This window comes from Pseudomonas sp. SK (assembly GCF_012975065.1).
Taxonomy (GTDB): Bacteria; Pseudomonadota; Gammaproteobacteria; order Pseudomonadales; family Pseudomonadaceae; genus Aquipseudomonas; species Aquipseudomonas anuradhapurensis.
In genome coordinates this window covers 2,728,845-2,786,515 of sequence record NZ_CP051857.1, presented here as the reverse complement: position 1 = coordinate 2,786,515, position 57,671 = coordinate 2,728,845, and the positions used below count along the sequence as shown (strand labels likewise).

At 55.2% G+C, this 57,671-nt stretch carries 41 protein-coding genes and 3 pseudogenes (1 of these 44 only partly in view); 15 read left to right on the top strand and 29 right to left on the bottom strand.

Annotated features, from left to right (window positions below):
- Positions 1–42: 42 nt before the first annotated feature.
- On the bottom strand, positions 43–480 hold the full coding sequence (locus HG549_RS12875) for an Lrp/AsnC family transcriptional regulator (protein ID WP_170029837.1): 438 nt from the start codon (positions 478–480) through the stop codon (positions 43–45).
- A 289-nt stretch (positions 481–769) separates the two neighbouring features.
- Here HG549_RS12875 and HG549_RS12870 point away from each other — a divergent pair, with 289 nt between their 5' ends.
- Together HG549_RS12870 and HG549_RS12865 are read left to right on the top strand one after the other, a co-directional pair.
- A complete protein-coding gene (locus tag HG549_RS12870; RefSeq protein ID WP_170029836.1) occupies positions 770–1,252 on the top strand; it encodes a DinB family protein in 483 nt (160 codons plus the stop codon).
- Between the two features lie 106 nt (positions 1,253–1,358).
- Positions 1,359–1,991, top strand: a complete 633-nt coding sequence (locus HG549_RS12865; protein ID WP_170029835.1) for an FMN-binding negative transcriptional regulator — start codon at positions 1,359–1,361, stop codon at positions 1,989–1,991.
- 247 nt (positions 1,992–2,238) lie between these two features.
- Here HG549_RS12865 and HG549_RS12860 read toward each other — a convergent pair whose 3' ends face one another.
- Positions 2,239–2,667 (bottom strand): DoxX family protein, encoded by a 429-nt coding sequence (locus HG549_RS12860; protein WP_170029834.1) that lies wholly within the window; start codon positions 2,665–2,667, stop codon positions 2,239–2,241.
- A gap of 105 nt (positions 2,668–2,772) precedes the next feature.
- On the opposite strand from HG549_RS12860, the gene HG549_RS12855 reads away from it, so the two are divergent.
- Complete coding sequence (locus tag HG549_RS12855; RefSeq protein ID WP_170029833.1) at positions 2,773–3,651, top strand: LysR family transcriptional regulator; 879 nt, start codon at positions 2,773–2,775, stop codon at positions 3,649–3,651.
- A 49-nt stretch (positions 3,652–3,700) separates the two neighbouring features.
- Here HG549_RS12855 and HG549_RS26325 read toward each other — a convergent pair whose 3' ends face one another.
- From HG549_RS26325 to HG549_RS12810, 10 genes and pseudogenes are all read right to left on the bottom strand, one after another.
- Positions 3,701–4,459 carry a methyl-accepting chemotaxis protein gene (locus tag HG549_RS26325; RefSeq protein ID WP_372241577.1) on the bottom strand — a complete coding sequence of 253 codons (759 nt, stop codon included), beginning with the start codon at positions 4,457–4,459 and terminating at the stop codon, positions 3,701–3,703.
- Positions 4,460–4,603: 144 nt separating this feature from the next.
- Positions 4,604–5,497, bottom strand: a pseudogene (locus HG549_RS26320) (cache domain-containing protein); the annotation flags it as partial.
- Between the two features lie 159 nt (positions 5,498–5,656).
- On the bottom strand, positions 5,657–6,439 hold the full coding sequence (locus HG549_RS12845) for an ABC transporter ATP-binding protein (RefSeq protein WP_170034174.1): 783 nt from the start codon (positions 6,437–6,439) through the stop codon (positions 5,657–5,659).
- A gap of 62 nt (positions 6,440–6,501) precedes the next feature.
- On the bottom strand, positions 6,502–7,212 hold the full coding sequence (locus HG549_RS12840) for an ABC transporter permease (protein ID WP_170029831.1): 711 nt from the start codon (positions 7,210–7,212) through the stop codon (positions 6,502–6,504).
- Entirely contained in the window at positions 7,209–7,937 is a 729-nt protein-coding gene (locus tag HG549_RS12835; RefSeq protein ID WP_170029830.1) for an ABC transporter permease, read from the bottom strand. Before HG549_RS12835 ends, HG549_RS12840 begins: the two co-directional genes overlap by 4 nt.
- Positions 7,938–7,990: 53 nt before the next feature.
- Positions 7,991–8,773, bottom strand: a complete 783-nt coding sequence (locus tag HG549_RS12830) for a transporter substrate-binding domain-containing protein (RefSeq protein WP_170029829.1) — start codon at positions 8,771–8,773, stop codon at positions 7,991–7,993.
- 451 nt (positions 8,774–9,224) lie between these two features.
- On the bottom strand, positions 9,225–15,848 hold the full coding sequence (locus tag HG549_RS12825; protein ID WP_170029828.1) for a DUF3320 domain-containing protein: 6,624 nt from the start codon (positions 15,846–15,848) through the stop codon (positions 9,225–9,227).
- A 663-nt stretch (positions 15,849–16,511) separates the two neighbouring features.
- Entirely contained in the window at positions 16,512–16,865 is a 354-nt protein-coding gene (locus HG549_RS12820; protein ID WP_170029827.1) for a hypothetical protein, read from the bottom strand.
- Between the two features lie 198 nt (positions 16,866–17,063).
- Positions 17,064–17,876 carry a hypothetical protein gene (locus tag HG549_RS12815; RefSeq protein WP_170029826.1) on the bottom strand — a complete coding sequence of 271 codons (813 nt, stop codon included), beginning with the start codon at positions 17,874–17,876 and terminating at the stop codon, positions 17,064–17,066.
- Positions 17,877–17,993: 117 nt separating this feature from the next.
- Complete coding sequence (locus HG549_RS12810; RefSeq protein WP_170029825.1) at positions 17,994–18,185, bottom strand: MbcA/ParS/Xre antitoxin family protein; 192 nt, start codon at positions 18,183–18,185, stop codon at positions 17,994–17,996.
- A gap of 508 nt (positions 18,186–18,693) precedes the next feature.
- Here HG549_RS12810 and HG549_RS12805 point away from each other — a divergent pair.
- Complete coding sequence (locus HG549_RS12805; RefSeq protein ID WP_170029824.1) at positions 18,694–23,106, top strand: hypothetical protein; 4,413 nt, start codon at positions 18,694–18,696, stop codon at positions 23,104–23,106.
- A 19-nt stretch (positions 23,107–23,125) separates the two neighbouring features.
- On the opposite strand, the gene HG549_RS12800 is transcribed toward HG549_RS12805, so the two are convergent.
- Positions 23,126–23,797 (bottom strand): DCL family protein, encoded by a 672-nt coding sequence (locus HG549_RS12800; RefSeq protein ID WP_060506992.1) that lies wholly within the window; start codon positions 23,795–23,797, stop codon positions 23,126–23,128.
- 226 nt (positions 23,798–24,023) lie between these two features.
- Positions 24,024–25,016 carry a DNA-binding protein gene (locus HG549_RS12795; RefSeq protein ID WP_170029823.1) on the bottom strand — a complete coding sequence of 331 codons (993 nt, stop codon included), beginning with the start codon at positions 25,014–25,016 and terminating at the stop codon, positions 24,024–24,026.
- Positions 25,017–25,234: 218 nt separating this feature from the next.
- On the opposite strand from HG549_RS12795, the gene HG549_RS12790 reads away from it, so the two are divergent.
- Both HG549_RS12790 and HG549_RS12785 read left to right on the top strand, forming a co-directional pair.
- Complete coding sequence (locus HG549_RS12790) at positions 25,235–26,170, top strand: tyrosine-type recombinase/integrase (protein ID WP_170029822.1); 936 nt, start codon at positions 25,235–25,237, stop codon at positions 26,168–26,170.
- A 128-nt stretch (positions 26,171–26,298) separates the two neighbouring features.
- On the top strand, positions 26,299–27,036 hold the full coding sequence (locus HG549_RS12785; protein WP_060506985.1) for a hypothetical protein: 738 nt from the start codon (positions 26,299–26,301) through the stop codon (positions 27,034–27,036).
- A gap of 229 nt (positions 27,037–27,265) precedes the next feature.
- On the opposite strand, the gene HG549_RS25990 is transcribed toward HG549_RS12785, so the two are convergent.
- A complete protein-coding gene (locus tag HG549_RS25990) occupies positions 27,266–28,282 on the bottom strand; it encodes a tetratricopeptide repeat protein (protein ID WP_256666122.1) in 1,017 nt (338 codons plus the stop codon).
- A gap of 48 nt (positions 28,283–28,330) precedes the next feature.
- Complete coding sequence (locus tag HG549_RS12770) at positions 28,331–29,020, bottom strand: hypothetical protein (RefSeq protein ID WP_170029821.1); 690 nt, start codon at positions 29,018–29,020, stop codon at positions 28,331–28,333.
- Between the two features lie 596 nt (positions 29,021–29,616).
- Here HG549_RS12770 and HG549_RS12765 point away from each other — a divergent pair.
- Together HG549_RS12765 and HG549_RS12760 are read left to right on the top strand one after the other, a co-directional pair.
- Positions 29,617–34,101: a protein NO VEIN domain-containing protein gene (locus HG549_RS12765; RefSeq protein ID WP_170029820.1), complete on the top strand. Its 4,485-nt coding sequence runs from the start codon at positions 29,617–29,619 to the stop codon at positions 34,099–34,101.
- Between the two features lie 205 nt (positions 34,102–34,306).
- On the top strand, positions 34,307–34,927 hold the full coding sequence (locus HG549_RS12760; protein ID WP_060506979.1) for a 3'-5' exonuclease: 621 nt from the start codon (positions 34,307–34,309) through the stop codon (positions 34,925–34,927).
- An 80-nt stretch (positions 34,928–35,007) separates the two neighbouring features.
- Here HG549_RS12760 and HG549_RS12755 read toward each other — a convergent pair whose 3' ends face one another.
- Positions 35,008–35,496 carry a hypothetical protein gene (locus HG549_RS12755; protein ID WP_060506977.1) on the bottom strand — a complete coding sequence of 163 codons (489 nt, stop codon included), beginning with the start codon at positions 35,494–35,496 and terminating at the stop codon, positions 35,008–35,010.
- Positions 35,497–35,784: 288 nt separating this feature from the next.
- Here HG549_RS12755 and HG549_RS12750 point away from each other — a divergent pair, with 288 nt between their 5' ends.
- The gene (locus HG549_RS12750) at positions 35,785–36,261 is read left to right on the top strand and encodes a helix-turn-helix domain-containing protein (RefSeq protein WP_060506975.1); all 477 of its coding nucleotides are present in this window, start codon (positions 35,785–35,787) and stop codon (positions 36,259–36,261) included.
- 48 nt (positions 36,262–36,309) lie between these two features.
- Here the strand turns inward: HG549_RS12750 and HG549_RS12745 are convergent, their stop codons facing one another.
- Positions 36,310–37,365, bottom strand: a complete 1,056-nt coding sequence (locus HG549_RS12745) for a methyltransferase (protein WP_256248176.1) — start codon at positions 37,363–37,365, stop codon at positions 36,310–36,312.
- A 67-nt stretch (positions 37,366–37,432) separates the two neighbouring features.
- A complete protein-coding gene (locus tag HG549_RS12740) occupies positions 37,433–37,897 on the bottom strand; it encodes a hypothetical protein (RefSeq protein WP_170029819.1) in 465 nt (154 codons plus the stop codon).
- A gap of 207 nt (positions 37,898–38,104) precedes the next feature.
- On the opposite strand from HG549_RS12740, the gene HG549_RS12735 reads away from it, so the two are divergent.
- Positions 38,105–38,518, top strand: a complete 414-nt coding sequence (locus tag HG549_RS12735; RefSeq protein WP_082432227.1) for a helix-turn-helix domain-containing protein — start codon at positions 38,105–38,107, stop codon at positions 38,516–38,518.
- A gap of 99 nt (positions 38,519–38,617) precedes the next feature.
- On the opposite strand, the gene HG549_RS12730 is transcribed toward HG549_RS12735, so the two are convergent.
- The 7 genes from HG549_RS12730 to HG549_RS12700 form a co-directional block, all read right to left on the bottom strand.
- On the bottom strand, positions 38,618–39,265 hold the full coding sequence (locus HG549_RS12730) for a hypothetical protein (protein WP_170029818.1): 648 nt from the start codon (positions 39,263–39,265) through the stop codon (positions 38,618–38,620).
- On the bottom strand, positions 39,262–40,428 hold the full coding sequence (locus HG549_RS12725; RefSeq protein WP_170029817.1) for a nucleotidyltransferase: 1,167 nt from the start codon (positions 40,426–40,428) through the stop codon (positions 39,262–39,264). Before HG549_RS12725 ends, HG549_RS12730 begins: the two co-directional genes overlap by 4 nt.
- Positions 40,429–40,501: 73 nt before the next feature.
- Positions 40,502–40,987 (bottom strand): Mov34/MPN/PAD-1 family protein, encoded by a 486-nt coding sequence (locus HG549_RS12720; RefSeq protein ID WP_060506967.1) that lies wholly within the window; start codon positions 40,985–40,987, stop codon positions 40,502–40,504.
- Positions 40,980–42,719: a ThiF family adenylyltransferase gene (locus tag HG549_RS12715; RefSeq protein ID WP_170029816.1), complete on the bottom strand. Its 1,740-nt coding sequence runs from the start codon at positions 42,717–42,719 to the stop codon at positions 40,980–40,982. Before HG549_RS12715 ends, HG549_RS12720 begins: the two co-directional genes overlap by 8 nt.
- Positions 42,712–43,950: a nucleotidyltransferase gene (locus tag HG549_RS12710; RefSeq protein ID WP_060506963.1), complete on the bottom strand. Its 1,239-nt coding sequence runs from the start codon at positions 43,948–43,950 to the stop codon at positions 42,712–42,714. Before HG549_RS12710 ends, HG549_RS12715 begins: the two co-directional genes overlap by 8 nt.
- A 7-nt stretch (positions 43,951–43,957) precedes the next feature.
- Positions 43,958–45,082, bottom strand: coding sequence for an SAVED domain-containing protein (locus HG549_RS12705; RefSeq protein WP_060506960.1), 1,125 nt, complete (start codon positions 45,080–45,082; stop codon positions 43,958–43,960).
- A 464-nt stretch (positions 45,083–45,546) separates the two neighbouring features.
- Positions 45,547–46,392: a sensor histidine kinase KdpD gene (locus HG549_RS12700; RefSeq protein ID WP_170029815.1), complete on the bottom strand. Its 846-nt coding sequence runs from the start codon at positions 46,390–46,392 to the stop codon at positions 45,547–45,549.
- 57 nt (positions 46,393–46,449) lie between these two features.
- On the opposite strand from HG549_RS12700, the pseudogene HG549_RS12695 reads away from it, so the two are divergent.
- Positions 46,450–46,860: pseudogene (locus tag HG549_RS12695) on the top strand (fumarate hydratase C-terminal domain-containing protein); the annotation flags it as partial.
- Between the two features lie 420 nt (positions 46,861–47,280).
- Positions 47,281–48,246 (top strand): hypothetical protein, encoded by a 966-nt coding sequence (locus HG549_RS12690; protein WP_170029814.1) that lies wholly within the window; start codon positions 47,281–47,283, stop codon positions 48,244–48,246.
- A 112-nt stretch (positions 48,247–48,358) separates the two neighbouring features.
- Here HG549_RS12690 and HG549_RS26125 read toward each other — a convergent pair.
- Positions 48,359–48,507: pseudogene (locus tag HG549_RS26125) on the bottom strand (chlorhexidine efflux transporter); the annotation flags it as partial.
- 532 nt (positions 48,508–49,039) lie between these two features.
- Here HG549_RS26125 and HG549_RS12680 point away from each other — a divergent pair.
- Genes HG549_RS12680 through HG549_RS12670 form a run of 3 tightly spaced genes read left to right on the top strand, consistent with a single transcriptional unit; the run spans position 49,040 to position 55,512 of the window.
- Positions 49,040–50,077 (top strand): hypothetical protein, encoded by a 1,038-nt coding sequence (locus HG549_RS12680; RefSeq protein ID WP_060506954.1) that lies wholly within the window; start codon positions 49,040–49,042, stop codon positions 50,075–50,077.
- Complete coding sequence (locus tag HG549_RS12675; RefSeq protein WP_170029813.1) at positions 50,061–53,180, top strand: hypothetical protein; 3,120 nt, start codon at positions 50,061–50,063, stop codon at positions 53,178–53,180. The genes HG549_RS12680 and HG549_RS12675 overlap by 17 nt, the downstream gene beginning before the upstream one ends.
- A complete protein-coding gene (locus HG549_RS12670) occupies positions 53,158–55,512 on the top strand; it encodes an RNaseH domain-containing protein (protein WP_170029812.1) in 2,355 nt (784 codons plus the stop codon). The genes HG549_RS12675 and HG549_RS12670 overlap by 23 nt, the downstream gene beginning before the upstream one ends.
- A 46-nt stretch (positions 55,513–55,558) precedes the next feature.
- Here HG549_RS12670 and HG549_RS12665 read toward each other — a convergent pair whose 3' ends face one another.
- Together HG549_RS12665 and HG549_RS12660 are read right to left on the bottom strand one after the other, a co-directional pair.
- Positions 55,559–55,903 (bottom strand): hypothetical protein, encoded by a 345-nt coding sequence (locus HG549_RS12665; RefSeq protein WP_156340836.1) that lies wholly within the window; start codon positions 55,901–55,903, stop codon positions 55,559–55,561.
- Positions 55,900–57,671, bottom strand: the final stretch of a protein-coding gene (locus HG549_RS12660; RefSeq protein WP_170029811.1) for a hypothetical protein. 2,059 nt of this gene lie beyond the right edge of the window; the window shows 1,772 of its 3,831 coding nt (coding positions 2,060–3,831); its start codon lies beyond the right edge, outside the window; the stop codon is at positions 55,900–55,902. Before HG549_RS12660 ends, HG549_RS12665 begins: the two co-directional genes overlap by 4 nt.

Genomic DNA, 57,671 nt, shown 5'->3' with positions numbered 1-57,671 from the left:
TGCTAGCAAAATGCTCGCACAACATGTCGCTTTGCTTGCGCACTATTTTGTATGAGACAGCACAAAAGAAGTCACCGTATTCACAACCCCAGGCAGACTGGAAATATCAGTCCAGACCTTATTAATTCTGTCCGGAGAACTCGCCTCAACGGTCAGAACGATATCAAGATCACCACTCATTACATTGCAAGCGATCACCTCAGGAATCGCAGCGACAGAGCGCACCACGTCCGCACCCCTCATGCGATCCTGCCTGTACACAAAAACCAGTGCTCGTATCGGAGGATGGTCTGAAGACGCAGACCCCTTCACAATCGTATATCCTTTGATATACCCGTCTCGCTCCAAGCGCTCAATCCTGAGCCGAACAGCATTTCTAGAAAGATTAACTTTCAGCGCAATATCGTTGTGAGCTAGACGCGAATTCCTGGTTAGTTCTTCGATGATCCTTTCATCGACTTTGTCCAAAGTGCGTTTCATCGCTACCTCCGGATCGCGTAAAGCAATCACTCACATAAAATTATTACTTAGCTGCCCTGGCCAAGCCTCTTAAGCTCAGCCGAGCCAAACCCGGCATCAGGGCCAGGGCTCATCCGTTGGCCCACCAAGGTGGTGGAGCCAAGATCTCGGCTATCAGCTCTGGTCAGCAGGCACGCTCACAGCTTCGTGCCATCGACCGAAAAAGTCAATATACTGACCGTCGCCACACCAACCGCCCTTTGCCAGGAAGGCAAAGCCAACCCAGTCCCCCATGGGCGAAGGAGAAAAAATGACTGCCAAAGACGTTTTTCACTCGATGTTTCAGTACAAAGCTTGGTCTGAAGCCGAGTTGTTCAAAATCCTCACAGAGTCTCCTAGCACGTTCACTGCGCCGCATCTGACAGACGCTTTATGGCATCTCGCTCACATCAACATCGTGGACAACCTGTTTAAGGGGAGGTTGCTGGGTGACCCTATGCCCTGCAGCTCAACCACTACAAACGAACCGCAACATTTATCTGACCTATCGTTAAAGTTTTCTAAAACGAACAACTGGTTTGTTAACTACACAACATCTGTTACTGAGGCAGAGCTTGAAGAAAGGCTGAACTTTGTATTTGCAGATGGGAAGCCAGGGAATATGAAAAAGTCAGAAATGTTGAGCCATGTCCTCTCGCATGGACTGCTGCATCGTGGGATGGTCAGCGGCCTACTACCCTTTGCAGCAAGTGAAGGCTGGCAGGATCACTTCACGACGTTCTTGAAGCAGTAAATATGATTCAGCCTTAATTTTTATAAGGCTTGCCGCGTTTCATTTCCGAGATCAAATAGCGATAGGGCGATCGTGAAGAAGCAAACCCTTCAGGCAGGGACTAGACATGTACTTACCGACATATTTCAGTGAACATCAAAGGGAAGCGTTACACACCATAATAATGGATAATCCATTTGGCACGTTGGTAACCCATGGGCCAGCTGGACTCGATGCCAACCATCTTCCTTTCGAGCTTGAACCAAATATTGGTGCACTGGGGGTGCTCAGTGCCCATGTTTCAAAAAACAACCCCCTACTCAACGAGGTAAAGAACCTGGATGAGGTACTGGTGGTATTCCAGGCAGGCAGTGCTTACATTTCACCTACCTGGCTACCGAGCAAAAAAGACACAGAGAGACAAGTACCGACCTGGAACTACAAGGTCGTCCATGCAAAGGGACGCATCACGCTTATCCACGATGAGGCCCACGTCCGCAAACTGGTCGCCAAGCTGACCAAGCGTCATGAGGCCTCAATGGAAAGGCCTTGGAAAATATCTGACGCCCCTAAAGAATATATCAGCGAACTCCTTGATAGAATTTTTCTAATTGAGATTGAAATAACTGATCTTGTCGGGAAGTTCAAATTAAGTCAGGATGATGGGGCGAAAGACATGGTCGGTGCGGGCACGGCCCTCAAGGAGCTTGGAGAGCATAACATCGGAGATGCCATGCTCGAAGCAGCCAAGAATCTCTAGCCCAATGGATTGTGGGATGGGCTGAGCCTAAACCGCTGCGTTCAAGGCGCTTGTAGAGCGCAGCCCCGGATCATTGAAAGAATCAGTGAGCCGGGGCAGTGGCTCGGGGATTTCACCGATAGCAGCCTGATGCTTCTTAGCCGATCGTCCGAGACGGACGTATGCAAAGGTCATCATATTGACTTTTTCGGTCACCAGCACATACAGTAACTCAAGCTCGAATTTTCCCCGGCTTGGCAGTAGAGGTTTAGCTTTTTGGCATTGCACATGGTTGAGGCTCAGCAACCGCAAGTGCCGTACTGGACTGCCACTCAGTCAGCGCAATCGATACCAACGCCATTGTCCAGAACAATGGATATTCCCAACCGCCTCCGGTGTTGCTGAATAACCAGCCATTGCCCGAATGCGCCCAGGTTGCGCCTAGTAAGATAGGAACTGCAGCAGTTGCTGCAATATGGGGTTTTAGTCTCAAGATAAGCATGCCCCCCGTGACAATCTCCACCAAGAGCGTTACCCAAGCCAAGAACCCGGGAAGTCCGATAGACTCGAAAAATGCGACCGTCCCTGCCATCGTGAATACAAACACCTTGAGATAAAGCGAGTGCGTGATTAGTGCGACACCTGCAGTGAGTCGAAGAAATAAGCGACCGAAGTACGCAGGGTTAAAATTAGTCATGTCAGCTCCTTTATCTATGCAGTGCCGTTTGCCCTGCTTACGACTAATTCTGGTGGCTACTTGAATTCCAAACAATCTGCTTTTTCACCAAACAGGACTGCAAGAATGCACAACTGGGACTGGGATGATCTACGGTTAATCCTCGCAGTAGCTGAACATGCATCGTTTGCAGCAGCAGCCAGGCACCTCAATGTAAATCACACCACCGTCCTACGGCGAGTGAATACATTTGAGCAGGCACACGGGTTACGAATTTTCAATCGGCTTGCCACAGGCTATACGCTGACTGAAGCCGGTGAGGAACTGCTGCGGACTGCTGAAATAATGAGAGGAGCCGTAAGCGACCTATCGCTTCGACTTGAAGGAAAAGACCTCAAGCTGGAGGGGACACTTCGAATCACCACCTGCGATACGATTATGGGCTCGATCCTTCCTCAGATTCTTGAGAAATTTAGCAAGCAACATGAGAAAATCGTAGTTGAATTGTCAACTGGGCCTTTTGTCACTGACTTGGCGCAGCGACATGCAGATGTGGCTATCCGGACTGGAGATAACCCCACTGAATCCCTGATTGGCAGGCGCCTCTCCGATGTCCGATTCGCCCTGTACGCATCTATTGAAATGGCAGAGTTGCTAGAGGGTGACGACCCCTTGACCTTCACCAAGTGGATCTCACCTGACCTGACTTTCAGCCAGATGGCTGTCACGAAATGGATTCAATCAACAATCCCAGCCAGTTCAATCATCTTCAAGGCTGACTCGTTGATCTCGTTGCGCCAGGCCGCGCTAGCAGGGATGGGAATTGCCCCTCTACCCCGCTATCTGGGAGATAACACGCCAGGCCTTGTCAGGCTCAAATCGGATGCGCTGGATCCGTTCACAACTGGCCTCTGGATCCTTACACATCGCGACCTGCGGCATACCGCGAGAGTTCGCGAGTTCATATCGTTCGTGAGCGACGAACTGAGGCAGCGCAGCTTTTAAGTCTCTCATGCCAGCAGTGCGTCACGGGCGGGCCATTCACATCCGGGCGTCACGTCCGGAATGAAGTAACCAGACCCCTGAGCCGCTCGATCTGCGATTGCAGGTTCTCGCAGGCGCTCAGGGTTGACTGGAGGTTTTTCACGTTTTCTGTGTTCAGGCTATTGATCTGCGCGATATCAACGTTGAGAGACTCAATGACAGAGGACTGCTCCTCGGTGGCGGTCGCCACAGCTTGATTCATGCCATCGATATCGCCGACATGGTGATTGATAACGTGAAGGCACGCTCCCGCCTCATTCGCCACCGCCATGCCTTGCTCACTCAGATGGCCACTCACTTCCATCCGATTGACGGCTTCTTGGGCGCCTGCCTGTAGCTCATCAATCATCACATGAATTTCTTGGGTTGAAGCCTGCGTTCGATATGCGAGGCTACGAACCTCATCTGCGACAACGGCAAATCCCCGACCAGCCTCTCCTGCTCGGGCTGCCTCGATCGCAGCATTGAGAGCAAGCAAATTGGTTTGCTCGGAAATACCCTTGATGACCTCCAGGATGCGTCCAATGCTGACCGTTTTATCGTTCAACGATTCAATGCTGCCCGACGCCAGCCGCAGATTGTCAGAGAGATCACTCATCTTGGAGATGGTACCTGCAACCACCTGTCCTCCCTCATGAGACTGACTCCGAGCTTTTGCTGCCTGTACCGAGGCATCGCCGGCATTGCGGGCGATCTCTTGAGCAGCCGCACCAAGTTCATGAATCGCTGCCGCTACGCTATCTGTTCGCTGCGCCTGCTCGCCAGACATCGACAGGGAGCCCGCAGATGACGTGGTGACAAGCTTCACCTCGGTAAACACCAACTCAGTTGCGGTGGAAACATCACGAATCGAATCGTGTATCCGCCCTACAAACACGTTGAAATCCTGGGCCAGCATACCGAACTCGTCTTGGGTTTTAACCTCAAGGCGCTTTGTTAGGTCTCCCTCCCCCCTGGCAACGTCCTTCATTGCAACACTCATGCGTCGTAGAGGGTGCATAAGCCAGTAAATCATGACGCCCAGGAGCAGTACTGTCGCAGCGACGGTGATCGATGTAGCTATGACCGCCGCAAATCTGAAGCCAGCCAGCTCTTGAAACGCTTTGTCCTTGTCGAGCGCCAAGCCAACGTACCACTTGACTGCAGGAAGCCCATTGATCGCCGCAAACATGACCAACTCACGCTTGCCTGCCTGCTGCACCTCATGGAGCTCACCGCCAAACCCATCCTTGCCGCCGGCGTAGACCGAAGTGAAATCCTTCATCAGAAGGTCACGATTAGGGTGGACTAATATTTTGCCTTCCGAATCAACCAGGAATGCGTAGCCCATGCCTTTGAGCTCTACTGAACTTATCATCTTCTCAACGGTATCAAGCGGCAAATCACCCGCCACAACGCCTTGCACGCTGTCCCTACTAATGACTGGCGCCGCAACAGTAAGCATCAGTTTCCCGTTTGTATCATCTCGATAGGGCTCTGTTAGCACGGTGTGCTTTTGCGCTTCTGCTGTCTTGTACCAAGGTCGCGTACGGGCATCGTAACCAGATGGCATTTCATCTTGAGGACGAATAAAAAACTCCCCCTCCGCATTACCAAAGTAGGTAAATGAAAACACTGATTTAAGAACTGATTGATCAAGCACAGAAATTAATTTCTCTGAGGCCGGAGAGCCCGCGAGCAACTCCTTCAAGCTATCAAGCAACAGCATTCGACCAGACATCCATTGTGAAATACCATTGGCAGTGGAGTTACTCACACCCGATAGCTTAGCTTCAATCCCCCGGTACAGTGCATCACGCTGTAGCATGTCGTTGTACGCGGCGAAGCTAGCAAAAGAAGCTGCAACCACTAGCGCAGCAGAGATTATGATCTTATGTGAAAACTTCAATTTCATTGACGATCGTCCTATCGCCGAAATAAAAAAGGCCAATCGGAGATCGATTGGCCGCATACCGAACATTGGCTATTATTTGAGACCGTTCGACAGGAACTGCTGGAGGCGCTCACTACGAGGATTGGTTAAGATGTCCGCTCCACCCTGCTCTTCCACCAGCCCCTGGTGTAAAAACAGGATCTGGCTAGAGACTTGTTTTGCGAAGGCCATTTCGTGTGTCACCATCAACATGGTTCGCCCCTCTTCAGCCAGCGCCTGCAACACCTTCAGCACTTCACCAACAAGCTCAGGATCCAAAGCCGATGTTGGTTCATCAAAGAGTAAGATCTCAGGCTCCATCGCTAACGCCCGGGCAATAGCAACACGTTGTTGCTGCCCACCAGACAAAAAGCTTGGGTACTGTGATGCAACCCTAGCGGGAAGGCCGACCTTATCCAAATATTGACGTGCTGCCTGCTCTGCATCAGCTTTCTTAACGCCTAGAACACGCTGAGGTGCCAGGGTTATATTGTCCAGCACACTCAAATGGCTCCACAGATTGAAGTGCTGGAATACCATGGCCAAACGAGTGCGCAGCCGCTGTAGATCTGCGGTATCAGCCACCCGCAACCCGTGACGATCTTTAACCATCCTGATCACTTGCCCGTCGAGCGTCATAGCGCCGTCAGTAGGCGTCTCCAGGAAATTGATACAACGCAAGAAGGTACTTTTTCCAGACCCACTGGCACCTATGAGGCTGATCACATCACCTTTATGAGCTTTTAGCGATACACCTCTCAGAACTTGGTGGTCGCCATAGCTTTTGTGAAGATTCTCAACGGTCAGCTTGTACCCTAACTCAAGGCCTTTGCCCATGTGCTGGTTCTGCTCAATGCTATTGGGTGTTATTAGACTGGTCATCAGCGGCATTCCTAAAGTCAATGAGCGGGCCCAAGAAAGGACAGCCAGCGTCGCTCAGCTAAGCGAAATAATCCTACAAGAGCAAACGAGAGAACCAAATAGATCAAAGCTCCAATCCCAAAAGACTGGAACGTCAAGAACGTTTCTGAGTTTGCGTCACGTGCAACTTTCAAGATATCCGGGATGGTGGCAGTGAAGGCTACCGAGGTCGAGTGCAGCATCAATATCACTTCATTACTATAGTACGGGAGAGCCCGCCTCAGCGCAGACGGTACTACTACGAATGCGTTTAACCTCCAACCATTAAGCCCGTAGGCCTTAGCCGCTTCAAGCTCGCCATAGGGAATATTCCTGATTGCGCCTGCAAATATCTCGGTTGTATACGCGCACGTATTCAGCGCAAAGGCCAGGATCGTACAGTTCATCGCATCTCTGAAGAACTCGTCCAACAAAGGCTGTGAGCGCACGGCAGCGATACTATAGATCCCCGTGTAGCAAATCAGTAGCTGAATGTAGAGGGGCGTTCCCCTGAAGAGATAGGTGTAAAACTGGACAGGCCAACGTACATAAGCTCGCTCTGAAACCCTCGCAATGGCTAGGGGAATCGCCCCCAAAAAACCTATGAAGATTGAGGCGGTCAGCAGCCACAGCGTCATGGCCAGCCCTGTCATTTCCGTCCCATCCGTGTACAGGAAAGCCTTCCAGTACTCCTGCAGTAATTCAATCATTGCAGAGCCTCGCGAGAGCCAGCGGAATATTTACGTGCAAGCCTGCGCAATACCAAGTTCGATAGCGTCGTAATGACTAAGTAAATAAGAGCCGCCAACACAAGAAAGTAAAATAGCTGAAACGTACTCTTGCCGGCGTCCTGGGCGGCTTTGACCAAATCTGCAAGACCTATGATTGACACCAAAGCTGTAGCCTTGAGCAAAACCAGCCAGTTATTGCCAATGCCGGGGAGCGCAAAACGCATCATTTGGGGAAAGGTAATAAGGAAAAAGCGTTGGGATCTGCTGAGACCATAAGCCACTGCCGCTTCTCGCTGCCCCTTGGGGACGGAAAGCATGGCTCCTCGGAATGTTTCCGTGAAGTAGGCTCCGTAGATGAACCCAAGAGTTATCACGCCAGCCGCAAATGGGTCAATTTCGATGTAATTCCAGCCCAAAGATTGCGTCAGGCTGGTTAACCACGTCTGCAGGCTGTAGAAGATCAGGAGCATCAGCACAAGATCTGGTACCCCGCGAATGAGCGTGGTGTACATCTGAGCAGGTAACCGAGCTATAGCTAAGGAGGAAAGCTTGGCGCAAGCGCCAATTAGACCCAATATTACGCTCACTGCAAGGGACAGCAAGGACAGCTTTATGGTCATCCAGGTACCCATCAGCAGCAGTGGCCCAAAGCCCTGCATGCTAAGCCCTGGCAGACCAACAACTTCAAAAAAGTTATCAATCATGATCGAACGACTCTTGATGAAATAAAGCGCCTATGTGGGATAGGCGCATACCATTACTTGCCGCTGTAAAGGTTCAAATCACCAAAATACTTCGTTTGGAGCTTGGCGTAGGTTCCATTTTCGTGGATTGCTTTAATGGCCCTATTCAACTGCGCCTTCAGGTCATCATTGCCCTTGACAACTGCAATGGCCGTTTTAGAGGGAAGCAACTCGCTTTCGACTTGCTCGCTCATCTCATAATCAGCACCTTGAGGCGAGCTTAGAAATCCTGCTTTGGCTTGAAGCGTGTCCTGGATAGAAGCATCGAGCCGGCCCGACACAAGATCGTAGTAAACCTGGCTCTGGTTTTGGTAGGACTGAACCTTAACACCCGCCTTCTTCAATACCGCTTTAGCGTAGCCTTCCTGAATGCTGCCTTGGAAAAAGCCAACACGCTTGCCTTTGAGCGAGCTCACATCCGCGCTGAGCCCAGAGCCCTTTTTATAGACATACGACGTTGGGCCGGAGAACAGTTCATTTGTGAAATCGACTGCTTTTTCACGTACAGGCGTGACTGTCATAGAAGACAGTACTCCATCGAACTTATTTGCACGAAGCCCAGGAATCAGTCCATCAAAATCACTTTCGATCCATTTGCACTCAGCCTTGAGCTCAGCGCAAATCGCATTTCCCAAGTCAATATCAAAACCGACAAGTTTTCCATCTGGAGCCTTGGACTCGAAGGGAGCGTAGTTGGCATCTACGCCAAATCGGATCTCTTTATATTCTCTCGCCTGCGCCAGGCTGATGCAGAAGGGAAGCGCAGCCAGAACAAAAAGCTTACGGAGTGACATCATTTGGAAATCCCTAGATATTGTAATTGAATTAAGGGCTAGCCGTTTCAACGAGTTGTGCCCATCAAAACCACAGTTATCCATGAGCGCTGCACACCTACGCGCTTCCGTGCATGGTTGCTGTCATCTTGCTCATGTTGTCATGCTACGCCATCAGTTGACCGGTACAAGCTGGCAATAAGCTCGTACTGGCAGGCATTTTGCTCGCCATAGATAGCAATATGCTCGTAGCTTTCTCTACTTTTTAAAACCTAGGGACAGAGTTAGAACCGTGTAGAGCTAAGAGGATCGCCTGCGAGACGCAGAGGATTGCTCTTAAGTGTCCAAATACCTAGATTCCTCATCTAGCAGAACGCATCACCCACCATCAAATTGACGCCAGATGTAACAGTGTACGGTGTTACTCCGTGTTCATTGCCGTCGGAGAGTGGGCGCTCGTAAGCGCCCCACCCCATCAAACAACGGTAGGTTTTATGGCCTTTTCGATACGCTGACGTCCTGCGTGAGTAAGCTTATTTACCCCAGCTTCCTTGGCAACCGCGTAAACCAGTCCTTCTCCAACATGCCCGTGTTTAGTCATCTCATCCACCAAGGCACGTAATTCAGGCAAGCAGATGTCGGCGAGTGGACGAATTGAATCGTCATCACCTGGTCTCCGGAAGACGACGTTGGAGTCCGAGTCTAAATGTACCGGCCAGAAGAACGTTCCGGACTCCTCCTCTTCATGGGAACGGAATCGTGCCCGCGCAATTTGATCGACACGATCGCGAATGCGTGAGCCGGTTCTGACCCAGCCATGAGCACGTGCGATACGCCGTGCTAGCACCGAATCAAGCACTGGCCCCTCCTCTGACACCACATGGGCGATCATCCGTTCCAGAGTAGACGTATAGTTCGCTTCGAAGAATCGATCTGGGTCAACACCTTCCACAGCTTCAGTAGGGTCTGCTTCCTTGTAAACCAGATGCTCCACCGGCACATGAGGAATCACAACTTCTTCTACTTGAGCCGCCGCTGCTCTGGCGTATTTCAACTCAGGCAATGCGCCAGACGGATCATTGGCTTCAGCAACAGGGGTGGAAGCGACCACAGCGACCTGATCCACCACCTCGATCACTTCTGCCATCGCGGCGTCGATTTTCAAACGCTCCGCCTCATGCGCAGCATCGATGACGGCTTGCTCGGCTCTCGACTTAGCGAGGAGCTCCGTCAATTGCTGATGAACCTTTTCCGCAGTCCCTACAGCATCAACCCACCAGTCTGTCGACCAGATTCGTACGATCTCCCAGCCCAGACCACGCAGTACAAACTCTCGCAATTTGTCGCGATCACGGGCAGTTGCACTGCGGTGGTAAGTAGCTCCATCGCATTCCACGCCGGCAAGGAACCGCCCAGGTGCATCAGGATGAACCACTCCCAAGTCAACTCGGAACGACGACACGCCAATCTGGGTGTGAACCTGCCAACCCTTCTTGGCCAAGGCAGCTGCGACCGCCTCTTCGAACGGGCTGTCGAATCCGCCCACGCTGCCAAAGTTAGCTTCTGCCAAGGCCTGTGGGCCTCGCTCAGCAAACTCCAGGAAATGCTTCAGATCACGCACCCCAACAGCTTGCGTACGGGCGAGGTCAATGTGCTCTGGGCGCAGCGTCGAGAACAGTACCAATTCCTGGCGAGCACGAGTAATGGCGACGTTGAGTCGGCGTTCACCACCGGGACGGTTCATCGGCCCGAAGTTCATCGACATCACGCCAGCAGCGTCTTTTCCATAGGTGGTCGAGAAGTAGATGATGTCTCGCTCGTCTCCCTGGACACTTTCCAGGTTCTTCACGAACACAGGCTCAAGTTCAGATTCAGCGAAGTAGGAGTCAAGCGACGGATCTTTCCGACATGCCTCATCCAGCATGTCCATGATGAGCTTCTGCTGCTCACCATTGAACGTGACGACACCCACGGTTCGACGGCTCTCTCGGAATACAGGCGACTGAAGGCGAGCGACGAGGTCAGCGACCAGCGCTCTTGCTTCAATAAGGTTCGTACGTGAACCACCCTTGTCGTAGACACCAGCAACCGGGCACAGCCTCACAGCCTTATCAGCCGTGAATGGCGACGGGAACGTCACCAGCTTTGAGCCGTAATAACGCTGATTGGAGAACGCGATCAGGCTCTCGTGACGGCTGCGATAATGCCAATTCAGGTTGCGCATCGGCAGGTTCGCGCTGATGCACTCATCGAGGATGCTCTCGAGATCCGCTTCGACATCCTCATCATCAGCAGTGGACTCAGCCCGGTCAAAGAACGAGGTGGGTGGCAGCTGCTTCGGGTCACCTACCATCACGACCTGCTTTCCTCGTGCCATCGCCCCGATCGCATCCCAAACTGGAATCTGAGAGGCCTCATCGAAGATGACGAGGTCGAACGGGGTTGAGGCTGGCGGCAGGTATTGAGCAATCGAGAGCGGGCTCATTAGCAAGCAAGGTGTCAGCTTGGTGAGCGCTTCTGGTGCCCGAGTCATCAACTCACGCAATGGAATATGCTTGGCTTTCTTGCCCATCTCATGACGCAGCAAGCCCCACTCAGAAGAGCGGCTCACGCTGTCCTGACTTGGCAGGTCAGCACACAGCCGCGCACGGAGCCAGTCCTTCGTCAGCTCGGTGAACTTGTCATCCAGCGCTCGGAAATCGCGAATACGCTGTTCGTGCTCAACGCTGACAAACGTCCGGATCACTTCCTCATTATCGACAGTGGTATTCAGCCACCAGCGAGCGTAATTCACCTCGAAGACGCGGCGGACTTTTCCGGAGGTGATTGCTCCGCTTTCCATAGCTTGGACAATTGGGGCGAGGCCAACGGCGAAAGCCTCATCGCGCACCTTTCTCCAAGCACACCATGCCTTGAGTCGCGCCTCGGAAGAAACGACGGTCTCGCAATTTTTCTTGAGGTCATTCAACGAAAGATGTGCGGTCTCATCAGCACCGGCCTCGGTGAAGTGACCGATCGAAGTCAGATGCGATGAACGCTCCTGCAACAACGCAAGCTTTTCACGAAGGGCCACGCCTGCGAGAGCTATCGCACCTTCAGGCTCTAGCAAGGCGTTACCATCTCCCAAGAGCGTTTGGAGGGGAGCCTTGTAAGCTGCGATGTGCTCCGGATTCAGCGCGAGCTTCGCAATAGCCGTTGCTACCTGCCCTTGGAACACCACAGCCTGACGTGCAACTTCAAGCTTGGTCTTCAGGTCACTCCAGACCGGTACCAGCTCTCGCAGGTCAGCCAGGTCGGACAGATCACGTTCAACCGCTGCCCGCTGCTTTAACAGGTCGAAGTCACCTTTAAGCAACGCTCCACAGCGGCCCTCCTGCACTTCTGGGTGATCATCAACAAGACGACCGCGCTCTTCAATATCCCGACGCTCAGCCTGGAAGCGCAGCGCTGCAGTAAGGAGTTCAATATTGGTGTCCTTGCCGCACCAAAGCTGCTGAGTGCTCAAGCCAAGGTCGGACAAGGCAGCCATATCGCTATCAAGGCGCGCCAGCGTGCGAAGTCGTCGCAGCTCTTCCTTCAAGGCATCACCCAGCTGGCCTTGCTCGACCAACTGGAGCCCGTCATCGATCCAGTCCGAGTCTGCTTGCTGGAGCCGAATGGCCTCTTGAAGCTTGATCGACGTCGAAAGCTGCTCAGCCACAGACTTTGAACCTTGCCAAACGGCAACGCACTCGTGCCCGGGCTCAAGCTCATCAATAGCACGGCGCACGGCGCGGATTTCTGCCCAAATGGCCAAATCTTTACCGTGATCGGCCTCGCCTGCAGTGGTTTGAGTCGGGGCTAGCAAACCCGCAATACGGCGCTTTCCGAACCAGGATTTTGGCCAGAACGATTCCTCAGCCTCCTTCCACTCACGCAGCAACAGATCGATGTCGAGCGATTCGATCGTATCGCCGTAGGTCGCACTGAGCTGCTGCTGGAGCTCTACTATTTGGCCAAGCAGTGCCACTGCCTGAGCAAGTACATCGGTGGCACTTTCCGGCCAGGCCGGGCTGAGCTCACCGAATACGGTGCGACGTTGCTGTAGCAGTTCAATACCCTGCTTCGCATCGGCCACAACGCGAGAAGGCCAGAGCGGCGAAAGCTTAGCGTTGAGCTCTCGGTGTTGTTCAACCCACGCACAGCCATCGCCCAGCCGTTGAGTAATGGAGCGGGCATCAGGCCGCAGCGCGAAGCGCCAATCCTGTCCTGCTGCCGAAGGCAATGCCTGGGAAAGGATTGACAACCCCTCCAGTGCTGTCGGGGTGTATTCCGAAGCCGGGAACCCAACTAACTCAACGAACCGATCAGCCGCCCGCTGCACATCCAGCACAGCAGGCAATACATCGCGAGCTGCCTGCACCAGCTGTTGCTGCCAATGGGGTGACCATTCCGCCTGGCCTATAGCGGACAACGCATTGCCCACTAAATGGCTGTATCCCACAGCCTGCGCGTTTACTTCGAGACGATCGGCCAACTCCCGTAGCTCAAGCATGGCCTTCTGGTCATGCATGTCAGGTGACGCCCAACCAACAGGAGCAACAGCTTCATCGCAACCCGAAGTAACGATGCCAATCGCATCGTAAATGGTGTAACCGTTGCGATGGCGCCGGTGCAGCCGCTCGACGTAAATGTTCAGGCTGTCGCGCAGCGTTGCGAGGCGCTGAGCCTCAACCTCCCATGCAGCGGAATCGACCTGGCCTTTCGCCTCCCAAGCGGACTGCAGCTGGGCCAGCACATCAGTTTTCCGCGCCTTGCTAGAGTGCAACTCGAGGCAGAACTCACCCAAGCCAATCTCACGCAGGCGACGGTATACGACATCGAGCGCGGCGATCTTCTCTGAGACGAACAGCACGCGACGCCCTTGAGCGATCGACTGGGCGATCATGTTGGAAATCGTCTGGCTCTTGCCGGTACCGGGTGGGCCGATGAGCACGAAGTCTTTGCCCTTGGCTGCCGCCATCACTGCAGCCAACTGAGATGAGTCAGATGGCAGTGGGCAGAAAACATCGGTCGGGCCGTAATCTCGATCCAGCGATTGCGCCTCTGGGAACGGTGTATCCGAAATGAACGAGTCGCGTGGGGTATCCAGGAGGTGCTGAACCACTGGACTCTGCCGCAAGTGCTCGGCGTTCTCAGCCAGATCCTTCCACATGAGGTATTTGGCAAACGAGAACATCGACAGCACGACGTCTTCGCTCAACTCCCACCCTGGGATGTCCTTGATGGCATGGCCGACCTTGTTCCAAATGCCAGCGATGTCGAGACCGGAATCGTCCCGAGGCAACTCGTGCTCCAGGGAGCCCAAGCCGAACTCGAAATCCTGACGAAGCATCTCAATCAGGGAGGGGTTAAACCGCGGCTCATCATCATGAAGCACCATGGTGAATCCGGAGCGAGCGCTCTTGCGCTCCAGCGTAACAGGAACCAAAACCAACGGCGCCTTGTACTTCTGCCCTGCCCTGTCCTCACGAGTCCAACTCAGGAAGCCGATGGCCAGGAAGAGCGTATTGGAGCCGCCTTCCTGCAGCGCTGTGCGAGCACCTCGGTACAGTTCGGTGAGTCGAACATCCATCTCGTTGGATGTCAGCGCAACGAACACCTCTCTGCGCTTAAGCGCATCCTCGGCATGCCGGCGACGAACATCCTCACGCTCGCGTTGTTCATACAGAGCGCGCTCCCTTGGATCAGCACCATCCATGAGGTCTGGGCGGGTGAGCAGCTTCAGCGACTGACCACTGGCCAGTACATCCTCAAGAGCACCCGGGTCAGGAGACTCGAGCTTCAAAGCCCGCTTGCCCGTCTTGAAGTTGAGAAGGTTGTTTCGAAGCGACAGATCCAGCAGTTTGCGCTGCCAGCGGCCTAGACGATCAGCAGGATCGAGTTTGGAAAGATCTTCGACGACCACCTCATGCACTTCATCTGGCATGTCCAGGCCGTCTTCAACCAGCAGCGGTGCGGCCTCGTCCGGGACTTCCGGAGCAACTCGTGGTATTTGAGCCTCGGAGCTCGCCAGGGGTTTGATACGCTGGAGACGTGCGCGACGTATGTCGAGCAGCATCTCGAAGTCGCTGTCGGAGTCTTCGGCTATCTGCTTCGCTCCTCGCTCGACGGCATAGGAGAAAGACGGAGCAAGGTTCTGAGTTACGAGGGTGGTCTCGAAAAGCACCAGCTCGCGCAGCTTCACCCGTTTGCGCACCGCGGTCACATCATCAACCAGCGCAGTTGTAAACTCTTCTGGCTTCATCCATAGGCCCGCGAAGGCATGCCCCCGCGTAAAGACGATCACAGGGTTCAGCCCAATTTGCTCAAGAGCAGCACAGAAAAGCAGGGTGAGATCCATGCAGGTAGCCAAACCGGTGTCGGCGATCTGGCTGGGACTGCGTATCTTTTGGCCAGTCTGCTCAAAGCTCGCCGGCGGCAGCGCATAATCGAGCTTCATTCGCGCCACGGCGCCCCACACCGCTGACGCGAGCTGCCAGGCACGCTTCGCACCACCCTCGTAGCCGTCGAGCGCCGAAGACTTCTCACTGAGACGAAGCAATTCAGCCGTCTGCTTCAACAACCGTTCAACTGCCGGATCATTGGGCTGTACGAACGCGGCTGTCATATCTGGGATATGACGAAGCCCACCCCACTGGTTACGTGGCAGAAGGTCTACAACCTGCTCTAGGCGCGCAACTTCCTTCCGACCATTCTCGGACGCCTTGTCATCAGCCTCAAGTGCAAAGGTAAAAGTGGAAAGCTCGGCCTCTGTAAGGCGACTGAGCAAGGGGCCATCCAAGACCAGATCAAGCCCCGGAATAACTCGAAAGCTGTCAGGTGCGACTTCGTCGATTCGCCAGACCTTGGCCTTGAACACCTCAGGCTCTGAGGTCAATGTCAGGGTCACATTGACGAAGCGTTCTTCGGTCTCGTTCGCGATGCGAAGTTCCCGAATCACAGGAATGGCGTTCTGGAAGTCGGCAAGGTTCAGCTTCGCCACCAACGTGGCCAGAATCTTGACTTCTTTAGGCGGGATGTCTTCTTGAGAAGCGAGGGGCTGAACGATGTCGTCCATGCGCAACCTTCCTTGTCGTTATACCCAAGGGAGTGCCGGAATAGGCCGGCCAAGGGGCCCCTCTTGAGCTGATGGCGGGATGATAGCGCTTCCAGCTTCAGACGTAATGATCCTTTGGTCGTTGTAAGGCGCACGAATCCATCCAACAGCCAGGATAGGCAGAGCCACGACGAGAAATCGGGGCATGTCGATCGGCTAGGTGACCGCAGATCCCCCAGCCGTGACCGACTTCAGCGAGAACAGGGAAAAAGTGTGACGCTCATCACATTTCAAAAATAAGTCGCCGTTTTGGTCTGTCAATTTTTTTGTGAAACGGAGTTCTATATTTGAGCCCCAAAGAAAAGCGAGATCTGCGCTGCTCCATTTTTTCCGTCTCTTCCGCGATGTTGGCCACATGCTTTTCGGTGCACTTTTTGCTTCCGATCTCGTATCGCAACGATGGAACTGATGCAGATCGGCCCCTTGGGGCTCGGGGCAATCGCTTCATTGGCCGCAGGCCGCTGCTTTTCATTTTGCGTTCAATGCCAAGGCGCGCAGCGCTCGGTGGATGAATCCGTTCACAATGGGCTGAAATTTCCGGTCGGTGACAGACAACAGGTTATTAGCCTGTCGATGATTCGCTTAGAGGCGCCATGAACACCGCATGCCGCCCAATGGCCCGCATCAAACGCCGATGTCGAAAGCCAGGAGATCCGCAGTAATGGGTTCCGGCGCCATCCCACTCAGCACCAGTCGATGCTGTATGCCCCGGCAGATGTGCGCCCATAAACGCGAACGCAGCTCGATATGCCAGCCCTGGTCGTAGTACCTGACATTCCGGCGAGATTTTGCATTCAGGGCTACGACTAGTGAAGTGTAAGCATCCTGGCCTACCCATTCGGCAGTGATTCGAACAGGCTCGTCTTTGCCAGGTTTGCGCTCATATTCGTCGAGCAACCCGCTCAGAATATGAACGAATTCATTACCGTAGCAAGCCGAGGCGCGGCTCCAGATGTCAGGGATTATGATGCTGTCCATTTCAGGCGCTCGGTCGCACAAGAGCCCATGATGGCCCGCGCAGGGCAAAAGGCCATCAATATACCCCAAAATATTGCTTTCCAATCCGCTAGGGAGATTTTGAAAAAAATACCGGAGACAGCCAACTCAAGCACGCCCAGCTTAATCTCTAACAACACCAATGAAAGCGCGAGATTCCATTGATGCAGCACGCCTATCTCAAGTGGAACGTGACCGATTGGCACTCCCCTCTAAGGCATTAGCTAATTCACCAAGCGCATCACGCAAATGGCGATCTTCCTGAGCATGATCAGGCTCTGACAGTAATTGGCGCGCGTGTGTGATTAGCGCTTCGAGGTGCTTGGCACTCAGCTCTAGCTCAATGAGGACGGGGGGATCATATGTAAATTCACCAACCTGCTCGAAGAATATAGGGATCACGCGAGTGTTACTGAACTCCTCAGTTTTTGGCGATCCCAGTAAAAAGCCGTAGAAAACATTGCCATGGATCACTACTACAATTAACAATTTGTTAGGCTGGCGGTTCCTGTTCATAACCCAAGTCTCCAAAAAGCTCGGCGCCTCGGTAAGTTTCGCGACAAAGGCATCTAGCTTGTCCATCGAGGTGGGCCATACGTCATGCGCCCACCTAAGGTCGTCAGGAATACGGAGCAACAAGGCATATCCTCCCCTAAAGGTCGCGACCACACCCATCTGGCGGGAGGTAACCGGCAGCGGCTCGATTTCACCAGCGGGTACTGTAAACAGTGCACATCTCATTTGCTTACCGCCAGAAAAACTGGCCGCTATCCGAATCTCCGCAGGCCCATCAATTTGTGGAAGCTCAACGCGAGCACAGGTGATTTCGGAGGTTTCTCCAACCGCTCGATGCCGAAGGCAAAACCGGGCCCACTCAGTGCTTCTGACCTCGCCGTCGTCTTCGCCGGAAAGGGTGTCTAAGCGAGCTTCGTTAAAAGGGCTTGCAGTGACAGACAACTTGTTTTGCAGATCTGAGGATTCATTACCTTTCATGCTGGTTCGAAGAGCCTCGTCTATGTAGTTACGATGGTGCGAAGCACAGCTTCACGAGTGGGGATTCCCTGTAGTTTTTAAGCTGTCGGGCCAATCAGACCAAAAGCACCGTTTTCATCAACAGGCATAGCCGTGACCCAGTTGATCAAGTAGCGCTTTTACCCTCAGATATCCAGCCTCATTGCCAACACATTCCAGAGCGGTTAGGCCACCGAATTCGTCACGAGGGGCAGCCAGCCAAACATCTGCTTTGGCTTTGCTGCCAAACACCTGCTCGGCTTGATGTCGAATCATCTCCTCAAAATTCATTGCTGCTCCAAGCGCGCGTGTAGGCCAATAGTCGCTAGATTGTGAGCGCCCTAGTCTGCGCAACGAACCGGTTCACTGCCCATCCATCCAACCACGTTATCCCTCCAAGTTCCACTCGTTTGACTATACGATATCGTTTGGAACCTCGCAAACCTGGCCTAGAGTGGTTGAGTGGTTGAGCGCGTATCCACATTCAGCGTAGCGCTCATCGCTATGTAGATTCGCGCTCGCCAGTAACCCTAGGTATGGATCAGGCTGCTGTTCGGTGAACGAAGCGTCAGTACGAAACGTGGTGAACATCCCCTGTCAAAACTGCAACCTACCTACCCAGCACTGCAGCCAAGCAACCCAGCACTGCAGCCAAGCAACCCAGCACTACAGCCAAGCAACCCAGCACAGCAGCCAAGCTACCCAACAATGCAATCAAGCTACGCAACACTGCAACCAAGCTACGCAACCCGCGCGCGGGCCGTTAAAATGCCACCACCCTCATTGTCGCGAACCAGGTATGGCCAAGGCTCCAAGGAAACAGCCCGCAAGGGAAGCTGCCAGTGCACAGAAGACACAAGCCAAGGGGCGCCGTAAAAACGTGTCGAGCCCGGTCTCCTCGGGTGGCAGAGGCGATGCGTTCCAGTTACGTGTACAGGCGGTTCGCCTTCTATCGATGTGTCTGGGCCTCGAGTGCCCAGGTGCCCCCGCCGGCTTCTACATCACGCGCATGGTCTTTCAAGGGCGAGTATTCGGCCACAACACCGATGACCTCATCATCGACCTGATGAACCCGAAAACCGGCCAGACAGCCAAGCATCGCTTGCAGATGAAGCGGTCACTCAAACCTGGTGATAACGCGCAATTCAATGAATCCGTTGGCCTAGCCTGGGAGGATTTCAGCAAGCCTGATTTCCAGCGCGGACTGGATGAGTGCCAGATTGTCTTCAACAGCTCGTGCCATTCACAGATGCAAGGTGTAGTCGAGGTCGTTCGGTTCGCAATGGCCTCGGAAGCCGCGGCAGACTGGATCGTCCGGGTTTTTGAGGAGGGGTTTAGTAACGACAGCAACCGTAAAGCCTACGGAGCGCTGCGAAATGCTGTCGAGCTCCAAAAAGGATCGCCAGTGGACGCTGAGGAGCTCCATCTGTTTCTCTTGCATCTCAGGTTCATGTCGCACGACCTCGATTCCGACCATACCCAGGCAGTCGCGACCCAGAAACAGCTGATCAGTCAACGCTTGCCTAATCGCAAGAGCGCTGAGGTATGGGCATTACTGCAGGCAGCGTGCGTGGAGCTCAATAGCACTGCCGGCCAGATCACCCAGGAGAGCGCTGAGCGTCACTTGGGCGAGCTTGGTGCAGAGTTCAAGGAAACGCGTGAGCTCATGCGGGCGCTGCACGATCTACAGAGTGCCAGGCCTGGTGGCGTGAACCACCACGTGTCTGCTCAGCCGAACAGCGCCCTGCCCTTGAGTCCTGAAGCTCACGGCCATCTGCTGCCTCTGGCGCAGCTACTGCAACCGTTTTTCGCCTCGGCAGTGACACCACAGGGAGCCTCGATGACTGAGGCCCTCCCCGGCGCTCATTCGACCTCTACCAACTCGTTGGTAACTCGCCAGCTCGACCGCATCACTCAGATGCAAAAGGAGCATCGCTATCAGGAGTGCCTGAATCAGTTGGATCTCCTGCAGCCTGAGTTGGAGGATTTCGACGACCACCAAAAGGCTCGCTGGTACCTGCTTCATGGCTTATCGCTGTGGCATAGGGATGATGATGAGCTGGCCGCGAAGGACTTTGATACCGCAGCCAGTCTTTGCGACTCTGATGATCGGATCGCAGTGGCGTCGGTGCGTAGCCGCATCATCCGGGGCGACATAAAGGCCGCTGTTGAGGCCGGTCAAGCGCTGATGGTTCGATTCCCCGAGTCTTTCGCGGTGTGGGTAGCTCTCACGAACGCCAGAATCATCGCCGGCGAGCGCGTGGGTGAAGACGAGATCCCTGATGCATTCGCAGATAAGGCGCTCGCCTGGCAACTCGTGGCCAGCTCGCATGCGGCCTTCGACGACGACGAGAGCGCGGTTCGAGTCAACCGCATTGCGCTAGAGCAAGAAGACAGTTCAATTTTCATCTTCGAAAGCTATCTGCGCTTCGTGTTGCGATTGGTGACGCTGAACGCGGTTCGGGTGAATTGCAGGGCATTAGAAGCGGAACATGTGCAGCTTTTGACGGAAACAATGGCCCGCGACGAGATTCGAACGGGTTCGTTTTGGACGTGCCAGAGCCCGAAAACGTTGGGGGAGATCATCGCACACCTGGCTTACGGGATGATTTTGCTGGAGCGCACGGAGGCCGCATTAGAGCTGCTGCACCAAGCCAAGCTGAAGGGCGTCTACGAAAAGGCAGGCCTGATCCGCTTTGAAGTCGAAGCACTCTGCGACTTGAACAGATGGAGCGACTTGATTGCCCGCTTCGGGGAGTCGATCGGTACCTTGCCAGACGACTCACTACTTCGCTTCGGGCATGCATGCGTCCTACTGTCACGGGCAGATCTACTGCAGCGAGTTCGTGATGAAGCAGCACGGCGTCCGGAGTCCGATGTCATTTGCCATGTGTCCAGAAGGCTTCAGCACCTCCACTGGGATCAATTGCTCGATAAGGGTGAGCTGGTCATTGTGCAAAAAGAGTTGGAGGACGCAGGACTATCAGTGCGCAGCACATCATCACTTGTCGACCTGCAGTTTGTTGCACGAGCGTATGCGCAGGATAAGGTCGTAGCGAAGGCTGTAGAAGATCAGGTGGCCAAGCTTGCTCCTGACAGTACTGATCCCCACGAAATCGCGATGGGCGCGCGCGTGATGCTGCATGCCGAACGTTTCGACATTGGCGCTCAGCTTCTAGAAAGGCTGCTGCCGTTCGATATATACACGGAGCTGCATGATGAATTGCTGTACTGCTACATTCGAACAAGTCGACATGCAAAGGCCCGTGATCTGCTCGATGCCATGCCCATCGCCTGGTGTGACTCCGCCAAGGCACGTGAATTGGCGCTTTTCCTCTACGGCAACGCTGGAGACTGGGGGCGAATGCGCCCTATTGTTGAGCACCAGCTATCCCTGTCTCCGCAAAGCGCCAGCGAATGGATCAAGGTTATCCGGGTGGTCGCGTGTGAGGGCGCCGCAGATCTGAATGTGATCATCTCCTCGATGCCCGCCTGCCTCGAGGGCGCAGTGGAAGACTTGCTGCTCCTGGCCAACATTGAACTGCGGTACGGTCATATCGAGCGTGGATTGAATCGGGTTTGCGCTGTGATTCGCGCCAATCCAGGCAATTCGCAGGCAGCTGAGACGCACGTAAAAATGGTGCTGATGTTGCGCGAGGGATCCGACGTCTTTCAGCAGGAGCCTGCAGTCGTCGCACCTGGCACCTCAGTAGAGCTTGCCGATGCGCAGGGAGTGATCCGATACATCTCGATCGATGCTGAGGCAGGTGCCTTTGCGCCTGGCGCTGCGGAGTTCCTATCTCCTCAAGATGATTTTGCTCAGACGTTGATGGGGCTAGCCGTCGGCGAAAGCATCACTGTGCACGACATCTTTAATGCTCAGGTGTTCGAAGTGAAGCGGATCATCACCCTGCACCGCCGCTTGTTCGACCTCTCCAAAGCGCTGCTTTCGGAATCCATTGTCCCGGGCAAAACGCTCGTTTCGTTGAAATTCCCGCTAGATGCCAATGGCGAGATGGATTTCACGCGTCTTCAAGAGCAACACAATCTGTATCAGGCTCGCACGGCAGCGCTTTACGCGCTGTATGCACAGAAACCGGTACCTTTGGCCCTACTGGCGAAGCAGATGGGGCGAGATATCATCGACATGGTTCGCGATTGGCCCAGTGATGCTCCTTGCCTGGACGTGTCGATTGAAGATGACGACGCCGATAACAAACCAACGTTCTCGCTCGATGACCGGATCTGGGTGGTCGATCTCTCGATACTGGCTGAGCTCGCAACCCTTGGGTTGTTGGACATTCTTGAGCATTTGCCCAAGGTCTATATCAGCGCCGTATCGCGGCAGGCACTGGATGCCAAAATCGAGGTCTCTGCGTTCTTAGGCGGCGGCGTGGGGCTCTTGGAGGTTGGCCAGGAGAATGTGGTGTATGAAGATCAGCCGCCGATCGACCAGAGTGAGGGTTTCCTGGGCGCCATTGATATGGCGATTTCGAACTACTGCACCGTTGTCCCGGCGTACGGGTCACACGACCCCGGCCTTCCGCTTCAGCGATTCAACAAAATTCTAAGTGCTGAGGGTCGTGCGGCTCTGTCGCTGTGCCTAGAGTATCAGGCCAGCCTCATCTCTCTTGATGGGCGCCTGCTTCAGATCGCTCAAATGCACGACATACCATCCGCCACTGTGCAGATGCTTCTTACGGCAGTCACAAATAAGGGTGGCCTGAGGCCCGTTGAGGCGTCATGTGCACTCGTCAAGATGGTTATTGCGCGGCGCAGCTTCATTGCGATCCGCCCTGACGACCTTGTCGCGATGATGGATCAAGGGTTGCCTTTCGCGAATGTGGGCATCAACAGCCTTAGGCGCTACCTCGCAGATCCGAATTTAATCTTTGACTCCGCAGCGTCGACGGTCATCGACTTCATTTGCAAAATGTTCACCAGCGTTCGCTGTACGTTCAGCGTACTTTTGAAGCTGATCGAGCTTCTGCTGGAACCGCTATTCAGGCATGTGCACTGTCCTGGGGAGTGGGAAACAAAAGCGCTTCAAGCGTTTCGTCAACTGCAGCACCAGGGCGTCACTGAGAGCTATTTTACTTTCATAAGGCGCAGCGTTGCTGTTGCCAAGGACAATGCTCAGGGCCCTTGCATGCCGGCCTCCCTGGAGGCGCAGGTTACGTTCTCGCCAAGGACGCTGTTCTACTGGCGGTAAGCGCTCTTGATTAGGTGCTTCAAGGTGTTTTATTGCTGAGCGCGTCGCGCGACGCGGCAAGCGAGCCACCTTTGAGCAGGTTGGCGGCCTTGCGGCTGGCTTGGAGCTTCGCATGCTTTAAGTGATACGACACGAATGCATCTGTAACGCTGCAATCTACCAGCGCCAGCTTCATGCCGCTGCCGGTCGTCTGTAGCTGTGTCAGATCGACCTGGTGGTCTTTGCAGAAATGGGCGAGCAGCTTCCAGAATGGCGTTTCGTGATCCACATGCAGATCGTTGGGATGAACGATTGGCTCGCCGCTGATGGCGCAGTCGATTGGATAGGTCAGCTGCGCCCGGAATGCGTCGAGTTGAGGTCGGACAGCGAATCTAAGTGCTTCACACACCTTGCCGTGCGGCGACTGTGCGACGCCGGTAATGCACTTCCTGTAGGAGAAGCTTTCTTCAGTCCCATCCAGGCGCACCAAGTGAAACCCTCGACCTGATAGCTCATTTCTAGCCACCATGAAGTGGTCGACGCCGGCGCCGATCTTGCGCTTGGCGTCGGGGTGCAGCGCCAGCAACAAATGAAGCTTCTGAATCGCTACAGGATGGCTCACCCTTCCCATTGGCGCGGTGCGCAGGAAGGTCTTTAAGCCCTCTAGCAAGGCTTTCTTACTACGGTACTCAAATGGCCCTAGCCAGTACATACCACTCCCCTGTCCGTTCAAGTGGAGGCAGACCCTACGCCTTAACCCAGGGCTTTCAATTACGCGGTATGGGCACGAAGCGCAACGAGTACATTTGTACTCCATCCTTTCGTGCTCGCACCTTGTATCAGGTCACTCAGTCAAGCCACTCTAAAGTTTTCAAAGGCGGCATTTTGCAAGATAGCGGCGCCAGCGCGCCGGGCGGTCACACTAGCGTAGAGCGGCTTCAATGGGGTGCTTCCCCTGCTGCAAGTCTGGAGCGCAACGCTTCATTTTCAGCCTTGGCCTGATCTAACAACTGCTCCGTCTGCTTGTCGCGGATCTTCAGAGCGGTGAGGCTGGTGCGCAATTCATCTGAGGCAGCGGCAAGCGAAGCTACCTGCTGTTGAAGCAATTCCCGCGCGCCCTCGGCGCGAGCGGTTGCTGCATTGGCGATGCCAATATCTGTGCTCAGGCGCTCAATCTGATCCCTGTGCTGCGCCCTTTCCTTAAGCTGCTGGCGATTTTCACCAATGAGGCGCTCGTTGTCCCGGATCAGGCGCGTCACTTCATCCTGTTTGACCATAAGCGTCTGCTGGAGCAGCGTAAGCTCCTGCTGCTTTTGGTGAAGCTGAGACTCGTGGCGGGCCTGATCCTGATCGCGCTGCTCCCGGGATGCTGTTCGGTAGTGTTCGAGTGCATCCCGCGCATGCTGGTGTTTGTCCTCAAGCGACTTTATCTGCTCGTCCTTCTCACGAACGCGTACTTCCAGGTCTGCGCAGCTCTGGCTGATGCGTGCGTTGCGAGTCTGCTCGGCCTGAAGCGAAGATTGGCTCGTTTGCAGCGCTTGGTCTTGGGACTCCAGCGCTTGGCGCAGCGTAGCGACTTCCTGTCTCACAGCATTGAGCTCTGCTTCAATCGTACTGTGCGCTTCTCGCATACCTTTTCGCTCTCGCTCGAAGGAGGCGCGTTCATGTAGCAATGCTTCGTTACCCTCCTCCAATAGCCGCTCCAGCAGCTTCTCAACCAGTCCGCTCAGCTCATCGCTCAGTCGCGAGGGCGAGGCATTTGGCTGCGTATCGTGATTCTCGATCTCCTTCAAATATCGCTGAATGGTCGTTTTCGAGCCGGTATTTCCCAGCTCAATGCGTACTGCATCGATACTGGGGTTTTGACCTCTTGCCAGCAGTGCCTCGCGGGCTTTTCGCACAAGAACCAGGTTAACGCCGCCTCTAGCCATGTTAGCTCCTACAATTTCGTACTGTGTTACGTGTCATGTAATTACGTACTATCCTATCACTTAGAAATGCCTTCCTATTCAGTAATCTTGAAAAGATATAATCGATTGTTATCTCTTGTCAGGCGCTCCTGCGCAGGTAAAATGCCTCGAAATGCGGTATTGAGGGGACGCGAGAGCGACGGCGCCCCCGCCGGGCCAAGAAGCAAAAAGGGCTGAATATGAGCAAGGCGGATCGATATCTAGATGCCAGCGTTCGGGTCAATACCTCCAAAAGCTATGCAGCTGCCATCAGTCACTTCGAAACCACCTGGGGCGGTTTCCTGCCCACCACGACTGAAGCCGTTGTTCGTTACATCGCCGAGTACGCCGATCAGTTGGCCATCAGCACGCTGAAGCAGCGTCTTGCGGCACTTGCAAACTGGCACCAGACCCATGGCTTTCCTGATCCCACCAAGGCGCCAAAGGTGCGCCAGCTCCTGAAGGGCATTCGGGTGCTCCATCCCGTCCAGCAGAAGCAGGCTGCTCCCCTGCCCTTAATGCAGCTTGAGAAGGCGGTTGCGTTTCTGCAGCAGGAAGCGAGCGATGCGCGCATCGCTGGCAACATGCAAGGTGTGTTGAAGTCGACCCGGGATATCGCGCTGCTCACGATCGGGTTCTGGCGAGGATTTCGCGGCGATGAGTTGTCTCGATTGACAGTCGAGAACACCCAGGCGGAGCGCTATGTGGGTATCAGGTTCTACCTGGCTCACAGCAAGGGTGATCGCCAGCATGTTGGTCGCGAATACAGGACGCCATCGCTCAATAAGCTCTGCCCTGTTGAGGCTTACCTGAACTGGATCGAGGCTGCTGGCATTGCTCGTGGCCCGGTGTTCAGGGGGATTGATCGTTGGGGTAATGTCAGCGGCCAGGCGCTTGCGGCCCACAGTTTGATTCCCCTGCTCAGGGGTACGCTGGAACGATGCGGGCTACCTTCTGAGATCTACAGCGCTCACTCGATGCGCAGGGGCTTTGCTACCTGGGCGGCCAGCTCTGGCTGGGACATCAAGACACTGATGGAGTACGTTGGCTGGAGTGACCTGAAGTCGGCCCTGCGCTACGTCGAGCCGGCACAGCAGTTTGGGGGATTGGTACGAACGCTTGAGGGAAGCTCGTAGCTTGGCATTCAAATGCAAAGAAACTCACAGATCATCGATGTGGATGTCAGTGCGGGTTCATGAGGCAGCCGTTTCAAAAGAATCAAAGCTGAGCTTTGCTCGCTCAACTGGGTTTGCAAGGAGGCAACGTGGCTAAGCTGGATTTCATTTTTAGCGTTCACATGTGTGCGATGAGTCAGTCCATTTCGATTATGCGAATGCTCGCTGAGCAGGCAGAAAAAAATGTGGCGCTCGCGATCAAAGAGGCTAATGAGTCAGGGTCAGTAAAGGCGCATGAATTCGAAGAGGAAGCATGCGACCAGTATGGTGAAAGCTACGTCAGGATCCGAACGTGCTATTCGTGCGGCTCTTCTGTGGCTTATGACCCTGAAGAGGCTTTGGCCATGCACCAATTCTTGATCACTCAGCTCACGCGACGCTCAGCGTATCTCACCATCTTCGGCTTGTTCGAGCATCGTGTGAGCCAATGCCTGGAATTCATGATTGAGCTCACTGGACACGATGGAGAGGTCAAAGGTAAGGGCCCTGTAGAAAAGGCTCAGTACATGCTGCTCAATGTGGTGGGTGGCAACGAAATAAAGGATTTAGATCACCTCACAGTCCTTAGAAACATCATGATCCACAGCGACGGCGTTGCTGAGGGATATGAAGAGATGAGCACCCGTAAAACAAAAAAGACCCACGCAGAAAAAAGGGTCTTGTCAGCCATTCGTAGAGCAACGGGAGTGTCGGTCAACATGTTCGATGGCGTCATCATGGGTCAAACATTCCTGACATATGCCGTCGATGAGTTTGAAAGGTATGTTCGAGAGATGGAGGAGGCTGTGCAGAATTACCATAAAAACAGGGCGATCCCGAATGTCTAGCCGCTATGGCGAGGGTAACCCCGAGCGTAGTCAGCAGCATCGATCCTTCTGGCGTTGAATAAGGGCCAGCGGAGCTCAAGCCAGCACGATCAACCACGGAGCGCGCCTGAGGTACTCCATGCCACGAACCGATAATCAGCCTGGGAAACGTTGAGACTGAGGCTTGCTGTGAGGCGGCTTCGTCATGGCGCTCAATGATAGGAGTACATCTGTACTCCTATAAAAAGGCTCATTCAGCCGTCTTACGGGTGTCCATACCGGCTCGTTTACGAAGCAAATCGAGCTTTCTTTTTACCCCGATCTTGGGATTCAGGCTGAGCGCCTCCTCGTAGCATGCGATCGCCTCTGTGACCTGTGATAAGGCTTCGTGCGCCAGGCCTTGGACTTTGAGCGCTGTGGGTTTCCATGCAGGATTCATATCCGCGCCAATGCGCCGGGCGCGAATCAGAGCTTCTAGAATTTCCTGTCCCTTTTCGGGGGTTAGCAACGTCGAGTCGCCTTTCAACATGGATTCTGCAGAAAGGATCACGGCGGAGTAGTCGCTCGAATTCAGGAACGCATCATCAGCCGTGTGTTCATCCAGGATGGTGCCATCAGCACCGTAGCGGTACTCGCCACCGCCGGAAACCTTGAAGACCAGCTGGCAGTGCTTCTCGTCAAACTCGATCTTGTCAGCGCCAAAGCGTCGCGGCCTTACAGAGAAAAGCACATGCCCGGTCGTCAGGTCGAACAGGGTCAGTTTTCCGGCATCCTCTGTCGGGCTATTTGCCGTTATGCAGTAAGCCAGCTTCCCGTTTTTGGAGAGTCCACTTTCCAGGATGTTGGCTGTGAAGGTGCGCAGGACGATGGGCGTCCCATCGGCGGAAAAGACATGGAAAGTGCCGCACAGGTTGCTGCCAAAATGCCAGTCCTCTATGGAGAAGGTGCCGTTGTCGGCAACCTGACCCTGGTTTGGCCTAGGCAGGGATCCCTGAGCAGCAACGGCGCCAGTGGAAAGGTTGACCAGTAGATATCGACCCTCCCCGCTCTCCCGGTGGCCTCCCCTGGAGCCATCCGGGGTACTGTCGCGCCACGACACAGCCCACTTGCGGTTTGGAGATTTCTTGAACAAGCCGTGCCATTCGATTGCATCGATGCATAAGAAGGTTTTCGACAGCTCGACAATTGGTTGAGGAGCATCCTTGATCATCACTGCTGGGGGATTGGGCTTATCACGCTTGCCGAACAACCACGAAAGTAACCTCATCGGAGCGCTCTCTCTTGCTGTCTGATGATTGCTGAGCGCCAGCCAGGCCTAAGATCCATGCTCGGCAGCCTTTTGCTTGGCAATAGCTTCCTGATCGGTAACGAGCTGGGCGAGGCGTTTAGCCTCTGAAATATAGCGAGCGTTGTCAGGCTCCAGGGCGGCCAGTTGGCGATAGGTGCTGGCGAGCTCTTGGTATTGCTGTGGTTTCAACGTTTTCAGCGTGGCTACAAGGGAAGCTTTGCGCTGTTGATCCAGGAGTGATTTTTCGCCCTCCAATGCAGTTTTTGCGATTGCATCCACTTCCGCATCTCCCAGCCCCTGGTACTTTCGGGCCAGCACCGCCGCTGCTTGATAATCCTTGTTCGCCACCTTGCCCTGCATCTCTTGCAGAATTTGCGGGCGATGAGCTGCCAAATACTCACGCTGCTCCTGGGCTTCCTTCTCCGCTTGTTGCTTCTGATCAGCAGCGGCCCTCACTTCTCGGTCTATGTTGTCCTGCTTCAACTGTGCGTTGAGCGCAGCGTTCGACAGAACGATAAGTCCTATGAGGCCCAGAAATCGAAAGGCTGGCGTTAGTGGTTTGCCTGTCTTGGCGGTAAACCAATCGTTGACTGGCGGCAGGAACAGCAGCGCAGCTATCAACATGGCCAAGCCTGCCAACAGGCTCGTCGTCGCCATCCCGATCGCCGCGATAAGCAGCATGCTGAAGAGGCAGTACATCACCAGCAGTGAAATCAACCTACGCATCCTTGCCTCGCTTGTCCTGGATTGGTTCCGTGCGCCACTACCGGCCTTGAGTGCAATATGAGGCGCGCCCTGGGTCACCATCGGTGGCTACAGGCCAGCATTTTTCGCACAGGCTCCGAGAGAACGCAATCAGTCACGGTTGCCCAGTGCGATACCTTGCAGCGTTTGACGCCGCGCCGGATCCAGATATGAGTTCAGTGGCTGATTGACGCCCCACGAAAAAGGCTATGGATAAAGCCGTTGATGAGTTTCCCCGCAACAGCTACCCGTCCACGTGTAGGCAAGTGCATTAGCAAAAAACACCTGCTCCGCCAGCGTGCGAGGTCAGCCAGGAGCCGCCGGCGACGGAGGCACTCAATCGCTAGTAGTGCCGATAGGCGCGCGTCATTGCGAAGGCCAATGGATGCGGGCGAAGGCCTGGACTCTGGCTTTTTTGGCAAGGTATGCAAATACGAACAGAGCAATCCTCTGGTCGCCCTCAGACATCAGTGGCGGCACTCATTTGAAGCGTACTGCATCCATGGAACTCGCCCCAAAGCCGGTCTATGCTCGACCGATCTCAAAATGCCTTCATGGAGTAGTCCATTATGGACGAGCAACTCGGACGCTTGCACGCTACAGCCTGCTTCAACTCAGCTTCTACCTTCAAGGAAACGACGCTGCGCAGCAAAGCGTATGCGAATGCCGCGTTAACTGAGTTTGTTAAGCTTCAGCGCGAGCAGCCCGAGATCCTGACCACCCTCCTCAAGGGCGGCAATCAGGGCGCCAAACGGTTGAATACCGACCCCTACCAAGGGCTTCGCGAGGTTATCCAGAATGCTGATGACCTTGATGCCACTGCCGTGCAGTTCGGGGTGCAAACGGTTCAAGGCAATAAGCAGCTGGTGATCGTCCATAACGGTCTGCCCGTTGAACTGCCCCACGTGCTACCGATGATCTACCCGTTCTATTCCACCAAGCAGCAGTCAGCGGTGCTTAAAGGGCGGTTCGGGATCGGCCTCAAAACCCTCACCCAGCTCGGCGACAACCTGACAGTCCACAGCGCCCCCTTCCATTTCGGCTCACGCGATGACCACGTGGCCATGGTGGAGGAAGCCGAGGCGATCAGGGGTTTTTACGACCCCAACGCCGGTCATACCATGGTGAGCGTCGATCTCTCTCCAGACTATGACATCGATTCTCTGGAAGCCTGGTTCGATGATTGGGCCCCCAGTGACTTGGTTTTCCTGGATAACGTCCGCGCGATCACCTTATTCGATCTGGATGAGGGCATTTCGCTCAAGCATCTTGCAATCCAGCAGACTCAACCCGATCGCCATTTCAAACTCGCACTTGGTAAGCAGCAGAGCCGTGTCACTCACTCAACCTTCCTGGTGGACGACAACCTTTGGGAGCGCTTCGTTTGTGACGTGAAGGTTCCAGCCGGTAAGGCACGCGCTGCCAAGGCGACCGGCGATTTCACGCCCATTGGTGTTGCGATACCGGTAGATGGTAGGGCTCATGGACGAATCCACATCGCGCTGCCCACCAAGATTCACACCAATGCGGCGTTTTCTCTGGACGCACAGTTTGACCCGTCCACCTCCCGAGAGGACATGATTCACGGCGCCTGGAACCAGTGGTTGACTGAGGCATCCGGGCAGTTTTTAGGTAAGCTGGCCATCTATCTAGCCCAGCAACGCAATACGCTTGCTTGGCTGGCCATCCCTGTCGGCGCGAAGACGGACAGCAGTTCGGACTGGCTCAACAAATTGTTCCATGAACAATGGAGCAAAGCGATTGAGGCTTTCAAAGCGTGTCCCACCCTCATTGATGGCCGCTATGCGCTGAGTCAGATTTCGTACTGCGATGAGTCGATCGACGGGATGCTGACGGAAGCTGACCACCTCGCGGTGAGCGGGTTGCCGATGCTGCCCGAGTGGATGCGGGACAGAGATGGACGTTGGCGTGTCGTCCTGAAAGCGCTCTCCATTTCACACGCTCTCGCGCTTGCGGATGTATTCGAACACTGTGACCAGGACGGATTCGAGCAAAAATCGCCGGCGTGGTTCCTGGACATGGCTATAAAATGCCTCGAACTGGACGAAGACTATCTGCTGCTGGGCGCTCAATGGGTGCCGCTTGCAAGCGGGCGGCGTACACAAGCCAAAGCCGAAGACGAAGCCGACTCGTGGCTAACGGGGCAGCCACCCGCAATTGGCTTTGCAGCTCGCCATCATCTGACGAATGTAGTTCACCCTCTTCTGCTTGCTACACCGTACGCCTCCCTCATCGAGTGGCTATCAGAGAACGCCAATTACAAGACAGCCGTAGCCGCCCAGGACGTGCTTGAAGCGTTTGCCAGGCGATTCGCGCAAGATCCCATCACAGCCGATAAACAAGACCTACTCGATCTGCGAGACCTGTTTGAGCACGTTGATACCAAGAACAGTGACTTGGGCTCGGAGGTAGGCGCGGCACTGCTGATTGACGCGTTCAGCTATGTTGCACTCGAGGATGGTCGATCAACAGTTTCGAAGGTGCTCGCCTCGCCGACCAGCGTATACCTGCCAGCCTCCATCGCTGATTCGCAAGATACGTGGTCGAAGGCAGCTGGAACCACCCCTGAGCTGCTATGGGCGTCCCCCAGCTATGCCGAGGTGTTCAAAATCAGCAGAGCAGAACAACGGGGCATCCAGGGCGATTCAGTTGCTACCAGTCGAAAGCGAGGTGTAAAGCGCTTTCTGTCACTGCTGGGCGCCGAGGTTTCTCCTCGCCTTGTTGAAGCCACGACGGACTCCGCACACATCGTGCTCCCGTCCCAATATGCAGCACGCCGTTTCCTGGGCCGAGCACGCGGCGGCCTGCGGCGTGATTTCGCCTCGCCTGATCTTGATGCCGTCATACGCCACATTCGCCAGAGCCCAGCCCAACCTGTATCGCGCAGAGGCGGAAAATCTCGTGCTTCGGCGCCAGTGGCCGCCCCCACCGCCGTTGAAAGAGCGATAGCCCTGTTTCGCTGTATCGACAGCAACTGGCTCTCCTTCGAGCCGTATAGCAGAACCTTCGCTTACCGAGAAAGCGGCAGGAGCGATAGCTCGCCGGTGCCCACCACGTGGCTCGGAAGGTTGATTGACAATGCGTGGTACCCCAACTACGCAGGTACACCGTGTAAACCTGGCACCCTCATCGTCGAGACGAAGGTCACACTCGCGATGTACGAGCATCACACGGATTTTGCCAGTGGCTTGACAGAAACCGACGCCAATAGCGAATTTGCGCGCGCGCTGGGAATGCGCGTCAATCCGCCCGTTTCACAGCTGGTAGCGGCTCTTGAGCGTGCCAGGAGCACGTCGTCATCTGATGACGTCAGCCTGATGAGGTTGTACAAGGCTCTGGCTGGTCATTGCCCACAGGGCGGTTCTACCGTCGCGCATGAAGCGATGATCGGCGACATGCAGGCGGGAAGCCTACGTGGCAAATTTGGCATTCAGCGCTCTCAAAAAGGGCTGATTGCGCCCTGCGTCACAACCTCCAGGGGCAGCAAGGAATGGTTCAGCATGCGAGCGGTCTTTGCCGGCAAAGACATCTTCCATGGCAGACAACCTTTCGTTCTGTATGACCGCAGCCTTACCCCTTTGTGGAACGCGTTGGGCATCAGTCATCCTGACTTGAAAAGCTGTATTCGTGAGCTGGAATCCCTAGCGAAAACCGCGTACGACCCGAAGCACGACGCATTGTTGCTGGACATCTATCGGCACATGGACAGGCAGCTGGACAAAGCGACTGCCGCAGATCGTCGAAGCCTGAGCCTGCTGCCATTACGGTCAGGCGATACCTGGACAACCAAGCGTCCTCTGTATTACTCACACTACTCAAATCTTCGATCCGAAAAGATCGCCTTGTGGACGCCACCCTGTGCGGCTGACACCATTTCTCGATTCGTGAACGCTGCGGGCCTGGAGCGACTCCCATTCGCTGCAGCTGCCCCGGCGAAAACGAATGTGACCAATGACGAGCTCGAATTCCGTTTCCAAGCTGCACTTCGCATACTGAAAGCTGATCTTGCGAGAGATGATGAGCGCTCTTACAAAGCGATGGAGCCTTGGAATCGGTTTGAAAACGCGACACTCAATATGCATCTGCCAGGACAGCTGATCGTTAACGCAGCCCCCCAGGGGGCGCGGCAAATTTCTATTCAGCTACATGCCTACTCCCACTTATCCGATCTCGCGGTGCATTTCGATGACGAGAAATTCATCGGCAGGAGCGAGTATGGGGGCGTCGCGATCGCGGGTCTGGGCGATGGTACGTGCATGCGTGAAATTGCGCTCGCGTGGGTTTCCGCCTGGGCTACCAGCCAAGACCGGGAATACTTCCCCGACATCAATCTGGCGACTGATGCTGAGGAGACCAGTCTTGACATGTTGATTGCCGAACAGGAGCGTTTGAAAGGCATTAATCGTAAACGCATCATCAAGCGGGATGCCGGCGCTACGTCTATCACGGACAGTGCTGAGCGCCCCATCCAGACACGTAAGCTGAAGGCGCTGCCTCACGACTTCCAATTTACTGTCGAAACCGTAGATGGGAGCAGCCTTGCACATAAGGGGCCGCAGCCGCGCAAAACTGACCCTTTGTCAAAGCCGCCCGTTACACCCAAAAGAGCACCTTCTATGTCGGTGCCAGAAAGCGCCTACAAGCAGTACTCCTCCGCAGAATTGCAGACCAAAGCGTGGGCTTATCTGGAAGCTTCGTTGCAGCGGGACGATGCTGTGCTGGTTGATTTACAGTCCTGCAGAGGAATCGGTGCTGACGGAGCTTTGGATAAGAGCACATTCATCGAGATGAAGTCGTTCGCTCGCGGAGCGCCTGGTGAAATCACCCTCACCGAAGCCGAGTTCCGCCGCGCTGAAGAAAGCAAAACCAACTTCTACCTAGTCATCGTCTCTGGCCTGGAGGAAGGATATGAGACTGAGCTTCGCATCTATATCAATCCAACCAAAAACCTTCCCTGGACACCTAAAGGTCAGGTGGCTATAGGGGGGCTGGCCAAAGGGGCTGCCTTGGTGCTTAAAGAAACCGCGGATTGATCCGCGGGCGTGATGCTGGCTCCCGCGCCGACTCACAAAGAAGGCGCTGGTGCCTAAGGTAAGTGGGGGCTTTCGAAAACTGAGCTTCTCGCTTCGTGAGCGATTGTTCGTTCACAAGACGCCTCGGTGGCGCATTGGTTCAGGCATTGCCAGCGTTGCCGAGAACTGGATAGCCTGATGAAACCGACTGATCGAGCGCAATTCCATGCCCCACCATTATCCTCAAGAGAATATTCAGCAATGCATCAGCCGCTATCGGTACCTCTTCTGCGTAGACCTCGAAGCCACCTGCGATGATGTGGGGCAGGACGAGCCTGCCAGGCCGCTGATCGTAACGCCTGATGAAATGGAGACAATTGAGCTTGGTCTAGTGGTAGTGGATCAGCGAGAACACCGTGTGGTGGACAGCTTTCAGAGCTTCATCCGACCACGCCTGCACCCCCTCCTCACATCATTTTGCAAAGCACTCACCACGATCAACCAACGCGATATTGATACAGCGCCAGGGTTTGTCGAGGTCATGCAGCAGGTTGATGATTTCTCGAGGAGCTACGAAAACGCTGCCTGGGTATCCTGGGGTAAATACGACGCTACCCAGATTCGGCGCGATGGGAGAATCAATCAGAGCTCCAGCATTCTGGAGGCTCTCGCGCATTACAACGTCAAGGACTGGTTTGAGCAGGTCTATGCGAAGCGGCCAGGTGGCTTGAAGCCCAGCGTGGAGCAGTTGGGGTTGCCTTGGTCAGGAACGTACCATCGCGGAATCGATGATGCGAGAAACGTAGCGGCGATCGTTCTTCATTTGATCGAAAAGTCTGTCCGCTGAACGCGCCACCAGATCTTTTCCCTGAGACTGTAAGTGATGGCCGCGCTGGGATTGTGCCAGCGCGGAACAAGAGTCCCTAGTCAGCTCGCGAAGCCTTGCTGATCGAGGTGCTCACGCAGGAACTTCTCGTTGAGCACTTTTGGGAACGACACTGCGAGCTTCCACATGACGTAGACGAAGCCGATTGGCACGATGACCCCGAGATACCCTCCCATCAGCAGCCCCACGAAGCTAAGCGGTAAGAACAGTAAAAGGAGTACGAAGGCACTCAGGCGCATCTTTCTGATCCAGCTTGAGAATCCATTTTCCTCATAGATCTTCTGCCCGTCTGTAGTTTTCACCGCGAAGAGGATGTGCCCGAGGCGTCCCAGTTTGACGAAGAAAAATTGCCCTTCGATGCCCGGACGCAGGTAGGACTCAACCAACTGCCCTACCCCGACCTTCTTCATCAGTTTAGTAGCCCCGTTCTTTTGACTGAACCGGAGATAGGTGTACTCGGAGCCGTCAGGTTTGTCGCTTGAAGGGCCTACAACCTCGAGTTTCCCGGTGACGATGCTGACGTCGGACATGCTTCACTCCATTGGAAAGCGGCCTGATCTGGCATGTTCAATCACGCCCAGGCGAGCCCCAGCGTGCCGTGGTAGCTGTTACGCACGATCTGCTAGGGGCTTTTGAAGGGGTCTATTGATCATGCGGTCAGCGCCAGACATTAGGGGGGCGCTGTTACCGACCAGACGACAGCCCTTTAATCTGGAAGGCACATGGCATATGGCGCTTCGCCATACGGTAACAGGAACTATATTGCATAGTTCCGTAGGTGGCAATGTGGCTACATCCTCAGTTTTCGAGGATTACCCATGTCGCTCATGCGCCCGTTGGCTGCCGTGCTTCGGCTCGTTCGTGTCGCGCGAGGCCTGTCTCAAGAGCAGTTTTCCGGCGCAGTCGAGGCCAGACACATCCATAACCTGGAAAATGCGAAGGCAAGCGCGACGCTCGTCACGCTGGAAACTTTGGCTGGTCGACTCGGGATCGACCCGGTTGCACTGCTGGCGTACGCCTCGCGCTTGGAGCAAGGCGTTACGCCTGCTCAATATGTTGACTACTTGAATTCGGAGCTACAGAAAATCTCAGATCTGGGGATCGATGCCCAAATAGCTGACCATTATCGAGACGGCGATGTCGTCATCCAAACCCCTGGGCGTCGCACCGATCCTGCCAAGGTTCAAGCTGTTCTAGAGGCAAAAGCTGCTGGAAAATCCAAGCGAGAAATTTCCGAGAGCCTGGGGATTGCGCGGTCAACTGTTAATGACATTTGGAAAAAGTCAGACCTCTAAACCCTCGATTTTCTGATTTATTGCTGAGGATTTGCCCAGGCGAGTTCGCTAGCTACGGGAGGGCCATAATCCGTTAGCCTGCAGCAGTTGTGCTGTCGATACGCCATCGAGAAAACAGATACGGCAGGGCGCAACGAGATTTTGGGTGAACGCCAGTGCCAAGGCCTGTTTGCGCACCGCAGCGCCGATCTTGTGGCAGTGTTGAATTACATAGATCTGAGCGGGAATATTGAAGAGCCGGTAGAGCTGATCAGCATTTTTTCCCAGATCAGAGGGCTTCATTTCATGAAACCTGGCCGGCCCCTTCAGAAGGAACGCTCCGAGCTGGCGCTGGCCTCCAACGAGAAGGTTATTGGAGAGAAGATCACATTCTTCCCCTCCCCAGTCAGCCGGCACGTCGGGCTCCTCTAACAGGCTGCACAACAGCGCCTTCACGGTGCGTTCGGGCACTTCCTTCATTCTCTGAAATTCCGCTCCTCTTGGCATCCCGGAGCCATTAATGCTCGCGAACTGCTGGATTTCCTGAGGGCGCAACTCCAAGGTGGTGATGATGGGGGCGGGAAATGCAGGTGCTGCCTTGACCAGATCCCCTATGACGTACGGAACAGCACGGATGGTGTAGTCGTCAATTTGAGTGACATATCCAAAGATGAATAGGCGGGTCAGACCTTGCATGCGTGTGTAGGCGGTGTCGTTGATGAGTCCATTTTTCGTGAAATCGACGATCAGCTTTTTACCCGCCAAGGCATACTCAAGTCTGCCCGTGAGACACAGAGCGGGCGTCTTGTTGGCCCAGGAAAATCCTTTACCCGACACTTGGCCGTAGTGCATGAACAACGATCCTTCTGCGAGCTGGCCATCTCGCTCTAACTGGTCAAGCGTCTTGATCGAGCTCGTGGTTATCGCATCCAGAACGTAGGCGCCAAGCTCATTAGACAAGATGGCAGAGGCCATCGAGACATTCTGCCCCTGAAGCGCCATCCTCACGTATGAGGGCAGTTGTTGATTGTGGAGCAACGCTAGCACCCGATCACGACTGAGGTAGAAGCTCATCAGCTTCATACTACTGGTTGCGTGTTCTGCGAAGCGGGACGAAGGGATCATGGCAATTCCCGGTGGTTGAGGGTTGATAGATCATTCGATGGTTGTGTGGGGGAAAAAACAGGCTCGTCTACCGGGCGCCTGATCCTTCGAGGAATTGATCCCAGAGCGCTATGCAGTCACGCCCCAGCTGCAGGGCATCCATTGCGACGCCTTTGCTCATGACGACGTAGCTGCACTTCAGACCCTCGCCACCACCATCCCTTGCGTACCAGGTGGAGTACTCCACTCCACCGTTGGCAATTGACGGCTGACAGCCAGTCCGTGGTGCGCGCGTAAGCTTGCAGTGCTTTGAGCCGTTGGCCAGATCCGTGCAAATCTTCAAGGATTCATGACTGTTGATGAATGCGTCGATCTCTCGGCTGTGCAGTGCTGCGCCGTGAATAGCCCAGTCTCGAACGTGGTAGCAGTGGATGAAAAAGGAGAGCATATCGTCAAGGTAGGCGTCCTCGTCATGACAGGCCGATGAGATCACCCCACTGTAAAAGCGCTCTATTTTTCCCAGGTAGCGCTTGGCTCTGTTCAGCTGCTCCATGACTGCGATCCTTTGCTCACTTTCATCTTTAGCCTCCGGTCAAAGGGTGCGAGACCGCTGCTCAGGCTCGAGCATTCTGCCACGGCGCTCACAGCGGCGTCGTGCGAACTCGTTAAGAGTACAAATGTACTCCTCCAGGCGTAAAAGGTATGATGAACGCGTAACAGCATGATGATCTGACCAGTAATCTCATTTTGGGAAAGATGGATGTCACTGAAATCTGCGTTTGCAAGCGTGCTTCGAGCGTTGCGTACGACGCGCAATATGAGTCAGCGGGGATTCGCTGAAGTCAGCAGCCGCACCTACTTGTCCAAGCTCGAAACCGGTAAATCCAGCATCACGTTGGACAAGCTCGAGCAATTGAGCCAGCACCTGGACTTAAGTCCCCTCACATTGCTCACGCTGACATTGAGTGAGAGTTCGGGTGAGTCGGTAGGGGAGCTGATCAGAAAATTGGAGTCTGAGCTGTCATCGCTCCACCAGGGTGACGGTCTTACCGGATTGCGGGTATCTGGAATGGAAAGCCCTACGATCAGCCAGAGAAATATGCCAGCGCGCCCCGCCACTCACCGATCGACCGGCTCCTCGGGCATGCAAACCGAGTTGGCGTTTGTGGATTAACGAAATACAGAGCCCGCAACACCTGATCGGGTCGACGTGGTGTCTGACCACATCGCAGGTAGGTGCCGCATCCTTATCGTGGCTAAAGGGCCCTTTCCATCACTCATCAAAAAGCTGGCTGTACGCAGTGCTGAGTTCTTGCTGGCTGAAGTCACTTGCAATGAGGCGGGCTTTGATGCCTGTGAGGCATGAGCCAAATGGCCTGGAACCGCAGCACGGGCACATCTTTGTGTCAGCCGCTGCAGCATCCATGAGGAGTAGCTTCAGCAGGGGCTTGAGTTGTGCCCGCTCTTCAAGTTGGAAAATATCCTGATAGTCCTCAGCCAGCCCAGCTGCCCCATGCTCAAGCTCTCCAAATGGAAAGACGTGCATGCCTTGCTCGCGCAGAACTCGTGTGTAGAGAAAAGGCACCACACAGCTTTCTGCGAAGGATTGCAGTGTCGTACTACCGCACATAGCAAGACGTTGGCGCAGTGGAGAACCCAGGCACAGCGAGTCGTCCGGATTTATATGGTTGGCTGCAATCCTGGGTATCCGTCCGCCCTCCTCGAAAACCTCTGGAAGCGCCGTTTTCAGCGGGGCACTGAGACTAATACGCAGCCAAAACTCATCTTCAATGTAAGAGAGGCGGCTCGACCGGGCTCGAAATCTGAAAAGTCCCGAGATGTGTTGGACGCCTCGGCTTACAGGGCCATATCCCATACCTGGGTTAGTCAGGAGAAAATCTTCAACGGAAGGGTCAATCACCGGCCTATCCCCCATGGCCGTGGAGGCGCTGTCACAAACGTGGTCGGCAGCGCGGCATAGGGCTCGTCCGTCCCGCCAAGACCCTCAAAAGGTAACAACTCACTCAGCTCAACCCCAAATTTTACTCTGACCCTACTCATCGCCTCCTGCTCGCTTTGCGCGGCTTTGATAAAGTCGATGTCCTTTCCCAGCTGTATGACCCAATTGTGGAAATTCTGCTTGAGTTGAAGGTCAGCGTAGCGAGGATCATCCCAGCGGTCGGCGAAGTTCTCATTGGGGTCGACTGGATTCCTCAGGACATGCACATTGCTCCCAATGAAGCTGCGTAGCCCCGCCATTGCCATTTCCAACGTCTGCTCCAGAGATTGTGCAGGTTGGTATGCCTGTGCAGCGATCGTTGTAATGATCACAGAAATGGGCTTGCTGTCGGGTTCGAGTTTGAACATTACGTCGCGATGTCGCTTGAGTAGCTGGATAACACGCTGCAGGTTGGTGGATTGACTGAAATAGGGAACAGCTTCGACAAACGCCTCAGCCGAATACACTGAGTTGAGGTTCTGTGACCGGGCCGCAAACCATCGAGCGTACCCATCAGGGTTACTCACCAGCCAGTTCCTATCAATCTGCTCAAACGTGGCACTTTCATTGTCCGTGATCAGAACGGCCAACGACGCAATGCTTTGAGCCTCCTCGGTTGCGGTACCAATGCTCTCCATCGAGGCGACCAACAGGCTTCGCTGCTTTTCGTGAGCGGGAATGCAAGGCACGATATCCAAATGAAAGCTTGGGTATAGAAGTCGCCAGCAGCGATGCTTCTCCTCAAGGGGCTCTGCTATACCGGTGTGGAGGCGATAGAGCTCCAACTCGCGCTCAAGCATCAGCTTGATCTGCTTCTGGGTATGCGTGTCGATCGAAACGCCCTTGCGGAATTTGAACGCAAAGTCGAGATCGTAGCTATCTGCAGGATTTACCGGTGAAACTGCGGTTCCCAAAGCAAATGATCCCTGAGGGAACGCATGTATATCATTGTCCTTAAGAGGGGAATCGTCCCGCTCGAGCCACTTTCCAAACCCCTGGTAGCGATCCACTGCGGTTTCATATGCATCCAGCGGCAGGGCTGAGTGGGCGACGATGTTGGTCAGTATGCTTTCAAAGCGAGACATGGGGGTCATCCTGGATAACGGTTACAGCGCAGGACGTCCTAGCCGACCGCGCACTTGGTGTGTGAGCCTATCTTCAGTCCACGACGTGCTCGGCCCTCCAGAGCGTGGAGCCGTCATGCACCCAGACAGCAAGCCCCTGGGGAAAAGGAGCGTTACCTATGATCACGAAAAGCAATCCCGCGAAGTCATCAATGCCGGCACGGGCCTGATCCGCAGCCATGGCAAGGTCTGGTTGCGACGGGCGTGGCTGGGCCTCGGGATGGGAATGCCAGAAACCCAGGCAGTGCAGCCCCTCTTGAAACAAGCGCTCGCGCTCCTTCTTCACAACCTTGAGATCCAGTTTCACCCCGGCATAGCGAGCCCATCGTGAAACGGGATTGGTAACCCTCTCGACGCGTATCACTGGGCCATTGACGTCCCTGGTGTAGAGCTGCCCTGCTGCCTCAGCGGTTTTAAAATCGTGTTGGACATGCTGCTTCAGTATCAGTACAGATTCAGCGGGGAACTCGATCTGCCATTGAGCGCCTGGAATTCGGTACCGCAGGCTGTGCTCATGCATGGCTGAGTGTCTCCGGAAAGTCCCTGATGATCTGAACCGCATGAAACGGATCATCAGAGTGAGGCACGAGATCACTCAGCCTGGTGGCGGCGCCAGTACGCTCAAAAAAGCTCGAGGCCCTCACCCAGCTCCAAATCTGAGAGGGTGAATCCGGCGCATCCAGAATCGACAACGCGCGCTCAGTGACGAACCCAGCAGCTTGCCAGGCATCGGCAGCGCCATAGGTGCTGAAACTGGTGCTACATGCAGGAAGCTTTATCACCCCGTTAGCCCCCCAGCTCGCTACATTCACCCGTTCAACTGGGTCATCAGCGGGCCATGTATCCTTGGCTGAAACGTGGACGACATGGGCTGCAGCGCAGAAGGGTTCCATCCACGCATACACCGTTGCGCATTCCCCCAGCAGCGTTTCGCGAAGAAGAGATAGGACGGTTCTAGTCGTGCTTTCACCCGTGCAGTCAATCACGAGGTCATAGGCGTCTGTCTCACAGTGCTCAGCTAGCCATTGGGTGACAGTCTCATGGAAGGGATTGATCTTCACTTGAGGTATGAGTGCGGTAAGCTTCTGGCTGACCGAGTCAGCTTTGGCCTGGCCAATGGCATTGGCCCCTAATACGTGGCGAGCGCAATTAGCTGCCTCGAAAACTTCCTTGTCGACGATATCGATCGTGCCGACCCCCGCCCGCGCCAGTAGCTCGGCTACAGGGGAACCCAGCGACCCACAACCCAATAGCAAGGCCCGCGAGCTTCGTCGTTTGTGCACAATCGCCAATCCAGTATCTCGAGCCAATGCCCAGTCTGCGTCGACACGCTCTGCCCTGAAGGGAGTGACCCTGGGTGGCATGAGTCGATCAATCATGGGCGGCGAAATCAGATAGCCGTAGCAGACTGTGGCTTCGGCGAAGATGACGGTCAGTGATTGCTGCCTGTTCTTGCCATCACGGACTTTGGTGATCCATTTGGTGAACCGCCCCGGCTCATCTGCGAGGTAGTCGACCAAGGCCGAAAGGCCCACGAAGTCGGTGGGCCAGACTACAGGCGTCCAGAGACTACCATCTGGGAGAGGTACGAATAGCGCGCAACCACGCGCTAACGTGCCGAAGTCCCATCTGTGCCGTTGGGCCAGCTGATGAGGGTCTTCACTGCCCTGGGTGACCACCAAAGCGGATGTCCCAGCGTTCTGCCCCTTAGGGAAGTAGCCAGCCACTGTGCCTTCAGTCACCTGTGACAGCGGGTGCATCATTACTCGGGTCGTCGCCGGCGGCTGATAACCCAATACTTTGTGGCGTATTGAGCAAAAACGCAGCCAGTAAGACAGACGCTCTGCTTGAAATTCGCTTTCAAGCCAAGCCTGATTCTGCGTGTTAACCCAGAACTGCGCTAGCCTGTCGAGGACATCTTCAACCACTTGAATCGGTGATGCGAAGTCCCCGGGAGCAGGTTCAACGCCGTGACAGAACTTCCCATCCTCCTCAATATGTGGCCACACCAAGCAGAGTGATGGATCGACATGAATCAAGGGAGGAGTAACCGGGAAGTCCGATAGGATCGACAGTTGCACCGATTGTTTCCCCACTGCTGGATGTTCCAGTTCGATCACCCAAGCGTCCATTTTGACGCGCTGGGGTTTAGTTGAGCGCTTGGCAAACACGGCGCCGTTTCCATCCAGCCACTGCCTGACAATCGCGGCAGCGGCTTCAAAGGGCGTCACCGCTACAGTCCCGTCAGGCAAGGGTATCCCTCGATCCAGTTTTCCGCGGCTGCACTGGCTGGCCAGAGCTGGATGTCGGGGACGACGCCTTTAGGCCGGCCAGAATCGCAGGGGCAGTGACCGCGGGAGCTGCTGCCGCTTGGCTGCCTTTCCATGCACGAACCCCAGTCTCACCGAAGATCGCCCTTACCCGCTCTTCTGCAGCTTTGCTTTGCCCAACGGAGAACAGCGCTTCAAGGTCTTGGGTCAGACGCTCATGCCACTCGTTGAAACTCTTGTTGCGAGCCCCTCCGTCGGTATTCCACCGATCCGCGAAGTTCTCTTTCACGAAGCCGGGCATAGCCGGGTTGTTAACTCGTATCCCATGGCTGCGATCAATGAAGTCAGGCATCCGGGCAATGATTTCCATCACCACCTCAATCGAGGAATGCAGGCCATAAGGGTGGTTTTGCAGGAGATCGTCGTAAGCCTGGCCCGCCAGTGTCACCAAGATGATCGAGATTGGACTGGTTTCGCGGATGTGATCCGGCTGACGCTTGAAATGGTAATCGCGGTGCAGCTTCATCAGTTGAACAAGCCGGCGCAAAATGTCATCAAGTGCCACTGGCGCGTTGGGTATCGGATCCACCTGGGTACGCATGTTGATCGCTTCATCCATTGCGATCATCTGGAACGGGAAGCGCTTCGCCGCGATTGCACAGAACCAGTTGGCGAAATCTTCGGGGTTGGACGGGCTCCATACGCTTGTTTTATCGCGCACGCGTAGGTCTGTACCCGTGATATGTGCTGACAGAGGAATGGCTGGTGTCACGTCGAAGTAGAACGGCTCCCCCGGGTACGGGAGGCGCCAGCAACGATTTTTTGGCTCTGGCTCCCCTGCTCCATCAATGCCTTCCAGTGCTGCCCCGAACAGCTGGAAGAACCCTTCTGACTGCGTCAGGTTCGTGAACCGGGAACCGCTGAGCTTCACGACCACGTCGAGGTCAAAATTTTCACGCCCATCGCCAGCGATGGTGGTCTGGGTGCGCATCGAGCCTTGCACCACGACGTGGACATCATCGGTGGACATGCCGAGCTTGTGCGCAATGTGAAGGCCGAATCGCTTGTAGCTGCGTTCCGCCGCCTGCCGCTTGGCTTCAGGAAGCTCCAGCTTCTTCAGCATCGATACGATGAAGCTCTCCCACTGCCTGGCCTCGCTTTTTTCCCGCAAGCCTGGGAGCACTTTGGAACGCCGTTGCGACTGGACAGCCATGTTCACCTCACTTGGTGGCATCAAATTCGGGAAGGAAGTGTTGGACGTACTTGCCAGGCTGCTCAGGTGCGGATGGCATCTCTACGGCCCAGGGGTATGGATTTTCTTCGGCACGCTGCCATTGATAGCAACGAAGCGGGGGCATGTTGTGCGGGTCATATCGGCGGCCAAAGTTGATACAGATGCTGGCTGGCGCCGCCAGGATAAGGTGCACCATGGAAACCTTCAGGCCTTCCAATTGGCCAAGGGTCTGCAGGAACTGATTCTGCAACGCGGCGTTCTCGCCCGCGTACCACAGCTGATTCGGCAGTGCCTTGGGATGGCGCAGGTGCACCAGTGGAACGCCAGGAAATGCTTTTTCGATATCGGGGAGCGATGCCACGTAGCTCGCAGACACTGCCACCACCACTTCACCGCCCGGCTGAACGTTTTCCAGGCCGGTGATGGCGAAGCGATCGCCGGAGTCAGCTTCGGCAAGTTCGCCCCACCGAGAGTTGATGCGATCCCACTCCATGACCAGGATATTACCCTCGTCTTCGAGCACAACGCCTGTGAAGAACAGCAGCGGTACCTGCATGATGCCGCCGGCGACTACTTGGACATCCCCCCGGGCGTTTTCTTCCCGGATGCTTCTTAGGAAGCGAGGCATCAGATAGATCTCATCCAGCACCTGGGCAACCTGAGGCGGGTTTGATGAGAGCTTCTGCCTGACATCCAGCAGTAGACTGCGACGCTGACCGACAAGACTTTCGGGGACTGCTTCCAGCAATGGATGATCAGAGGTATCCACCAGGCCTCGCAGTTCTACTACCACTACGCGCTTTCTTTCGCGCTCCTTGCGCTCATTGCGCCAGTCGCTATACGCCATGGAGACACCGATGGCGATGATCAGAAGTCCAAAGTACGCACAGAGGGTGCTGAGGAAGTCGCTCAGTCCGCCCTCGTTTGAAAACTTGAACGCTTCGATGACCCCGAAGAACTGATGGAATTCCAGGGTGAAGCTGCCCGCCCCCACGATGGCGATGATGCCGACACCAACCGCCGCAATGCCCAAGCCAATGTTGCGCTTTCGGGTTAGGAAATTGACGAGTTTAGTGCCGATCCCCATCAGGTAAGACAGCAATGCCTGCATGATCAAACGCTCCTCTTGCACGGCAGGTTGCTGCGTGCTTGGCCCGGTACAACAGCAATCACTCAGTTCCTGTCAGCCAGCGACATGCGAAGCATTGACGATGCCTTCAAGAGGCCATCACTGTACGTTTGACCATGAAAAAATACAAGATTGGATCCAGCCCTTTTCATTCAGCCCATGATGGTCACCGGTCAATGGGCGCGCGCGTCGCTTGCGCGAGCAGCCTTTACGCATGCTGGAAGGGGGTCTTTGCCTGATGCGAGATATGGAAATTCGTCTCGACAGTCAGGGCTTCTTTGCCCATGGGGGATATTTTCCGTTCCTGAGCATGAGCTTGTCTCGCTGACACCACCTCATGAACCAAGAACGATACATGCCGGTCAAGCTGTAACAGCAGATTGCGAAAGTAGGGTATATAGGACGTTCATTTTCGGTAGAAACCGCCGCCAAGCTCGAAAAATATCTTAGCTTCCTTGAGGGAAAGCGACCTTGAAGGTTGTGCCGTCTTCATCGCTTGACATCACGTCTATCGTGCCTCCATGGCTCGTGACAATTTCATTGGCGATGAACAACCCCAGCCCCAATCCATGGGTGTTTTCTGAGTCATCCGTGGCCCGCGCCAAGCGAGCCTCGGGGTTGAATAGGTAGGGCAACTCATCGGGCGAAATTGGGCTCCTCCAGTTGTGAACGTCAATCTGCGCTACGCCGTGGGATCCAGTAAGCCGCAGCTGAATAGGCTTTTTCACATCCCCATGTCGTATAGCATTGATGACTAGGTTGGAAATCACCTGCCCCATACGTTGCGGATCGAAGCTGGCAGACAGAGAAGAGATGCCTTCGAAGACGATGGTCGCCTCTGGGTGAGCCAGGCTGACCTCCTTTACGAACGAAGTACACAATTCCCTCAGCTCAAAAGTTTGTCGCTGTATGGGTATCCCTGTGCTGAGGTTGCATCGGGCAAGATCGAGCAGGTCGTTGACCATGTCGTTGGCCCGCTCGACGCTTACGGAAATCTGGCCGACCACTTTCTGTTCCCTCACCCCCATCTGATGGGCGTTGGCGAGCAGACCAGCCCCCATGGTTATAGCCGTCAGGGGCGCCCGCATATCATGGCCGAGAACACCCAGGACGAGCTTACGCGTGGTTTCGACAGCTTTGCCATACGCGGCAATAGACTCCATCAACGCCTGGTCAATGGCCTCGTTGAAGCGAATGATCTCAGCAACGCGCTCGGGATGCTCAACCGAAGTCTCCTGTGCCAGCCACAGCCTCAATACACTGGAGCGTAGGGCTCGGTATTCGGAGACCATCTGGTCAAGGCTGAATCCATCCCGCAAACGCAACACTGCATGTGTTTCGGCGGCACTTACTACGTTGGGCCTGTCGATCCCGTCCGTGAGGAAGTGGTAGGCCCTGCAGGGCCTACTACGTCGACTCGGATGGACAAGTTCACGCCGCGCCTTCTGAGCGAGACGGGTCTGCTCGGCATGATTGGTAAATCGGAACGTGGCCCCATCGCTATCGAGGCAATCAGCCAACACGGTGCAGTCTACCTGATGGCTGTCGGCGGCGCGGCTTACCTGGTATCCCAGGCAATTACGAATGCCCGCGTGGTCGCATTTGCAGACCTGGGGATGGAAGCAATCTATGAGTTTGAACTTAAAGACATGCCGACCACGGTAGCGGTTTCTTCCCAAGGCGAGTCTGTCCACACTACGGGGCCCATCCATTGGGCGCCTATCAGTAAGCTGGTTTGGAAGACAGACTCCGTCGACTGATATTTCTTCTCTTGGGCAACGATAATGCGCTTCCTGTAAGCGTGTATCAGAGCCTAAGGGCTACAGAGTCCAGCCCAGGCGTGCGTTCAACGCATTTCTGGGATTTGATCGGCGGGTGAGGCTGAGGCTCACGAGGCCAACTCCTCGCCACTGATCGGACAGGTGCTGTTCTGACGGCTTTCAGCACCTTAAAGCCACCACCCCCACGCGGGTGGTGGCTTTTTTATGCTCGCAAGATGTCTGCGCTGCTCGCCCCACGGAACCCAGGGCACTTGGACTTCTTCGTCGACACCGATCCGCTGGCTTGCTGGCGGGCATACGTGCGACGATCGCGCCGCCCCTAGGGAACAAGCCATCTCGACTCTGGACGAGGTGATACTTGAAGGAAGGGGCAACGCTGAATACTACTTTGGTGATGAGATGAACGATCGCGTATTTTACTCTTGGCAATCTGACAGCCCCGGCAACATCAATCGAAATTTCATTCAGCAGGCACTGGAAACGGCGATTGCCGACATACACAAAGACGACACGACCGACGTTGAGCCGGTCATCGACCGAGACACACTTGGCCTGGCTGGCTCACCGGACATCAGCCACTCCATTTTCGACAAGATCGATGCCGCCTCGGTGTTCGTGTGCGATGTCTCAATCATCGACCCCTCGGCAGCAAGGCCGACACCGAATCCTAATGTGCTAATCGAACTGGGGTACGCGATCAAGGCTCTGGGCTGGAACCGCATCATCATGGTGATGAACACCACATTCGGCCTCCCAGAGAAGCTGCCCTTCGACCTCAGATCCAAGCGCATTACGACATACGCTATTGCAAGCGACGCGGCAGAAAAAGCGCCCACGAGAAGAGCGCTGGCAAGTACGTTTGTGGTGGCACTGAACACGATCTTTGAATCCCATGGGTCACGGACGCACGCGACTGAAACCAGCGACGCTAGAGGCAATGAGGCTCAACCCCGCGCAGCGGATACCGAGCTGTTCGAGCGCTTCAGAACCGAGTTACCTACCAAGGGCAGCATCAGTTTCATAAACGAACAAAATATGGCCGGTTTTTCCTGGCGCCTCTCCCAGCTCGACCAGCTCAGGCATTTCTACTATGAGTGGGATAACGTCGAGCACGAATTCATCGATGCGCAAATGGAAACAATGCGCGCGCATCTGCATCAGTTGGTCGGCGACTACCTGGAGCAGATCGCCACCTACACCTTCCCCACTCATAATCCGGACAGACAAACCGTCCCTCCAGAATGGGAAATCGATAAGCCAGAGTTATTCGCTTCAGTCGTCAAAGGCCTTCACGAGACCGCCGGAAAAATCGTCAAGCTGCACGGTGAACTCTTCCGTACGGGCCGGCAAAAATTTGATCGCTGAACACTCAGGCGATTAGTTCAACGGCCCTGCGCTAAAAAACCCGTATGAAGCCACCGCGCTGTGAGGCGGTGGCTCTGCCAAGCTTCGAGAAGCGTCCTCAGTTGAGGATGGGTCAGGAATTTGCGTTGACATTCGCCAAGCGTCTGTTGCTAAAGACGCGCGCACTCACTTTATCGAATACCCAATTGTAAATAATATCGTGTAGGGCAGAATGAAAACAAAGAAGCCCAACTCAACCATCAGTGCTTTAAGGAGCGTGATGAAGGCGCTAGCAGGCTGATTACTGGAGGGGTGCAGAAGCCACACCCATCGCACGCAGCTGATATGCGGATACCGCTTGAAACAGGCTTTCTGCGTGCACTCGTAGCACCCTGATCTACTCAGCCGGGTGGCCTGCCGCTTCAGCCTCATGCAGACGTCGCAATGCTTCGATCGCCTGGTTAATAAGCGGCAGGCTGTCTTCGTAGATTTTGACAAAATCCTTTTTCATGCCTGCCTCCAGCAGTGCAGTGATGACCACGCTATCGAGTGGGCTCCGGTCAGCGAAACATAGCGCTGCAAGGTCGTTACACAATTACCACCTGTCAGGAAGTCCTCACCTCGAGGACGACAGTACCCACTGGGAGCTTTCTGCTAGGCGCTTTTTGCAGTTCACGTGATTGGATCAGGCGAACCGCCCGATCTGTTGCCTTGCGGTTATGCCTATATTGATCCAGCCTTCATAACCCAGCAGTAATAACGTGCAGAGCACGATGCTCCGCAGAGCCAGATGCTTCCAGATCAAGGGGGGCTTATGAACTCAGTGGATAGCGACGCCCAACGCTTGCTCAGCTTGATTGTAAGAGCTGCACAGCTGGACGCCAGTCAACATGGGGCACGCCACGATCTTCTTCGACAGGTCAGCGCTTTACTCTGGTGGCTGGAGCCTGACGCCCCGCCTCGCACGATCGCCAACCTGCTCGCATGCTTGAGCTTGCCGCTTGAGCAGTGGCTCGATAGTCGCCTCAGACAAGGGTATGAAGGTGCGCTGAAGTTCGCTGACGAGCCCAGCATGCTGTGCAACGCCATTGCCCTGGAGTCCAACCCCCGGGTGGGCTGGGAACGTATTCAGCAGATCGTTAAGAACGTTCGTGACCTGTGCAGGACGCGTCCTCACGGGGCTGATGAGTACCGTCTGTTTCGCATGTTTCTGATCGACCACGGGGTAGTCGACGCTGACCGAAGCCTCGACTTCCTGATACCCCTTCAAGTCAGCTTCAACTCCCTGTACGAACCCATCCCTGAGCATCTGATCCGGGCGGGTCAGGTTTACCTATGTCCCAGCTGTGGGTGGCCGATGGAGATACACCGCCATGCCGTGTCATGTGGTGCTCACTGGTGCGAACAAACATTCGGGATCGCGCAGTGGATGGGAGAGGAACTGGTAAGCGTCAAAACCTCGAAGGTCATACCCCCGCAGCCCGCGCAGAACAAATACAGACTCACGCCTGCACTGTGGAAATTCACGTTGATTCCGGGCTTACTGGAGCGGCGTCTGCGTGACGGTATTACGCGCCTAGGCGTGCCGGTCGAACTGTGGCCGGATGTGGATGACGCCGACCTGCGATTTAGCGTTGCCGGTGAAAGCTACTCGCTGGATGCCAAGGTATGGCACTCCCCCGGCCATCTTGGGCACCACCTGCAGAACACCGCACACGCCGATGCCATGATCGTAATTCCCGATTACCAGGTGCAGTACGTATCCATGCTGAATGAGCAGTGCTACCCCAGGCAGATCATGTCTGAGACACAGTGCCTGCGCTGGGTGAAGATCCATGCCAACCCTAACTGAAAATGCCACCACGCTTGCATTGGCTTTAGCCATCAAGAATATCAGCAAGGAACCTATGCTGGCCGATGCCGAGATTTTTCTGGTGGGGCGACCACACCTGTGGAATGGCTGGAATGATGCCCCGCAGGAACATCGCGACCAGATCATCACGCTCATCAAGTATCGCCCAGGTGACCTGAATCAGACGGGTCGTTTCATGGAGGAAGCAGTACGAATCCTGCTGTCAGACAATGCGCCATTTCGCGTGGCCGGTGCTGACCTCTGGGGTGAACTGGAGTCCCCGCCTCGCCTTAAGGAAACCGACTTTTACTTTTTCAAAAAGGGCTTTGACCTCGAAGGTTTGATCGAAGAGAAACTCCTGGCTATCAAGTCCGATCCCGCTGAAGCTTCACAAGCCAAGTGGCCTGCCCAAGGCCCGATCATCCTTCGCGAAACGCTCTCTGAAGGCTACCGCACGTTCGTGATACCGGAGGAGCATCGCTCACGCCTGCAGTTGGAAGACGATCCGTTACCTCTGCAGGTGGCCCCTGATGTCACGACCTTTTGCTGGGATAAAGCCATCCTTTTCGACATCGCCAGAACGCTGGATGAAGCAGGTGCCGATCCGGCCAACCATTTGCACCGGAGTCATCGAGACTGCCTGAATGCTGTCTTGTGCAACGATGGATGCGTAAAGGCTGACGCGGGTAATTTTTATCGGGTGAACGCACCGACGGGCGTCGGGAAGACAGTCGTCATGGGAATGATGGGAATCAGCTCCGCCCTGGAGGGCCACCGCGTTGTGATTGCGGTGCCGAATCTGACCGATGTGCGCAATATGGTGGAGCAGCTAAAGCGAGCGAGCAAGGTCGTTGCACCGCACCTTAGGATCGCACCCTTGCACTCTCAGCGACGAATTGCCAAGGCAGCCGACTACTACGTCGCTCGCGGTAGAGAGGATCATCCATACGACTATCGATGCCTTTTGGATGCTTGTGCCACCGACGGCAGCGTGAGCCCCAGTGATGCAGAGCCCTGCTTTAACTTGCAGCTTCCAGGCGAGCGCAAGGGGCAAGAGGTCTTCAAGCGCATACGCAGCTGTCCCTTCATGAATCAGTGTGGCAAGCGCACCATGCTCGAGCAGGCATTGGCCGCTGACATTGTCGTGGTAAACCACCATGCACTCATCTCAGGCACTTCTCGCATCGCAGTCGAAGGAGGTGGTGGCGAGTCGCGCAGCCTGCTTGAGTTGCTGCTGCGATCGGCTTCGTTGTTCATGGTCGACGAAATTGACGGGCTGCTGCTGAGCGCAATCGATACCAGTGTCTTCGAACTTCCTCTGAGCAACCACATTGAGCACAGCAGCCTCGCCGAATTGCATATCGAAATTTTCCAGCGTGACAGAATCCCCGATGTCGATTCTTCTACCCTCTATCGCGCGCAGCGCGCCTGTACCGCTGTCATTCATCACACCACTCGCTTACTGCAGCTTGCCCTTGAGCACATCGTCTGGCCAGACCGCGAAACGGTGTGGGAGCGTGCCGACGACAAAAAAATCAGCGACGACCTGGGCGTCGAAGCCAGTATTCTCGATGGGGTGTGCGGCTACGGTGTACAGGCCATACCGCCTCACCTTGATCCGTTGCGCAAGCTTCTCCAATCCTTTGCACACAATGACCCGATACCCAGTCCAAGCGACGTAGTCGTCGAGATCGGCAGGCTTCTCCTTACGCTTGCCAAGCAACGGAAACTAAGCGGTCGCTTCACGGAGAAGAAACTCGAAAAGCTGAAGTCGTCGCTGGTCATACGGACGAGTTTGCACTACATCGAAACCAGTCTTCGCACGCTGTATGCCGATGTTCCTGTCCTGGCACGTGCCAAGGTCGCAGCAGCACTCAGGGTGCAGCAGGATCTATCAGGATCCGCGCCCTTCAGCCCAACCCCTCTCGGCCCTCTGCAGCGCGTCGTTTACGGATTCAAACGCAAACAAGCGGGTCACGACACATGGGCTCTTCAGGTCGTGGCCATGTCTGGCGATCCCCACCGTACCCTGCAGTTTCTGCCCAACCTTACCTCCAAGATTCACGCTGGCGTAAACAGGACATTTATCGGCTTCAGTGCCACAGCCTATTTTCCAGGGGCCAGTTGCTTCGATCTGAATGCGAAAACCTTGATCGACGTGCCCGACGCCAAAGGCAACATCCGCTTTGAGAACGTAAATGTGTCCGTTCACGTTTCGGGTACGCCGATCGATGGCCGTCTGCTGCATGTCAGAGATCTGGCCTTCGAGCTGTGGCCGTGGTTATCGGGCCGCTTGGCAGCGCTTGAGCAGGATCCAGTCACGCGACATCGCGCTCGTTTACTTCTCGTCACTGGCAGCGATGCTGAAGCAGAGCAGCTGGCGTCAACACTTTACGAAATTGCTGCCGGCCAACGGAAAGTCGCTTGGATCCGGGGTGGAAAGAAGGCCGATCGCCAACACCGCCTACCCATGCCCAATCGCTTGACCTATGACGATCTGGTTGAGTTCGCCGACAGCCCTCATGCGGATGTCGAGCTGCTGGTGAGTTCCATCTACCCTATGGCGCGGGGCCATAACATCGTCACCAAAGACGCCAAGTCAGCCTTGGGCGGCGTTGTGGTTTGCGTGCGGCCATTGCCCTCCTCCGATCAGCCCGGCAACAACCTGGCCCACCTGTGCTACAGCGTGGGCGAGCAGGTGCATGCGTCGGCGACGCCAGGCCTGGCATTGCTGCAAGAGCGTGCCAAGGCCAACCGTATCCTCAATGGCATACGCCTGGCGCCCCCCTACTTTTGCAGCCAACCCGAGGACATACGTTTTTACACCGTGATGAACGTCCTGGTCACGCTGACTCAGTTGGTAGGGCGGGCAAGGCGCGGAGGAACGCCTGTCACCTGCTACTTGGCCGACGCGGCGTTCTTTGACGGACAGAACACGTGGGCGAAGCTTTTGAACCGAACCATAGAAAAGCTCAGGAATGATGGCCACTGGAACGAATTCTCCACCCACCATGCAGGCTTGGTGGAGGCCATGATGCTGTACATCGGATCTGCAGGCACCGAGGATGAGGGACTACCTGATGACGATTTCCCTGAGGACTAACCTGTTCAGGTTCGATCCAGACGAGCTACCAGCTGCCGTGCAATATGCAGCATCGCCGGCGTTCAAGAACGGCTGGCAACTGCTCACCAATCACTTTGGTAGACCTTACCTGCCCACAGAAGCGCTTGAGGAGATGCTCAGTTACATCACGGGTGGCCCTGTTTGGATAAATGCCCAGCTGTTGAAGGGCGGGCCTGCCATTGCTTCGCTGAAAGAGATCCAGACCGATAAGCTGAACCGGGCCGTCAACGTCTGGGCCCAGCACATAATGCGCAAAGCACCACTTGAGGCGCAGGAATTCATCAAGCTACTGATACCTGAACGTGCAGCCCCGCTGTATGCACGCGATGTGATGAACGACCCCCGCCAGTCTGCGTCGGCCTACAAGGTTGTCCCTTGGATGCTCGCCCAGCAGCTGGCCAGCCAACCCATGGAATCATCCGTCCCGTTAAACCTCGAAGTGTCCAGTGATGGAAACCTACTTGCCTGGGACAGCCCGCTGCTCTACAGCTACGGTGAGCGTCGGGCAGTGGCAATGCACTCGGTCTCAACCAGTTTGTTACTGTTGCACAAAGTTCCCAGCCAGTACGCGTCAGTCACAGTGCATCTGAGCCATATCTTGCCCGAATGGCGTCACACCACGCATTCCACCTGGCTAAAGACCGAGCGCGGGATCTCCAAATTCCAGATTCGCACATTGCCCCTGGTCGATGGTCAATTCCGGACGATCTATACCAGCCCTTCGGCGGAGCTCCTGGAGCTCATGGGGGAAGGGACGCTGCCGGCGCTAGGCGGGAATGAAATCTCACTGACCGGTACACTGCGTCCAATCCATGCGCACACACCGATTGGCTCTCCTATCGGCAGCGGCGTGGGTACGGTGATTCTCGACCAGGCGAGCTTCCACCTGCAGAAGACGCTTACCTCTGCCAAACCCATGCTGACCCGTTATGTAGGACGGCTGATAGCCCAGCGTGACAAGACGGGGAATGATTCGGTGCGACCCATCCGCATCGCTGTAGTAACTGCGCACACGGACATCATGATGCGTATCAACCATGCCTATGAACACCTGAGTGCGCTCTCCCCGGTCTTCAAAGGCAAGCCCAAGCCCCAGGTCACCCTTCAACAGATTCAATGCAAGGACGCCCAACGGGTGCTCACCACCAAGACAACGTCAACTGATATCCAACAGTGGTTCACCAACGAGTTGCTTCCACGGTTAAGTGCATTCGCACCTGACGCCGCGATCATTGAAACGGCGCCTGAGGTAGCCACCAAGGACGACCATGACCCAAAGCATCTGTTACGAGCACTATGCGCCAAACACGGCATCTCGACCCAGTTCATCTTTCATCTCGCACCACCAGGAGAAGGAGCCGATACAAAGAAAGCGATGCCAGCGGGGGTAAAAAGTCGGATGCGCAAAACCAAATCGATAGAATCCGATCCTCCCGAGGATTGGCCTGCCATCAACAGCCTCATCGATGGATTGCGCGGTACCGGCTACCTCCCCCTTCCACTGGATCGTACTGCCGGGATTCCCGCAAATACGACAGTGGTATCGGTGTACGTTGACCACATCAGCAAACTGAACGTCTATATGCCCGTCATCACGCGTACAGTGGTCAACACACGAGATTTGCAGGTGTACGTCCAAGGCGCGGATGGCCACCCTGGCCAATGGAAAAGCTACAGCGAAGGCTTATGTGCTATCCATGCTTCCCCTGGATTGCTGAATGAAGACGATGCGAAGCTGATGATCAGGCAAGCACTTCTGGCACCCACACCCGTTGCGAATACTCCTCTGATCGTACTGATCAATGCCGGCGGCAAGCGTCTATACCCCGGCATGAACGATGGCGCGGGGAGCGGGCTACCACCAGTACCGGAAAATGCCTGGCTGATTCGTACCCGGTCTGACTCTCAGACGGCCCAAATGACCGGCGTGCACTCACTTTCGCCTCTGGCTCCCATGTACATCGGCAACCGGATCGGTGTTCATCAGGCCGAGCACCAGGAGCTCGTTTACTACTTCACCTCATACTCCAAAACCTTCAACAGGACGCGCTCACACCGCTACCACACGCGCTATGACGTGAGGCAATCCGAGCTGAAGGATTCATGGCAGCAACTGGGCGTGACGGAATTCGTGATGATCCAGAAAGGCGACTTTGCCTGCAACGATCAGCTGGCACTGCAGACAGGTTACTGGTGCAAGAATGCTCCACTGTGGGATGGCTTCTTGCGCCTTCCCTCCCCGCTTCATGCAGCGCGTCAGATTGCAGAGGATCACCCGGTTGCGGAAAAGCTAAGGAAAGGAAGGTTTTGATAGGCGGCCCAGAAAGGGGCCGCAAGTGACCCAGCGCATATACTACTCAGCGCTTCATTTGGGGCGTGTAAGGCTCAATATGCGTGCTGTTGCAGTTAGTTCTGGCACCCCAGCAGCAAGGATAGGCCCGAGCGCGCTCCTGGTCATCGGAGCGGAAAACAATCACGCGGCTGCCACGATGCTCGCCTTTTGTGGTGATGCGTGCCTGAACCGTAAAGGGCGTGGAGTTCCCGCCAGTATGATACTGGCGGTCAGGCTCTTGAGTAGCCAGGTCGTAGGCCTGATCAAACGTCAGGGCATTAACAACCGCCCCGCTGTGTGGGCCGATGCTTTCCTTTACCACCATGTTGATCTCATCCTTTGTGTAGATGTGAGTAGAGTCAGGGTTCACAACCATCCTGCCTGAGACGGGCTAGAGGCCCTCTCACCTGAGTAGGTGCTTTTCTTTCGGCAGGCGATAATCAATGCATCGAAGATTTTGGCACGAACGAAACCACGTCGCTGAAGGGCTTTGATCAATCGCACGTTCTCAACCTCCGCGGCCAGTCTGATCGGGCGCCGCTGCCCAGCAAGGGCTGAGAACTCATCCCCCAAATGTGGCAATACGGCTGCAACGCTCAGCCAGTCGCAGCCCATGATCAACAAGTGGATCATGATGTCGGCACGGTTTCCCTGGCTGAGGAATGGGCTCTTGGTCAACTCAAACAACACCGGGAGGTAGCTCTCAGAAAACGGCATCCATTCCTGATTTCCTCGTGCACACGCGTTTGCGAGCCCAACAGCTGCTTCGGAATTTTTCATAAAGACATCAGCTGGCACCGTCGACCATAGCTGCATGACCTCTCCCATGGAGGGCACTTGAGAATTGCTCAGTGCGACAGTCATGGAGATCGGCAGAGCACTAAAGTTGAGCTTCAGCCTCGCCTCTTCCCAGCGGTTGAGCAGGTAAGCCAACTCCAGATGGGGTGCATGAACCCTGAAGATGTCCAGCCCCACTTGGCTATAAGGCACGCAATCAGCTTCAGAGATGAATGCCCACCTCGAAGCAGGTATCGACGAATCCAGGAGGGCGAAATCTATCTTTATCGGGGCAAACAGATGCGCCAGAGTTTCGTCCTGCACACGCTCATTGCAAAGAAGGTACCGTTGCAGCTTGATTTGCTGGTCGGATTCGCTCCATAGCTCATGAGCCAGGACTTCGGCCTTGCTCTGGATGTAGTCCAGGAATACAGCCTCTGCATTGCGGTCTTGGACGGCGGCTGATACCCCCTCACCGTCATTCAAGACCTCCCTGAATACCATCCAAACTGCACCGGGCATACCGTTGGCATCGATACGATCCTCATCCATTGCCAGCAGCCAAACCTCCCGCAGAGGTTCATCGAGGCTGGGCAATGAACACTGGGTGCGGCTGAACAACTCGCGCATCTTGTCTGGCTGTGTACTGAGCAGCTCTAACAGAGCCCGTAATGTATCGGACGACTCATCCAACATCCCTTCCTGTTGCAGGAGCTGCTCGACGACAGCGACGATGTCCTCGTCGAGTTGCTCTTTGAGATTCGGAACGTCCAGCTGAACGAGCCTTTCGTAACTGACAGCGTCGTCCTCAACATTCCCATCAGCCACCTGGCAAAGCAGCCGTAGCATGCGAAGATCCAGTTTCAAGCAGCGCCACGTGACCACGGCCTTGAGGTCGTCCGGGCTGATCTGCTTGCTAATATTCGAAAACTTGATGGGTTTGCTGCGCAACCATTGCCAACCTCTCTCACTCGCGCTCATGCGCGGGATCCAGGCTGACACGTCCTCGAGCTGTTCAACCCATGTTGAGAGTGTACCGTCCTCGTCCAATCTGGCCGTCTCATCCGCTGTCAGGGTATCCAGAACGTGGTAGATCCACCGGGCTCGTGACGCATCTGTTTGAAAACGCCGAGTGCTCAATACGCTGAAAATCAGGTCGGAATCAGCGCTGTGCAACGCTCGCACCAGCTCGTTACCTTTTTCAAATTCGACGAAGTACTCAGTTGCTTCTCCCAGCAGCTCAGGCTCCTGATGCCCCCCCTTGAGTATTACCGCCAACTTCTCTGCCCGTTCTTCACTCTCCTCTCGCTCCAGAAGCCTTGGCTTGAGCAGTTCGTTCATCAGGCCGAGCAAGATCCCGC

Coding starts and splice junctions, on each gene's coding strand:
- HG549_RS12875 (WP_170029837.1), bottom strand. CDS start 480: ATGAAACGCACTTTGGACAAAGTCGATGAAAGGATCATCGAAGAACTA.
- HG549_RS12870 (WP_170029836.1), top strand. CDS start 770: ATGACTGCCAAAGACGTTTTTCACTCGATGTTTCAGTACAAAGCTTGG.
- HG549_RS12865 (WP_170029835.1), top strand. CDS start 1,359: ATGTACTTACCGACATATTTCAGTGAACATCAAAGGGAAGCGTTACAC.
- HG549_RS12860 (WP_170029834.1), bottom strand. CDS start 2,667: ATGACTAATTTTAACCCTGCGTACTTCGGTCGCTTATTTCTTCGACTC.
- HG549_RS12855 (WP_170029833.1), top strand. CDS start 2,773: ATGCACAACTGGGACTGGGATGATCTACGGTTAATCCTCGCAGTAGCT.
- HG549_RS26325 (WP_372241577.1), bottom strand. CDS start 4,459: ATGTCTGGCGAGCAGGCGCAGCGAACAGATAGCGTAGCGGCAGCGATT.
- HG549_RS12845 (WP_170034174.1), bottom strand. CDS start 6,439: ATGGGCAAAGGCCTTGAGTTAGGGTACAAGCTGACCGTTGAGAATCTT.
- HG549_RS12840 (WP_170029831.1), bottom strand. CDS start 7,212: ATGATTGAATTACTGCAGGAGTACTGGAAGGCTTTCCTGTACACGGAT.
- HG549_RS12835 (WP_170029830.1), bottom strand. CDS start 7,937: ATGATTGATAACTTTTTTGAAGTTGTTGGTCTGCCAGGGCTTAGCATG.
- HG549_RS12830 (WP_170029829.1), bottom strand. CDS start 8,773: ATGATGTCACTCCGTAAGCTTTTTGTTCTGGCTGCGCTTCCCTTCTGC.
- HG549_RS12825 (WP_170029828.1), bottom strand. CDS start 15,848: ATGGACGACATCGTTCAGCCCCTCGCTTCTCAAGAAGACATCCCGCCT.
- HG549_RS12820 (WP_170029827.1), bottom strand. CDS start 16,865: ATGGACAGCATCATAATCCCTGACATCTGGAGCCGCGCCTCGGCTTGC.
- HG549_RS12815 (WP_170029826.1), bottom strand. CDS start 17,876: ATGAAAGGTAATGAATCCTCAGATCTGCAAAACAAGTTGTCTGTCACT.
- HG549_RS12810 (WP_170029825.1), bottom strand. CDS start 18,185: ATGAATTTTGAGGAGATGATTCGACATCAAGCCGAGCAGGTGTTTGGC.
- HG549_RS12805 (WP_170029824.1), top strand. CDS start 18,694: ATGGCCAAGGCTCCAAGGAAACAGCCCGCAAGGGAAGCTGCCAGTGCA.
- HG549_RS12800 (WP_060506992.1), bottom strand. CDS start 23,797: ATGTACTGGCTAGGGCCATTTGAGTACCGTAGTAAGAAAGCCTTGCTA.
- HG549_RS12795 (WP_170029823.1), bottom strand. CDS start 25,016: ATGGCTAGAGGCGGCGTTAACCTGGTTCTTGTGCGAAAAGCCCGCGAG.
- HG549_RS12790 (WP_170029822.1), top strand. CDS start 25,235: ATGAGCAAGGCGGATCGATATCTAGATGCCAGCGTTCGGGTCAATACC.
- HG549_RS25990 (WP_256666122.1), bottom strand. CDS start 28,282: ATGAGGTTACTTTCGTGGTTGTTCGGCAAGCGTGATAAGCCCAATCCC.
- HG549_RS12765 (WP_170029820.1), top strand. CDS start 29,617: ATGGACGAGCAACTCGGACGCTTGCACGCTACAGCCTGCTTCAACTCA.
- HG549_RS12760 (WP_060506979.1), top strand. CDS start 34,307: ATGCCCCACCATTATCCTCAAGAGAATATTCAGCAATGCATCAGCCGC.
- HG549_RS12755 (WP_060506977.1), bottom strand. CDS start 35,496: ATGTCCGACGTCAGCATCGTCACCGGGAAACTCGAGGTTGTAGGCCCT.
- HG549_RS12750 (WP_060506975.1), top strand. CDS start 35,785: ATGTCGCTCATGCGCCCGTTGGCTGCCGTGCTTCGGCTCGTTCGTGTC.
- HG549_RS12745 (WP_256248176.1), bottom strand. CDS start 37,365: ATGATCCCTTCGTCCCGCTTCGCAGAACACGCAACCAGTAGTATGAAG.
- HG549_RS12740 (WP_170029819.1), bottom strand. CDS start 37,897: ATGGAGCAGCTGAACAGAGCCAAGCGCTACCTGGGAAAAATAGAGCGC.
- HG549_RS12735 (WP_082432227.1), top strand. CDS start 38,105: ATGTCACTGAAATCTGCGTTTGCAAGCGTGCTTCGAGCGTTGCGTACG.
- HG549_RS12725 (WP_170029817.1), bottom strand. CDS start 40,428: ATGTCTCGCTTTGAAAGCATACTGACCAACATCGTCGCCCACTCAGCC.
- HG549_RS12720 (WP_060506967.1), bottom strand. CDS start 40,987: ATGCATGAGCACAGCCTGCGGTACCGAATTCCAGGCGCTCAATGGCAG.
- HG549_RS12710 (WP_060506963.1), bottom strand. CDS start 43,950: ATGGCTGTCCAGTCGCAACGGCGTTCCAAAGTGCTCCCAGGCTTGCGG.
- HG549_RS12705 (WP_060506960.1), bottom strand. CDS start 45,082: ATGCAGGCATTGCTGTCTTACCTGATGGGGATCGGCACTAAACTCGTC.
- HG549_RS12700 (WP_170029815.1), bottom strand. CDS start 46,392: ATGGTCTCCGAATACCGAGCCCTACGCTCCAGTGTATTGAGGCTGTGG.
- HG549_RS12690 (WP_170029814.1), top strand. CDS start 47,281: ATGAACGATCGCGTATTTTACTCTTGGCAATCTGACAGCCCCGGCAAC.
- HG549_RS12680 (WP_060506954.1), top strand. CDS start 49,040: ATGAACTCAGTGGATAGCGACGCCCAACGCTTGCTCAGCTTGATTGTA.
- HG549_RS12675 (WP_170029813.1), top strand. CDS start 50,061: ATGCCAACCCTAACTGAAAATGCCACCACGCTTGCATTGGCTTTAGCC.
- HG549_RS12670 (WP_170029812.1), top strand. CDS start 53,158: ATGACGATTTCCCTGAGGACTAACCTGTTCAGGTTCGATCCAGACGAG.